The 56,111-nt window shown below is 53.8% G+C and carries 56 protein-coding genes, 3 tRNA genes and 3 pseudogenes (1 of these 62 running past the window's edge); 30 read left to right on the forward strand and 32 right to left on the reverse strand.

The genetic code is table 11. The features are described 5' to 3' along the window. The coding region (locus tag ETG88_RS22585) for a cation transporting ATPase C-terminal domain-containing protein (protein WP_164971803.1) at positions 1–141 on the forward strand (141 nt) is incomplete at its 5' end. 92 nt (positions 142–233) lie between these two features. Here ETG88_RS22585 and ETG88_RS14360 read toward each other — a convergent pair. Next, positions 234–309: transfer RNA gene (locus tag ETG88_RS14360), tRNA-Asn, on the reverse strand. Positions 310–629: 320 nt separating this feature from the next. On the opposite strand from ETG88_RS14360, the gene nac reads away from it, so the two are divergent. After that, positions 630–1,547: a nitrogen assimilation transcriptional regulator NAC gene (gene nac, locus ETG88_RS14365; RefSeq protein ID WP_095282537.1), complete on the forward strand. Its 918-nt coding sequence runs from the start codon at positions 630–632 to the stop codon at positions 1,545–1,547. A gap of 96 nt (positions 1,548–1,643) precedes the next feature. Further along, positions 1,644–2,594 carry an HTH-type transcriptional regulator Cbl gene (gene cbl / locus ETG88_RS14370; protein ID WP_100779667.1) on the forward strand — a complete coding sequence of 317 codons (951 nt, stop codon included), beginning with the start codon at positions 1,644–1,646 and terminating at the stop codon, positions 2,592–2,594. Positions 2,595–2,647: 53 nt separating this feature from the next. On the opposite strand, the gene ETG88_RS14375 is transcribed toward cbl, so the two are convergent. Beyond that, a tRNA-Asn gene (locus ETG88_RS14375) sits at positions 2,648–2,723 on the reverse strand. A gap of 100 nt (positions 2,724–2,823) precedes the next feature. After that, complete coding sequence (gene mtfA, locus ETG88_RS14380) at positions 2,824–3,621, reverse strand: DgsA anti-repressor MtfA (protein WP_107703307.1); 798 nt, start codon at positions 3,619–3,621, stop codon at positions 2,824–2,826. A gap of 93 nt (positions 3,622–3,714) precedes the next feature. Here mtfA and ETG88_RS14385 point away from each other — a divergent pair. After that, positions 3,715–3,804, forward strand: a tRNA-Ser gene (locus ETG88_RS14385). A gap of 178 nt (positions 3,805–3,982) precedes the next feature. On the opposite strand, the gene ETG88_RS14390 is transcribed toward ETG88_RS14385, so the two are convergent. Both ETG88_RS14390 and ETG88_RS14395 read right to left on the reverse strand, forming a co-directional pair. Beyond that, positions 3,983–4,678 carry a hypothetical protein gene (locus tag ETG88_RS14390; protein ID WP_129035632.1) on the reverse strand — a complete coding sequence of 232 codons (696 nt, stop codon included), beginning with the start codon at positions 4,676–4,678 and terminating at the stop codon, positions 3,983–3,985. A 20-nt stretch (positions 4,679–4,698) separates the two neighbouring features. Continuing rightward, positions 4,699–5,271 (reverse strand): hypothetical protein, encoded by a 573-nt coding sequence (locus ETG88_RS14395; RefSeq protein WP_129035633.1) that lies wholly within the window; start codon positions 5,269–5,271, stop codon positions 4,699–4,701. A 279-nt stretch (positions 5,272–5,550) separates the two neighbouring features. On the opposite strand from ETG88_RS14395, the gene ETG88_RS14400 reads away from it, so the two are divergent. Continuing rightward, positions 5,551–5,949 carry a DUF350 domain-containing protein gene (locus ETG88_RS14400; RefSeq protein WP_107703310.1) on the forward strand — a complete coding sequence of 133 codons (399 nt, stop codon included), beginning with the start codon at positions 5,551–5,553 and terminating at the stop codon, positions 5,947–5,949. Between the two features lie 65 nt (positions 5,950–6,014). Here the strand turns inward: ETG88_RS14400 and fumA are convergent, their stop codons facing one another. Further along, positions 6,015–7,664 (reverse strand): class I fumarate hydratase FumA, encoded by a 1,650-nt coding sequence (gene fumA, locus ETG88_RS14405; RefSeq protein ID WP_129035634.1) that lies wholly within the window; start codon positions 7,662–7,664, stop codon positions 6,015–6,017. Between the two features lie 55 nt (positions 7,665–7,719). Then, positions 7,720–9,228: an anion permease gene (locus tag ETG88_RS14410; protein ID WP_187469907.1), complete on the reverse strand. Its 1,509-nt coding sequence runs from the start codon at positions 9,226–9,228 to the stop codon at positions 7,720–7,722. 616 nt (positions 9,229–9,844) lie between these two features. Between ETG88_RS14410 and ETG88_RS14415 the strand changes: the two genes are divergently transcribed. Together ETG88_RS14415 and ETG88_RS14420 are read left to right on the forward strand one after the other, a co-directional pair. Then, complete coding sequence (locus tag ETG88_RS14415) at positions 9,845–12,622, forward strand: flavocytochrome c (RefSeq protein WP_129035635.1); 2,778 nt, start codon at positions 9,845–9,847, stop codon at positions 12,620–12,622. Between the two features lie 94 nt (positions 12,623–12,716). Beyond that, a complete protein-coding gene (locus tag ETG88_RS14420; RefSeq protein WP_129035636.1) occupies positions 12,717–13,682 on the forward strand; it encodes an FAD:protein FMN transferase in 966 nt (321 codons plus the stop codon). Here the strand turns inward: ETG88_RS14420 and dcuR are convergent. Together dcuR and ETG88_RS14430 are read right to left on the reverse strand one after the other, a co-directional pair. Beyond that, entirely contained in the window at positions 13,663–14,382 is a 720-nt protein-coding gene (gene dcuR / locus ETG88_RS14425) for a two-component system response regulator DcuR (protein ID WP_100779675.1), read from the reverse strand. The two genes, ETG88_RS14420 and dcuR, sit on opposite strands and share 20 nt — an antisense overlap. Continuing rightward, a complete protein-coding gene (locus ETG88_RS14430; RefSeq protein WP_102104040.1) occupies positions 14,379–15,995 on the reverse strand; it encodes a sensor histidine kinase in 1,617 nt (538 codons plus the stop codon). The genes dcuR and ETG88_RS14430 overlap by 4 nt, the downstream gene beginning before the upstream one ends. A gap of 164 nt (positions 15,996–16,159) precedes the next feature. On the opposite strand from ETG88_RS14430, the gene ETG88_RS14435 reads away from it, so the two are divergent. The 5 genes from ETG88_RS14435 (at position 16,160) to ETG88_RS14455 (ending at position 20,203) form a co-directional block, all read left to right on the forward strand. Next, positions 16,160–17,023 carry an N-acetylmuramic acid 6-phosphate etherase gene (locus tag ETG88_RS14435; protein ID WP_129035637.1) on the forward strand — a complete coding sequence of 288 codons (864 nt, stop codon included), beginning with the start codon at positions 16,160–16,162 and terminating at the stop codon, positions 17,021–17,023. 211 nt (positions 17,024–17,234) lie between these two features. Then, positions 17,235–17,504 (forward strand): cell division protein DrpB, encoded by a 270-nt coding sequence (gene drpB / locus ETG88_RS14440; protein ID WP_100779678.1) that lies wholly within the window; start codon positions 17,235–17,237, stop codon positions 17,502–17,504. A gap of 48 nt (positions 17,505–17,552) precedes the next feature. Beyond that, positions 17,553–18,248, forward strand: coding sequence for a phosphohydrolase (locus ETG88_RS14445; RefSeq protein ID WP_129035638.1), 696 nt, complete (start codon positions 17,553–17,555; stop codon positions 18,246–18,248). A 49-nt stretch (positions 18,249–18,297) separates the two neighbouring features. Continuing rightward, positions 18,298–19,731: a DNA cytosine methyltransferase gene (locus ETG88_RS14450; protein ID WP_233446152.1), complete on the forward strand. Its 1,434-nt coding sequence runs from the start codon at positions 18,298–18,300 to the stop codon at positions 19,729–19,731. Beyond that, positions 19,712–20,203, forward strand: a complete 492-nt coding sequence (locus tag ETG88_RS14455) for a very short patch repair endonuclease (RefSeq protein WP_129035639.1) — start codon at positions 19,712–19,714, stop codon at positions 20,201–20,203. Before ETG88_RS14450 ends, ETG88_RS14455 begins: the two co-directional genes overlap by 20 nt. On the opposite strand, the gene yedA is transcribed toward ETG88_RS14455, so the two are convergent. Beyond that, positions 20,175–21,089, reverse strand: a complete 915-nt coding sequence (yedA, locus tag ETG88_RS14460; protein ID WP_129035640.1) for a drug/metabolite exporter YedA — start codon at positions 21,087–21,089, stop codon at positions 20,175–20,177. The two genes, ETG88_RS14455 and yedA, sit on opposite strands and share 29 nt — an antisense overlap. A gap of 177 nt (positions 21,090–21,266) precedes the next feature. Here yedA and ETG88_RS14465 point away from each other — a divergent pair, with 177 nt between their 5' ends. The 3 genes from ETG88_RS14465 (at position 21,267) to dgcQ (ending at position 24,257) form a co-directional block, all read left to right on the forward strand. Then, complete coding sequence (locus ETG88_RS14465; protein WP_100779682.1) at positions 21,267–22,178, forward strand: DUF808 domain-containing protein; 912 nt, start codon at positions 21,267–21,269, stop codon at positions 22,176–22,178. A 78-nt stretch (positions 22,179–22,256) separates the two neighbouring features. Continuing rightward, entirely contained in the window at positions 22,257–22,439 is a 183-nt protein-coding gene (locus ETG88_RS14470; RefSeq protein ID WP_100779683.1) for a YodC family protein, read from the forward strand. 126 nt (positions 22,440–22,565) lie between these two features. Continuing rightward, a complete protein-coding gene (gene dgcQ / locus ETG88_RS14475; protein WP_129035641.1) occupies positions 22,566–24,257 on the forward strand; it encodes a cellulose biosynthesis regulator diguanylate cyclase DgcQ in 1,692 nt (563 codons plus the stop codon). Here dgcQ and ETG88_RS14480 read toward each other — a convergent pair. Both ETG88_RS14480 and yodD read right to left on the reverse strand, forming a co-directional pair. Beyond that, entirely contained in the window at positions 24,224–25,051 is an 828-nt protein-coding gene (locus ETG88_RS14480) for a mannosyl-3-phosphoglycerate phosphatase-related protein (RefSeq protein ID WP_129035642.1), read from the reverse strand. The genes dgcQ and ETG88_RS14480 overlap by 34 nt on opposite strands. 293 nt (positions 25,052–25,344) lie before the next feature. Next, on the reverse strand, positions 25,345–25,572 hold the full coding sequence (gene yodD, locus ETG88_RS14485; protein WP_100779685.1) for a YodD family peroxide/acid resistance protein: 228 nt from the start codon (positions 25,570–25,572) through the stop codon (positions 25,345–25,347). Between the two features lie 128 nt (positions 25,573–25,700). On the opposite strand from yodD, the gene dsrB reads away from it, so the two are divergent. Beyond that, entirely contained in the window at positions 25,701–25,895 is a 195-nt protein-coding gene (dsrB, locus tag ETG88_RS14490) for a protein DsrB (RefSeq protein ID WP_181826524.1), read from the forward strand. An 89-nt stretch (positions 25,896–25,984) separates the two neighbouring features. Here dsrB and rcsA read toward each other — a convergent pair whose 3' ends face one another. The 14 genes and pseudogenes from rcsA to fliF form a co-directional block, all read right to left on the reverse strand. Then, positions 25,985–26,608: a transcriptional regulator RcsA gene (gene rcsA / locus ETG88_RS14495; RefSeq protein WP_100779687.1), complete on the reverse strand. Its 624-nt coding sequence runs from the start codon at positions 26,606–26,608 to the stop codon at positions 25,985–25,987. Between the two features lie 286 nt (positions 26,609–26,894). Further along, a pseudogene (gene fliR / locus ETG88_RS14500) lies at positions 26,895–27,688 on the reverse strand (flagellar biosynthetic protein FliR). 8 nt (positions 27,689–27,696) lie between these two features. Then, a complete protein-coding gene (gene fliQ, locus ETG88_RS14505) occupies positions 27,697–27,966 on the reverse strand; it encodes a flagellar biosynthesis protein FliQ (protein ID WP_039032550.1) in 270 nt (89 codons plus the stop codon). A gap of 10 nt (positions 27,967–27,976) precedes the next feature. Beyond that, positions 27,977–28,714, reverse strand: coding sequence for a flagellar type III secretion system pore protein FliP (gene fliP, locus ETG88_RS14510; protein ID WP_100779689.1), 738 nt, complete (start codon positions 28,712–28,714; stop codon positions 27,977–27,979). Then, positions 28,714–29,088 (reverse strand): flagellar biosynthetic protein FliO, encoded by a 375-nt coding sequence (gene fliO / locus ETG88_RS14515; RefSeq protein WP_129035643.1) that lies wholly within the window; start codon positions 29,086–29,088, stop codon positions 28,714–28,716. Before fliO ends, fliP begins: the two co-directional genes overlap by 1 nt. A 2-nt stretch (positions 29,089–29,090) precedes the next feature. After that, positions 29,091–29,504, reverse strand: a complete 414-nt coding sequence (gene fliN, locus ETG88_RS14520; RefSeq protein ID WP_100779691.1) for a flagellar motor switch protein FliN — start codon at positions 29,502–29,504, stop codon at positions 29,091–29,093. Further along, on the reverse strand, positions 29,501–30,505 hold the full coding sequence (gene fliM / locus ETG88_RS14525; protein WP_107703323.1) for a flagellar motor switch protein FliM: 1,005 nt from the start codon (positions 30,503–30,505) through the stop codon (positions 29,501–29,503). The genes fliN and fliM overlap by 4 nt, the downstream gene beginning before the upstream one ends. 4 nt (positions 30,506–30,509) lie before the next feature. Then, on the reverse strand, positions 30,510–30,977 hold the full coding sequence (fliL, locus tag ETG88_RS14530) for a flagellar basal body-associated protein FliL (protein WP_100779693.1): 468 nt from the start codon (positions 30,975–30,977) through the stop codon (positions 30,510–30,512). 105 nt (positions 30,978–31,082) lie between these two features. Beyond that, positions 31,083–32,309: a flagellar hook length control protein FliK gene (gene fliK, locus ETG88_RS14535; protein ID WP_129035644.1), complete on the reverse strand. Its 1,227-nt coding sequence runs from the start codon at positions 32,307–32,309 to the stop codon at positions 31,083–31,085. Further along, a complete protein-coding gene (gene fliJ, locus ETG88_RS14540) occupies positions 32,306–32,749 on the reverse strand; it encodes a flagellar export protein FliJ (protein WP_100779695.1) in 444 nt (147 codons plus the stop codon). The genes fliK and fliJ overlap by 4 nt, the downstream gene beginning before the upstream one ends. A gap of 21 nt (positions 32,750–32,770) precedes the next feature. Beyond that, positions 32,771–34,141: a flagellar protein export ATPase FliI gene (gene fliI, locus ETG88_RS14545; protein WP_100779696.1), complete on the reverse strand. Its 1,371-nt coding sequence runs from the start codon at positions 34,139–34,141 to the stop codon at positions 32,771–32,773. After that, entirely contained in the window at positions 34,141–34,848 is a 708-nt protein-coding gene (fliH, locus tag ETG88_RS14550; protein WP_100779697.1) for a flagellar assembly protein FliH, read from the reverse strand. Before fliH ends, fliI begins: the two co-directional genes overlap by 1 nt. Next, positions 34,841–35,836 (reverse strand): flagellar motor switch protein FliG, encoded by a 996-nt coding sequence (fliG, locus tag ETG88_RS14555; RefSeq protein ID WP_100779698.1) that lies wholly within the window; start codon positions 35,834–35,836, stop codon positions 34,841–34,843. Before fliG ends, fliH begins: the two co-directional genes overlap by 8 nt. Then, a complete protein-coding gene (gene fliF / locus ETG88_RS14560; RefSeq protein WP_100779699.1) occupies positions 35,829–37,511 on the reverse strand; it encodes a flagellar basal-body MS-ring/collar protein FliF in 1,683 nt (560 codons plus the stop codon). Before fliF ends, fliG begins: the two co-directional genes overlap by 8 nt. Positions 37,512–37,739: 228 nt before the next feature. Here fliF and fliE point away from each other — a divergent pair, with 228 nt between their 5' ends. Further along, positions 37,740–38,054 (forward strand): flagellar hook-basal body complex protein FliE, encoded by a 315-nt coding sequence (gene fliE / locus ETG88_RS14565; RefSeq protein ID WP_100779700.1) that lies wholly within the window; start codon positions 37,740–37,742, stop codon positions 38,052–38,054. Positions 38,055–38,080: 26 nt separating this feature from the next. Here the strand turns inward: fliE and ETG88_RS14570 are convergent. Together ETG88_RS14570 and ETG88_RS14575 are read right to left on the reverse strand one after the other, a co-directional pair. Continuing rightward, a pseudogene (locus tag ETG88_RS14570) lies at positions 38,081–38,278 on the reverse strand (integrase); the annotation flags it as partial. A 352-nt stretch (positions 38,279–38,630) separates the two neighbouring features. Next, positions 38,631–40,169 (reverse strand): phosphoethanolamine transferase, encoded by a 1,539-nt coding sequence (locus ETG88_RS14575; RefSeq protein ID WP_129035645.1) that lies wholly within the window; start codon positions 40,167–40,169, stop codon positions 38,631–38,633. Between the two features lie 348 nt (positions 40,170–40,517). Between ETG88_RS14575 and ETG88_RS14580 the strand changes: the two are divergent. Next, positions 40,518–40,721 (forward strand): annotated as a pseudogene (locus ETG88_RS14580) (integrase core domain-containing protein); the annotation flags it as partial. Positions 40,722–40,897: 176 nt separating this feature from the next. After that, on the forward strand, positions 40,898–41,311 hold the full coding sequence (yedD, locus tag ETG88_RS14585) for a lipoprotein YedD (RefSeq protein WP_100779702.1): 414 nt from the start codon (positions 40,898–40,900) through the stop codon (positions 41,309–41,311). Between the two features lie 45 nt (positions 41,312–41,356). On the opposite strand, the gene amyA is transcribed toward yedD, so the two are convergent. The 4 genes from amyA to fliD form a co-directional block, all read right to left on the reverse strand. Continuing rightward, complete coding sequence (amyA, locus tag ETG88_RS14590) at positions 41,357–42,844, reverse strand: alpha-amylase (RefSeq protein ID WP_102104023.1); 1,488 nt, start codon at positions 42,842–42,844, stop codon at positions 41,357–41,359. A gap of 66 nt (positions 42,845–42,910) precedes the next feature. Further along, positions 42,911–43,273 carry a flagella biosynthesis regulatory protein FliT gene (gene fliT / locus ETG88_RS14595; protein WP_100779704.1) on the reverse strand — a complete coding sequence of 121 codons (363 nt, stop codon included), beginning with the start codon at positions 43,271–43,273 and terminating at the stop codon, positions 42,911–42,913. Then, positions 43,273–43,683, reverse strand: coding sequence for a flagellar export chaperone FliS (gene fliS / locus ETG88_RS14600; protein WP_100779705.1), 411 nt, complete (start codon positions 43,681–43,683; stop codon positions 43,273–43,275). Before fliS ends, fliT begins: the two co-directional genes overlap by 1 nt. Before the next feature lie 13 nt (positions 43,684–43,696). Beyond that, positions 43,697–45,121, reverse strand: a complete 1,425-nt coding sequence (gene fliD, locus ETG88_RS14605) for a flagellar filament capping protein FliD (protein ID WP_129035646.1) — start codon at positions 45,119–45,121, stop codon at positions 43,697–43,699. 381 nt (positions 45,122–45,502) lie between these two features. Here fliD and ETG88_RS14610 point away from each other — a divergent pair, with 381 nt between their 5' ends. The 11 genes from ETG88_RS14610 to ETG88_RS14660 all read left to right on the forward strand — a co-directional run. Beyond that, positions 45,503–46,339 (forward strand): flagellin N-terminal helical domain-containing protein, encoded by an 837-nt coding sequence (locus ETG88_RS14610; protein WP_100779707.1) that lies wholly within the window; start codon positions 45,503–45,505, stop codon positions 46,337–46,339. A 231-nt stretch (positions 46,340–46,570) separates the two neighbouring features. After that, positions 46,571–47,407 carry a flagellin N-terminal helical domain-containing protein gene (locus ETG88_RS14615; protein WP_100779708.1) on the forward strand — a complete coding sequence of 279 codons (837 nt, stop codon included), beginning with the start codon at positions 46,571–46,573 and terminating at the stop codon, positions 47,405–47,407. Between the two features lie 212 nt (positions 47,408–47,619). After that, positions 47,620–49,035, forward strand: coding sequence for a hypothetical protein (locus tag ETG88_RS14620; RefSeq protein ID WP_129035647.1), 1,416 nt, complete (start codon positions 47,620–47,622; stop codon positions 49,033–49,035). 44 nt (positions 49,036–49,079) lie between these two features. Beyond that, positions 49,080–50,315: a class I SAM-dependent methyltransferase gene (locus tag ETG88_RS14625; protein WP_129035648.1), complete on the forward strand. Its 1,236-nt coding sequence runs from the start codon at positions 49,080–49,082 to the stop codon at positions 50,313–50,315. Continuing rightward, positions 50,264–52,423 (forward strand): O-linked N-acetylglucosamine transferase, SPINDLY family protein, encoded by a 2,160-nt coding sequence (locus tag ETG88_RS14630; RefSeq protein ID WP_129035649.1) that lies wholly within the window; start codon positions 50,264–50,266, stop codon positions 52,421–52,423. The genes ETG88_RS14625 and ETG88_RS14630 overlap by 52 nt, the downstream gene beginning before the upstream one ends. 94 nt (positions 52,424–52,517) lie before the next feature. Continuing rightward, positions 52,518–53,678: a DegT/DnrJ/EryC1/StrS family aminotransferase gene (locus ETG88_RS14635; RefSeq protein ID WP_129035650.1), complete on the forward strand. Its 1,161-nt coding sequence runs from the start codon at positions 52,518–52,520 to the stop codon at positions 53,676–53,678. Continuing rightward, positions 53,675–54,313 (forward strand): acetyltransferase, encoded by a 639-nt coding sequence (locus tag ETG88_RS14640; protein WP_129035651.1) that lies wholly within the window; start codon positions 53,675–53,677, stop codon positions 54,311–54,313. The genes ETG88_RS14635 and ETG88_RS14640 overlap by 4 nt, the downstream gene beginning before the upstream one ends. 24 nt (positions 54,314–54,337) lie before the next feature. Further along, a complete protein-coding gene (locus ETG88_RS14645) occupies positions 54,338–54,577 on the forward strand; it encodes an acyl carrier protein (protein WP_129035652.1) in 240 nt (79 codons plus the stop codon). A 17-nt stretch (positions 54,578–54,594) separates the two neighbouring features. Then, positions 54,595–55,341: an SDR family NAD(P)-dependent oxidoreductase gene (locus ETG88_RS14650; protein WP_129035653.1), complete on the forward strand. Its 747-nt coding sequence runs from the start codon at positions 54,595–54,597 to the stop codon at positions 55,339–55,341. Between the two features lie 10 nt (positions 55,342–55,351). Then, positions 55,352–56,095, forward strand: a complete 744-nt coding sequence (locus ETG88_RS14655; RefSeq protein ID WP_129035654.1) for an SDR family NAD(P)-dependent oxidoreductase — start codon at positions 55,352–55,354, stop codon at positions 56,093–56,095. Further along, a protein-coding gene (locus tag ETG88_RS14660) for a transketolase (RefSeq protein WP_129035655.1) crosses the window boundary here: on the forward strand, positions 56,092–56,111 show its beginning. The gene runs 790 nt beyond the window's last position; only the first 20 of its 810 coding nucleotides appear in the window; the start codon lies at positions 56,092–56,094; its stop codon lies off the right edge, out of view. Before ETG88_RS14655 ends, ETG88_RS14660 begins: the two co-directional genes overlap by 4 nt.

The following is a 56,111-nucleotide window of genomic DNA, read 5'->3' on the forward strand; positions in this document are numbered from 1 at the left end:
TTTATGCAGATGCTGTTCGGCACCGAGTCACTTCCGTTCCGCTATTGGGTCATTACCTTTATTATCGGCTTCGCGATGTTCCTGATTGTCGAAATCGAAAAACCGTTGACTCGCAGGTGGCGGGTGGATGCGACAGGTTAGCCCTGAGGCCGGGTAAGGTGCAGCCGCCGCCCGGTAATTTCCCTGAACGCAGAAAAGCAAAAAGCCTGCTTTAAAAGCAGGCTTTTCAAATTTGGCTCCTCTGACTGGACTCGAACCAGTGACATACGGATTAACAGTCCGCCGTTCTACCGACTGAACTACAGAGGAATCGTGTGAACGGGGCGCATATTATCGACCCCAATAACGCTTGTCAAAGGGGAGATCGATCCCTTGTGATCGTTTGCTGACAAAATCAGCAAAGTGCTTTTTTTCCCGGCAAAATGCACACTTCTGGTGCAGGCTTACCCCTTATGGGGCAGATCGTAAACCGCTGTTTCAGTAATAAAACGGAGCAGGGTGATTAGATTTCCTTATTTTCAGCCGCTTAGCGTACTCATCCGTCCTCTTTTAAAAACTGGCATCCATATTGCAAAAACTCTTTCAACAATGAGCGCCAGTACCGGCACTGTATTTTAACAGGGGGCAAAATGAACTTAAGACGACTGAAATACTTCGTAAAAATCGTCGATATCGGTAGCCTGACCCAGGCCGCGGAAGTGTTGCATATCGCGCAGCCTGCGCTGAGCCAGCAGGTGGCCACTCTGGAAGGTGAACTGGACCAGCAGCTGTTGATCCGCACCAAGCGTGGCGTGACGCCAACGGAAGCCGGTAAGATTCTCTACACCCATGCGCGCACAATTCTGCGCCAGTGCGAACAAGCGCAGCTGGCCGTATGTAACGTCGGACACACCCTGAGCGGACAGGTGTCGATTGGTCTTGCGCCAGGCACCGCCGCGTCTTCCATCACCATGCCGCTGCTGCAGGCCGTTCGCGCCGAGCTGCCGGAGGTGCTAGTCTATCTGCATGAAAACAGCGGATCGGTTCTTAACGATAAACTGCTTAATGGTCAGCTCGACATGGCGGTACTGTACGATCGCTCACCGATTGCGGGGATCACCAGCCAGCCGTTGCTGAAAGAAGATCTCTATCTCGTAGGGACGCGCGATTGTCCGGGCCAGAGCATTGATTTAACTGCTGTGGCAGAGATGAATCTGTTCTTGCCGCGCGATTACAGCGCCGTGCGTCTGCGCGTCGACGAAGCTTTCTCTCTGCGTCGCCTGACGGCAAAAATCATCGGTGAGATCGACTCTATCTCGACGCTGACCGCCGCGATTGCCAGCGGAATGGGCGTCACGGTGCTGCCGGAATCCGCCGCGCGTTCTCTTTGCAGCGCCGCGAACGGCTGGATGGCGCGGATCACCACGCCATCCATGAGCCTGCCGCTGTCTCTGAATATGTCTGCCCGCGGCTCTCTGTCGCCACAGGCGCAGGCGGTGAAAGAGATCTTGATGTCGCTGGTCAGCCGTCCATCGCTGGAGAATCGTGAACTGCAGCTCGTGAGCTGATATTCCATAAAGGAATAAGATGCTGGTTTTTATTATTTGTTCTGCAGGTCTGCTGACTCTAACAATAGGGCTATGTCAGATGCGCCGGAGTGAATCGTGAATTTCCAGCAACTTAAAATTATCCGTGAGGCGGCCAGGCGGGACTATAACCTGACCGAAGTCGCCAATATGCTTTACACCTCTCAGTCAGGCGTCAGCCGCCACATCCGCGAGCTGGAAGAAGAGCTGGGCATTGAGATTTTCATCCGCCGCGGCAAACGCCTGCTGGGGATGACGGAGCCAGGTAAAGCGTTACTGACCATCGCTGAGCGCATACTCAACGAAGCCAGCAACGTTCGACGCCTGGCGGATCTCTTCACTAACGACGCGTCCGGGGTGCTGACAATCGCCACCACCCATACGCAGGCGCGCTACAGTTTACCGCCGGTGATCAAGGCATTTCGTGAGCTGTTTCCGGACGTCCGGCTGGAGCTGATTCAGGGCACACCGCAGGAGATCGAAGTGCTGCTGCAAAATGGCGGGGCGGATATCGGTATCGCCAGTGAACGCCTGAGTAACGATCCACTGCTGGTGGCGTTCCCCTGGTTCCGCTGGCACCACAGCCTGCTATTGCCCGTTGACCATCCACTTCATCAGGTTTCGCCCCTCACGCTCGAAGACATTGTCAAATGGCCGCTGATTACCTATCGGCAGGGCATTACCGGCCGTTCGCGTATCGACGAAGCCTTTAATCGCAAAGGGCTGACGCCGGATATCGTGCTGAGTGCACAGGATTCGGATGTGATCAAAACCTATGTAGAGCTGGGGCTTGGCATCGGCCTGGTGGCGGAACAGTCTGGCGGCGAGCGCGAGCTGGGAGATTTGGTGCGCCTGGATACCCGCCATCTGTTTGATGCCAACACCGTCTGGCTGGGGCTTAAACGCGGACAGCTGCAACGTAACTATGTCTGGCGCTTTATCGAGCTGTGCAATGCCGGGCTGTCGGTGGATGAAATTAAGCGCCAGGTAATGGAAACGGAAGAAGTGGCAATTGATTATCAGATTTGAGGGTGGAATGCGGAAAAGCAAAAAGCCTGCTGTAAAAGCAGGCTTTTCAAATTTGGCTCCTCTGACTGGACTCGAACCAGTGACATACGGATTAACAGTCCGCCGTTCTACCGACTGAACTACAGAGGAATCGTGTGAACGAGGCGCATGTTAATGGCCTCGCTATTTTGTGTCAACACTAAATTCAACTTGCTGATTCAAATGATTAATTAAGAGCCAACCTGCTGTTTTAGTGTACTTGGGAGGACGAATGTCCACCAGGTCCCGCATTTTCACGTAGACGCTGCAGGGGATCTTGCTGGTAAAAATGGCAAAAACGCTGCCACAGCGCCGGGAAGCGGGGTGCGAATAGTTCGGGTGCGCTGAAGAAATATTCCGACAACACCGCAAAACACTCTGCCGGATCGGTCGCTGCGTAGGCATCAATGCTGGCTGCGCTTTCACCCACCAGATCGATCTCATCCTGGATATTGTTCATTGCCGCATGGAGATCGTGCTCCCAGCTCGCAACTTCCCGCAGAGGGATAAATGGCACGCCGCTGGCGCGATCGCCGTTGCGGGTATCCAGCTTATGGGCGACTTCGTGAATAATCAGATTAAAACCGGAGGCGTCAAAGGAGTCCTGAATATCCAGCCAGTTGAGGATAATCGGGCCTTGCTGCCAGCTTTGTCCGGACTGCACGACGCGCTGATTATGCACCAGCCCAATGTCATCTTCCCATTCGTCGTCCACCACGAATGGCGCCGGGTAGATCAGCACTTCATGGAAGCCGTCGAGCCACTCAAAGCCCAACTCCAGCACAGGCAAACAGAAGAGCAGGGCGATACGCGCGCTTTTAAGGGCGTCCAGCTCAAAACCCTGAAGCGGGACGAGGCGCTTTTGCTGTAAAAAACGATCGGCTAACTGAACCAGTCGGGTTTGCTCATCGGGGTCGAGACTGGCGAGTACCGGAATAGCCAGCGCCTCTTCCCACGGAAAAGTCGTGTTCGGTGCGGTTTCGTTCGATTTCCAGGGCCACTTAATCATCGCTTCGCTCGCAAACTCATCACTTGAACAAAAATGCAGGATAAGGATCTGTTAAAATGCCAAATTACCTGGCATCATGGCAACCACTATAACGGAGAGATGCCGGAGCGGCTGAACGGACTAGTCTCGAAAACTAGAGTAGGGGCAACTCTACCGGGGGTTCAAATCCCCCTCTCTCCGCCACTTCACTGCTTTATCGTCATCATTTCTCATCGGACTCCTTCCAGCGCCCTCATTCTGAATGAGGTCAGCATCAAGATGCACCTGAAGTTCGCAGGAGTCTAGCCTTAGTGCTTTTTCAAGTCATTGATGTTTTATGCAACTTGAGAGAGATATCTCGCTCTTAGCGCTTTTCCCCCTTTCAAACTGCCCGTTTATCATACTGATGCCGACATAGCGTCCCGACATTGCGGTTGTTGCTTTTCGCGCCAGTATGCAGATAAAGCGGTTTTGCCTCATGTACCCAAAAGCTGTCACCTGCCTGCATTTGTTGATTAAAAATCGTTGCCTCTGGATACAGATCGCGTAACCGACCGCTGCTAAGACCAAACCACTGCCGCGATAGGGTTCTGAACTCCTGCGTGCTCAGGAGCTTGCCGCCCAACCGCGCGCAATGCTCGCGCGCGCGGGCAAAATTTTTATCCAGTTCGCCATCACCCGTAAGCCAGGTGTCGACGATAAAGTCGTGGCGCTGCGTATTGCCGGTCTTGAGGTTTTTCAGCGTCAGCGTCATGGCTCTCTCCTCTGCACGCGGTTGCCTGATCATCATAAGCTGGATCCGTCCCTCCACGGGCTGCGGCTTTATCACTATCCAGTCATGGTTAACGCTAAATTTCAGATCGTTGAGATTAAGAGACTCACTGTTGCTGCTCATCGTGACGTACGCACCCGTAAACCCTGTGCTTAACATCTCTGCCGTTCGAAATCCGGGCATGCTGGGGGAGTGAAAACTGATCTTACTGAGATAATCCGCTTTGTCGGGAGGTGCAGGATCAGCCGATACGGTCAGCGGCAGCAGCAGAGGGAGAGTCGCGACGGTCCGCAGTAAAATAGTCATTATCGGCATCCCCAACGGTATTAAGTGTGGGCCAGCAAACGGCCGGTTAAGATTTCCTGGTCAAGCTTTAGCGCTTCTTTATTCTGAATAGTACCTGCGGATTTCAGAGCAATAAAAATCAGCAGCGAGCAGGCGATAAAGGCTGCTAAATAATAGCCGCTCATCAGGAGATATCCGGCAAGGGAGATATAAATAAGGCCTGTTACGGCACTTGTCAGTGCAACTTTAAGTGCCACTTTTTCGCTCCGCCTGAATGAGACGCCCATGAGCGTGGCGAAAAAGATCATACTCAGAATGACACCGACGGCGGGAATACTGCAGACAGCCGCCGCGACGATAAAAAGAAAGTTCTGGTATTTGCGTAGCAGCGGCTTATGGGCAAAAAAGTCCGTTTCATACAGGGTTTGCGTCGAGACGTTGAACAGTCGCACCAGCCGCTGTTTACGTAATAACAGACGCACGACATGACCTGTTTTCAGATGCAGCAGCACATCAGCCGGGATGTCGAAGACTTCTCTCGTATCGCCGCATTTAAGGACAACAGAATTCCACTGAATCTTTTCAATCTCGCCGATCAGGAGTTTTTTTTCCATTTATCCTTTTCATCGTGTCTGAATAACTGCCTGAATTTCCTGCGCCAGATTGTAGGCATTAGAGCCTGTAGAAATGTAAATAACTCTGCGGGATTCATAAGGTATTGTGGATATTATTCAGCCCTACGTAATAGGCATAACATAAATAAGGTCTTTAATGCAGGTATAAGACCTGAACCCGACATGGCCTGTGAGGGGAGCGCAAGGTAAAAACAGGTAAATGAGTCGTTGCAGAAATTAATGATAAGTTAAAATTATTTTTTCTGCTCAGGGGGCAATATGCACATACTGGATGCTTTACTGGCCTTTTCGGCCTATTTTTTTATCGGCGTGGCCATGGTGATTGTTTTTCTTTTTGTTTACACCAAAGTGACGCCGCACGATGAATGGCAACTGATTAAAGATAACAATGCGGCGGCTGCGCTGGCCTTCAGCGGTACGCTATTAGGTTTTGTCATTCCGCTCTCCAGCGCGGCAGTGAATTCCGTGGGGGTCCTGGATTACTGCATCTGGGGTGGAGTGGCTTTTGTCGTCCAGCTTCTGATTTATGCCGGCGTGCGCCTCTACATGCCAACACTGGGTGACAAGATTTCCAGTAACAACATCGCTGCGGGGGTGTTCATGGGCATTTTTGCGTTGGCAGGGGGTATCCTCAACGCGGCCTGTATGACCTGGTAGTGACGACACATTGCGGAAATAAAAAAGCCAGGCCTTATGCCTGGCTTTTTACTTTACAGAATCATTCAACGCTGCGCGCAACCCGCGCACTGCTTGTTCTGGATCTGCTGGAAGAAGTCATTTCCTTTGTCATCCACCAGGATAAACGCCGGGAAGTTTTCTACTTCGATTTTCCAGATAGCTTCCATACCCAGTTCAGGCCAGGCGACACACTCCAGACTCTTAATGCTGTTTTGCGCCAGCACCGCTGCCGGGCCGCCGATGCTGCCCAGATAGAAACCGCCGTGCTTGTGGCAGGCATCCGTGACCTGCTGGCTGCGGTTACCTTTCGCCAGCATGACCATACTTGCACCGTGCGATTGCAGTAAATCCACATACGAGTCCATACGACCGGCCGTGGTTGGGCCTAACGAGCCAGAAGCATACCCCTCCGGTGTCTTGGCCGGGCCAGCGTAATAGATCGGGTGATCTTTGACGTATTGCGGCAGTTCTTCTCCCTTATCCAGCAGCTCTTTCAGCTTGGCATGAGCGATATCACGCGCCACGATAATGGTGCCGTTCAGGGACAGACGGGTCGAAACCGGATGGGCTGAGAGCTGTGCCAGGATCTCGTGCATCGGCTGGTTCAGGTTAATGCTGACCACCTCGCCTTCACCCTGTTGACGCAGTGATTCAGGAATGTACTGGCCCGGATTGTGTTCCAGTTTCTCAATCCAGATCCCGTCGCGGTTGATTTTCGCTTTGATGTTACGGTCAGCTGAGCACGATACGCCCATGCCGACAGGGCAGGAGGCGCCGTGGCGCGGCAAGCGGATTACGCGAATATCGTGGGCGAAATATTTCCCGCCGAACTGAGCGCCCAGGCCCAGATTTTGCGCTTCCAGCAGCAGTTCCTGCTCCAGCTGAACATCGCGGAACGCCTGGCCGTGTTCGTTACCTTCTGTCGGCAGGCCGTCGTAGTAGCGAGTTGACGCCAGTTTCACGGTTTTCAGGGTGCTTTCAGCAGAGGTTCCGCCAATCACAAAGGCGATATGGTAAGGCGGGCAGGCCGCCGTACCCAGGGAACGCATCTTCTCGACCAGGTAATTTTTCAGTTTAGCCGGGGTGATGAGCGCTTTGGTTTCCTGATACAGATAGGTTTTGTTGGCGGAACCGCCGCCTTTCGCCATGCACAGGAACTTGTACTCATCGCCGTCGACACTGTAGAGGTCGATCTGCGCGGGCAGGTTGGTGCCGGTATTCACCTCTTTATACATATCCAGCGCGGCGTTCTGGGAGTAGCGCAGGTTATCTTCGATGTAAGTGTTGTACACACCCTGGCTCAGCGCGGCTTCGTCGCCACCGCCGGTCCAGACACGCTGGCCTTTTTTGCCCATGATGATCGCCGTCCCCGTATCCTGGCAGGTCGGCAGCACGCCTTTGGCCGCGATTTCAGAGTTGCGCAGGAACTGCAGGGCGACATATTTATCGTTTTCGCTGGCTTCCGGGTCGTTGAGGATCGCCGCAACCTGTTTCTGGTGCGACGGGCGCAGCATAAAGGCCGCATCGTGGAACGCCTGCTGAGCGAGCAGAGTCAGGGCCTCTGGCTCGACCTGGAGAATCTCCTGGCCGTTAAATTCCGCCACGGAGACGTGCTCTTTGGTCAGCAGATAATATTCGGTGTCGTCATGTGCGAGAGGGAAGGGATTCTGATAGTAAAAGGTTTTGTTCGACATTGCGTATCACTCCATAAAATTAAACCGCCGGAGGGTACCCTCCGGCGGTTATGAATCAGAACATCATGGACATCCACGGATAACCAATCAGCAGCAGGGCCGCCAGGAAGATGGCGCCAAAGATGGTGCCGAGGCGCCAGTAGTCTTTGGTTGGCAGGTAGCCGCTCCCGTAGTAAATCGGGCTTGGGCCGGTGCCGTATGGGGTGATGATCCCCATGATACCCAGAGAGGTCACCATCAGCAGGACGAACACTTCCATGTTAATACCCGGAATGGTGGCGGCGATGGTCAGCATCGCAGGCAGCAGCGCAGTGGTGTGCGCGGTGGTGCTGGCAAACAGGTAGTGCAGCAGGTAGAACGCCAGCAGCAGGACCACCGTTGCGACACCCGGCGAGATACCACTCATCAGCAGGCCGCCTTCTTTACCCAGCCAGGCGATGAAGCCGGTGGAAGAGAGGCCGTCTGCAAGGGCCACCAAAGTGGCGAACCAGACAAAGGTGTTCCACGCGGCTTTGTTGCCGGTGATATCGTTCCACTCCAGCACGCCGGTCCACAGCATCAGGCCAACAATCAGCAGGGCGGCCAGCGCAGGTTCAATCCACGCGGCGGCGAAAATCCACATCATCAGCGCACAGCAGACAAAGACCAGCAGCAGAATTTCATTGCGCGACAGTTTGCCCAGTTTCTCCAGCTCACGACACGCCCACAGCGGCACTTCGTCGTTGATTTTCACTTCTGGCGGATAAAACCAGTAGGCCAGCAGCGGCATCACCAGAATCAGCAGCACACCCACCGGCAGGAAGGCAATGAACCAGGTGCCCCAGGAGATGTTGATCCCGACGATGCTTTTCACCAGCGCCAGAGCGAGCAGGTTTGGCGCCAGCGCAGAGAGGAACATGGAGCTGGTGATACAGGCGGCGGTAATGGCTACCCACATCAGGTAGGAGCCAATTTTACGCGCGCTTGGGTCGTTCGGTTTTGAACCATACAGCGGCGGCAGGTTAGCGATGATCGGGTAGATAGTCCCGCCGCTACGCGCTGTGTTAGACGGTGTGAACGGGGCCAGCAGCAGGTCCGCGAAGGTGATTGCATAACCCAGCGTCAGGCTGCGGCGGCCAAGATATTTCACCAGAATCAGCGCCAGACGGCGGCCAAAACGGGTTTTATCGTAGCCCGCGGCAAACATAAAGGCACCGAAAATCAGCCAGACGGTGGAGTTACCGAAGCCGCTCACCGCCCATTTAAAGGAGGCACCTGCCAGCTTGAATTTCGGGTCAGCCAGCTGTTCCGGGCTAAACAGCACCCACTGGCTGCACAGGGCGATGGCGACGACCCCGGTCAGGCCAATCACGGCACCCGGCAGCGGTTCGAAGATCAGACCAACGATCACGCCAACAAAGATAGCGAAGTAGTGCCAGGCATAAGGCGGTAACCCTTCAGGAACCGGCACAAACAGGAGGAGCACTGCGACAATAATGGGCAGTGCCATCATCAGCAGACGTTTGTTGCTTCCGTCTTTTGGCTTGCTCGCCACTGGGGGCGTTACAGCTGTTTTATCATTCATAGGTTTGCTTCTTAAGTTGTCAAAAATTCGGTTTAGCAGAAATAACACCGCGACTTTTTTAATTACTTTGCTTTCTTTAGTTATTTAAAGTGCTTTCAGGTTATTTCTTGAATAGCTATTTAGCGCGCTTTTGGAGGCGTTAAATTAAAAATTGATGATGTTTATATAGTGCGCCTTTAGAGGCCAGTGGAATTGATCGCGATCAATAAAATAGAATTGCAATGTTATTTTTATCCATATTTTAATAACCCTATTGAGTTATGTGGATATTATCCGTTTGATAGGTTTTATTTGGCGAGATTGATATTTCACGCAAACGATTTTCAATTAAAAAATGCATATTAATCATATGCTTGTTTGATTTTTCTTCTCGCGAGTAAAGTAATGAAAACGTTAACGGAATTGATATTATTGTGAACACGGTATCCTAATATCAATAACACCAATGTAGTAATAATGTTATTGCAGGGATTAAATAGTTTATTAACTAACGTAATAACTTTAGTAACTAAAAATAGCGTTATATTAATACCATGACATCGGCAAAAAAATTAACCAGAACATAATCCGATAAAGAATTCTCAAATTTCAATTTTAAAAGTTTGGAGTTTCTATTATGAGCACTAACGAACGAATTCTTAGTCCTTTCACCTTACCGAATGGTACGGAACTCAAAAACCGTCTGTTGATGGCGCCGATGACCACCTGCACCGGTTATTACGACGGCACGGTGACCAGCGAGCTGGTGGAATACTACCGCGCGCGCTCCGGCAGCATTGGCACCATCATTGTTGAGTGCTGTTTTGTTGATGATCTGGGGCTGGCTTTCCCCGGCGCCATCGGTATCGACAACGACGAGAAAATCGCCGGGCTGGCAAAAATTGCCGAGGCCATCAAATCCAAAGGCTCTAAAGCGCTGCTGCAGATCTACCACGGCGGCCGCATGGTGGACCCGAAACTGATCGGTGGCCGCACGCCTGTCGGCCCAAGCGCGGTCGCCGCGCCGCGTGAAGGTGCCGCGACCCCGGTGGCATTAACCGGCGAAGAAGTCGAAGGGATGATCGGGAAATTCGGTGAAGCGGTTCGTCGTGCGATTCAGGCGGGCTTCGACGGCGTCGAAATTCACGGTGCAAACACCTATCTGATCCAGCAGTTTTACTCCCCGAACTCCAACCAGCGCGACGACGAGTGGGGTGGCAGCCGTGACAACCGCGCCAGATTCCCGCTGGCGGTCCTGGACATCACCCATAAAATGGTCCGTCAGTACGCCGACGACGCTTTTATTATCGGCTATCGCTTCTCGCCGGAAGAGATGGAAGTTCCGGGCATCCGTTTTGACGACACCCTGTACCTGCTGGAAAAACTGGCCGCCCGTGGCCTGGATTACCTGCACTTCTCCGTGGGTGCAACGCTGCGCCCGTCGATCGTAGATACACAAGACCCAACCCCTTTGATCGAGAAATACCACGCCATGCGTTCCGAAACGCTCGCGCAAATTCCGGTGATGGGTGTGGGTGGCGTTGTGAACGCCGCAGACGTTAACGAGGCGCTGGACCACGGTTACGATCTGATTGCTGTGGGTCGCGCGACCATCGCCTATCCGGACTGGACCGACCGCATCCGTGACGGCGAGACCCTGGAGCTGTTTATGGACAGCACCCAGCGCGAAGCGCTGCACATCCCTGAGCCGCTGTGGCGCTTCTCGCTGGTGGAGGCGATGATTCGCGACATGAGCATGGGCGAATCTAAATTCAAAGCGGGTGTGTTTGTCGAAACGGTGCAGGATGACACCAACGAACTGGTGATTAACGTCAGCCTCGAAACCGACCGTATCGCCGACATCGAACTGGCGTCTGGCCCAACGCAGGACGTTGAGTTCATCTCCAGCTTCGAAGAGATCCGCAGCCGCATTCTCGACGCGAACACTCCGCACGTGGACGCCATCACCGGCGCGACCAGCCAGAGTGAAGCCGTGAAAAAAGCGGTATCTAAAGCGATGGTCAAATCGAGTAAAGTGCTGGCGGCAGAAGAGGGCGTCGACCCGAACGCTGCCAAAGCGTTTGACGTGGTGGTTGTCGGCAGCGGCGGTGCCGGTCTGGCGGCGGCGATTCAGGCTCACGACGAAGGGGCAAGCGTCCTGATTGTCGAGAAAATGCCGACCATCGGCGGGAACACCATTAAAGCTTCTGCCGGGATGAACGCCGCAGAAACCCGCTTCCAGCGCGTAAAAGGCATCCAGGACAGCAAAGAACTGTTCTACCAGGAATCCCTGAAAGGCGGCCATAACAAGAACAACCCGGAACTGCTGCGTCGCTTTGTCGAAAACGCACCAGAGGCGATCGAATGGCTGGCAACGCGCGGGATCATGCTGAACGACATCACCACCACGGGCGGGATGAGCATCGACCGTACCCACCGTCCAAAAGATGGTTCTGCAGTGGGTGGCTACCTGATTAGCGGCCTGGTGCGTAACGTCAACAAACGCCACATCGAGGTGATGCTCGATACCTCCGTGAGCGACATTATCGTGGAAAATGGCGAAGTGACCGGCGTACGTCTGACCACCGAAGAGAACGAAACCCTGACCGTAGCCACCCGCAGCATTGTGATGGCGACGGGCGGTTTCAGCGCCAACAGCAGCATGGTCGTTAAATATCGTCCGGATCTGGACGGTTTCGTCACCACCAACCATAAAGGGGCTACCGGTGGCGGTATCGCGCTGCTGGAACGTATTGGCGCAGGCACCGTCGATATGGGCGAAATTCAGATTCACCCGACCGTTGAGCAAAACACCTCGTACCTGATTTCCGAATCTATCCGTGGCGGCGGCGCTATCCTGGTGAGCCAGAAGGGCAGCCGTTTCTTCAACGAAATGGAGACTCGCGATAAAGTCTCGGCGCAGATTATCGCGCTGCCAGAGAAATACGCTTACATCGTCTTTGATGAGCACGTCCGCGCGAAAAACAAAGCGGCGGATGAGTACATCGCCAAAGGCCTGGTGACCAGCGCCAGCTCGCCAAAAGCGCTGGCTGAAACACTGGGGATGGATTACCACACCTTCCTCGACACCCTGGAGCGCTACAACGGCTTTGTGGAAAAACAGCACGACGATGATTTTGGTCGCACCACTGCGCTGCGTGCGCCGATCAACGAAGGCCCGTTCCATGCCATTCGTATCGCACCAGGCGTGCACCACACCATGGGCGGCGTGACCATCAACACTGAAACTTGCGTGCTGAACGGCGAACACCAGGTCATTCCGGGTGCCTTCGCGGCGGGTGAAGTGGTCGGCGGTATCCACGGCGGCAACCGTATCGGCGGTAACGCAGTGGCAGATATCATTATTTTTGGTACCCTTGCCGGACACCACGCCGCGATACGCGCAAAACAGTAATCTCAATGCCCGGTGGCGCTTGCGCTTGCCGGGCACGGTTTTGTCGGCCGGATACGTGCAGCGCCATCCGGCACTCTAACCGAGGAGCGATACCATGTCTGACGACCATCGAGTCTACAGCTATTCCGCCACACTCATGGGCTCCCCCATTCTTTTGAAGCTCTTTTCGAATAACGAAGCCCTCGCATCTCGCGTGTTTCGCCTCATCAAACAGTACGAAGACCTCCTGACCGTCAACCGCGCACCGTCGCAGGTGATGGACATCAACCAGGCCGCCGGGAAACACCCCGTCAGCGTCAGCCGTGCGGTGTATGAGCTGATCCGCATCGCGAAGGCCGCAAGCACACTGGAAAACAGCGCCTTCAATCTGGCCATCGGCCCGCTGGTGAAGCGCTGGAAGATTGGATTTCAGGGCGACAGCGTGCCGCCCGCAGAGGAGATCGCAGCGCTGATGGCGCTGACCGATCCGGCTGATGTTTTACTCGACGACACGGCCAGCAGCGTATTCCTGACCAAACCGGGCATGGAGATCGATCTCGGGGCCATTGCCAAAGGCTACATTGCCGACAGGGTGCGCGATTACCTGCGCAAAGAGGGGGAAACTGTCGGTCTGATTAACCTCGGCGGCAATATTCAGACGCTCGGCGCGCCGGAAGGGGGCTGGACCCTCGGTATCAAAACGCCTTTCGGCGGGGCCGATGAGCTGGTCGGTACACTGACGGTGGAGAATAAGTCGGTGGTGACATCGGGCACCTACGAACGCTTCTTCGAACGCGATGGCAAGCGCTACCACCATATTCTGAACCCGCGCACGGGCTATCCGTTAGATAACGAACTCGATAGCGTCACCATTATCTCGACGAACTCTATCGACGGGGATATCTGGACCACGCTGATTTACGGGATGGGCGTGGAGAAGGGCTGTGCCGCGCTGCGCGCGCGGCCTGATATTGAAGCGGTGTTTGTCACCAAAACGAAAGAGGTGGTGCTCTCCTCCATGAAGCATTTCCGCTTCACGCTTCTGGACAATCGCTATCGCCTTACTGGCAATATTGTTTGAGCAGACCCGCCTGCTCCGGCTGCAGCCGGTAGCGATACACCGGACGCCCCGTCGCACCATAGTGAATGCTGGTGAACAGAATATTAATCTGCGCCAGCCAGATCAGATACTTACGGCACGAGACGCGGGAAATTCCCACTGAGTTCGCCAGATCGTCGGTGGAAAACTCGGTGTCGGGATGGGCTTCAATCCACTGGCAAATGGTACGTAGCGTCTGCGGGGTTAAGCCCTTCGGCAGGCGCTTGCTGTCTGCCAGCTCCGGCGCGCCGCCGTGCAGCAAACGATCCACATCGGCCTGCTCATAATACTGATGCGAGCCCATCAGCTGCTTCTTCTCCTTCCAGCCGTTCAGCGCCTCTTCAAAACGCGGGAACTGGAAAGGTTTGATCAGATAATCCACCACGCCGTAGTGCATCGACGTCTGAATGGTCGTGGCATCAGACGCCGACGAAATCATGATCACATCAATCGGGCGGCCAGAAGCGCGAATCACCGGCAGCAGGTCGAGACCGTTGTCCTGCTGCATATAGACATCCAGCAGCACCAGATCGACAGGCTGTGCAGGATTATTAATCACCGCTTCGGCCTGATTCAGCGTAGAGGCTACGCCGCAGCAGCTAAACCCCTCAACCCGATTAACGTACAGACGGTTCAGGTCGGCCACCATGGCATCATCATCGACAATTAAGACATTTATCACGCGATTTTCCTCTCGCTATCCCAGGGGATCTGTACAAAAAATTGAGTAAATACACCAGGCTCGGATTCGACGGCAATCTCACCGCCCAGTTTTTCGAGCTGCTGGCGAACAAGGAAAAGCCCCACGCCGCGATTTTCACCCTTCGTGGAAAAGCCCTTCGTAAAAATATGTTCCAGCTGCGCAGGATCGATACCCGGACCGTCATCGCTGATTTCACAGCTGAGCCAGCCATGTTGATAATGCATCAGCAGACCCACTTCGCCCTCAGGCTGGCCGGTCATCGCATCCAGCGCGTTTTCGATCAAATTACCCAGCACGGTAATCAGCACCGTCACCTGTTCCGTATTCGGCGTGTCCGGCACCTGACACTCGTCAGCCAGTGTCAGGGTAAACCCCGCTTCCTTGGCGCGGTTGATTTTACCGAGCAGGAACCCGGCGATGACCGGTGATTTAATTTTATGCTGAATAGCGCCGATATCGGTCTGATAATTCTGCGCGGTCTGAATGACGTACTCTTCGAGCTTGTCGTAGCGCTTCATGTGCAGCAGGCCGAGGATCACGTGCAGCTTATTCATAAACTCATGGGAGTGCGTGCGCAGGGCGTCGACATAGCTCACCATGCCATCCATGCGCTGCATCAGCTCGCGAACTTCGGTCTTGTCGCGAAAGGTGCTGATCGCCCCAATCACTGAATTCTGGCTTCTGACCGGAAAGGTGTTGCACAGCAGCAGGCGACCGTTGCAGTCGATCTCCTGATCCTGCAGGGCTTTTCCGGTTTGCGACACCCGGCGCAGGGAGGCGAGCATCGGCATGTGGCGCGGCTCATCGGTACTGCTGGCGGGCAGGAGCAGGATCTGGCGGGCGGCATGGTTAATCATGGTCACGCGCCCCTGGCTGTCGACGGCGATCACCCCCTCTTTCAGAGACTGGAGCATCGCCTGGCGCTGTTCAAACAGGGCGGAGATTTCATAGGGTTCCAGCCCAAACAAAATCCGCTTGAGCAGATGCACTAAACCCCAGGTGCCGAGCGTGCCCATTAGCGCGCTGAAGAGCACCGTCCAGATCGCCCCCCAGCGGCTGCGGCTGATCTGTTCATCGACTTTGTTGAGGGAAATCCCGACGGCGACCACGCCAATCTGCTGGTGATTATCGTCGTACACCGGCGTGAATACGCGCAGCGCTTCGGCCAGCACACCGTGGTTGACCGAGACGTTCTCCTTCCCTTCCAGCGCGGGTTTGATGTCGTCGCCGATAAAGCGTTTGCCGAGCAGGGTGTTGTTCGGGTGAGAGTAACGCACGCCCTGCATGTTGGTGACAACCGCGAAAAGCAAATCGTTGCGGCGAGTGATCGCATCTGAGACGGACTGGATGGGGCTGTTTTCCGGCGAATGTTGCAGGCCGCGTTTCACATCCGGGCTGTCGGCAAGGGTACGGGCGATGGCCAGCGCGGTATCTTTGACGCCGTCGCGCGTGGCGCGGGTGACCTGCATAAAGTAGAGCGCGAACGTCACCAGCAATACCGACCCAATCACGCTGCACACCATCAGCGTGACCAGGGTATTGAGCTTCATTGGGCGCTTGCGCGTCATGGCTAAAGGCTGCAAATCGCTCATCGAAACCCCGTGGATAATTATAAAGGGGTAATTATCGCTGATGACGGCGCTTTCTTAAAGCGATGTAAAAGCTGACGAATGCTCGCCTTTTCGTGACCCCCCTCGCAGGTCATCCATATAAAACACTTTATAGTGTGGGGGAATTCATAAATAAGGAGCAGTTTATGAGCGTTAAACTGAACGGTTTGGTCACGGAAAGACGCCACGCGGATACGGCGGATATCGACAGGTTGTCGACCCTGGACATGCTGAATGTGATTCATCAGGATGATAAGTGCATTACCGATTCTATTACCCCTTTCTTACCCGTCATTGCCCGTGTGGTCGATAACGCGGCGGCTACACTGAGCCACGGCGGACGACTGTTTATTGTCGGCGCCGGGGCCTCCGGACGTGCGGCGCTGCATGCGGCGCTGGAGTTTGCGCCGGGCAAACATCCGGTGATGGGTCTTGATGCCGGAGACGGCGCGGGAAACTACGATCGCGGTGTGGCCGATCTGCAGGCGATGAATTTTGGCGATCACGACATGATGCTGGCGCTCTCTGTCAGCGGCAAAACGCCGTGGGTCTGGGGGGCGATGCGCCACGCCTGGTCACTGGGATCGCCGGTCGCCATCATTACGCATGACGCACAAAGCGAAGCGGCACAGCTGGCGAGTATGGTCATTGCGCCGCAAACCGGGCCAGACGCGGTAGCGGGCTTTACGAATGCCAAAGCGGGGATGGCGCAAAAACTGATCCTCAATATGATTGCGACGGGATTAGCCGTTCGCACGGGCCGGGTTTACAGCAATATGCGCGTGGATCTGGAAGCAAAAAGCACCAAATGGGCCGAACGACAAATTGCGATTGTAATGGAAGCGGGTGGCTGCACGCGTGCCGTCGCTAAAGCGGCGCTGGAGAGCTGCAATCACCACTGTAAGACCGCCGTGTTGATGGTATTGACCGGTCTGGACGCCTGGCAGGCCCGTGATTTGCTCGAACAGAACAATGGATTTATTCGCGTGGCGTTGCAGGAAGCGCCGTAAATCCTGAGGTAGTGAACAAAAAGGTCGCAGATGCGGCCTTTTATGTTTTTGAGATTCTGATGATTAATTGCGTGCGATCAACTTAAGGTAAATCCCTTCACCTTTACCGTCGCCTGACGACAAAAACAGTGCCAAAATGTGACTTTATTCACACTTTTGAACGTGCAATGTGAAAGCAGTAACGTCGTTACCGCTGCAGTAAAGGTTAAACATGGAACAGAACACGACTCGAGGCCTGGGAGGCAAGCTCGCCCTGTGGGCGTTTTACGCATTTTGCGGGTACTTTGCCTGGGCAATGCTCCGCTATTTATGGGTGGTCAGCAAAATTCCGTCTGCGCCGGATATGGTTGTCGAAGGCGATTTAGGCTCAACCAGCGGGAAGTGGATCGGTGCGTTTCTCGGTTTTCTGGTGCTCGGGGCGGTGGGCCTGATACTGGGCGGGATCGCCTGGTACACGCGCCCGCGCGGCAACAACGAGTGAATGGCTGACGGAAAATTGTTAAGGTGAGCGTTTTGTGAAGGAGAGAGCATGGAACTTGCCCACTGGCCCCAACGCTACGAAGCCTGGTTAACGGAACACCACGCCACGGATGATGCAGCCCATGACATTTCGCATTTCCGCCGCGTGTGGATGACGGCGCAGCGCATGATGGTGGGGCAACCCGTCGACGCGCTGGTCGTCCTGACGGCCTGTTATTTCCATGACATTGTCAGCCTGCCGAAAAATCATCCGGAACGCAGCCACTCCTCGCGGCTGGCGGCGCGCAAAACCCGGCAAATCCTTACTGATTTTTTCCCTGAGTTCCCGGCGGAGCGCTTTCCCGCCCTGGAACATGCCATCGAAGCCCACAGCTTCAGCGCCGGGATTGCGCCGCAAACCCTTGAAGCCAAAATTGTGCAGGACGCCGACCGGCTGGAAGCACTCGGTGCGATTGGTCTGGCGCGTGTCTTTGCCGTTTCCGGGGCGCTTGGCGTGGCGCTGTTTGATGCCGACGATCCCTTTGCGGATGAGCGCGAACTTAACGACAAACAGTTTGCCCTCGACCATTTCCAGACCAAACTGCTGCGTCTGCCAGAAACCATGCAAACCGAAATGGGGCGCGAGCTTGCGAATCATAACGCGCACTTTTTGGTGCAGTTTATGGCGAAACTCAGCGCGGAGCTGCAGGGCGATTGTCTCGGCAGCGATGCGCAGGTGCTGAGCCGATTCCAGCGCAGTCTGTAGCGTCGAACTATGGTAATCTGTCCCCAGTCTCTTTTGCCCGGTTAAAGGTATGCAGGAAAAACGATCAGTGATACCGCCCGCACTTCTGCTGGCAGAGAAATCCACGGCCACGGTGCAGGCGTTATTAAGCAAACTGCTGACCATCTATGATGCGAAAACGCTGGTCAATGACCTGAATGCGCAAGGTGAAAGCCACTGGAGTCCTGCGATCCTGAAGCGACTGGTCACCAGCGAGCGGGCAGGGCACCGTCTTAGCGAGCGGGAATTCAGCTACCTGCAAAATCTGCTGCCGCGCCCGCCTGCCATTCATCCCAATTATGCTTTCCGCTTTGTCGACTTGTTCGCTGGTATAGGCGGGATCCGCAACGGATTCGAGGCCATCGGCGGTCAGTGTGTCTTTACCAGCGAATGGAACAAACACGCGGTACGCACCTATAAAGCCAACTGGTACTGCGATCCGCATGCCCACCATTTTAACGAAGACATTCGCGATGTGACCTTAAGCCACAAAGCGGGCGTCAGCGATGAAGAGGCGGCGGAGCATATCCGACAAAATATTCCTCAGCATGATGTGTTGCTGGCCGGCTTCCCTTGTCAGCCGTTCTCGCTGGCTGGCGTGTCGAAAAAGAATGCCCTTGGGCGGGCACACGGTTTTGCCTGCGACACCCAGGGCACGCTGTTTTTTGATGTTGTGCGGATTATCGACGCCCGTCGCCCGCCGATTTTTGTGCTGGAAAACGTCAAGAACCTGAAAAGCCACGACGGTGGAAAAACCTTCCGCATTATTATGCAAACGCTGGACGAGCTGGGCTACGACGTGGCGGATGCACAGGATATGGGGGCCGACGATCCCAAGATTATCGACGGCAAACACTTCCTGCCGCAGCACCGCGAGCGCATTGTGCTGGTGGGCTTTCGCCGCGACCTGAACCTGAAAGGCAACTTTACGCTGCGCGATATTCCGTCGCGCTATCCGGCGCATCGTCCTTCCGTGGCCGAACTGCTGGAGCCGGTGGTGGACGCCAAATTTATCCTCACGCCGGTGCTGTGGAAATACCTCTACCGCTATGCCAAAAAGCATCAGGCGAAAGGCAACGGCTTTGGTTTCGGCATGGTCGACCCGACCAATCCGCACAGCGTCACCCGCACGCTGTCGGCCCGTTATTACAAGGACGGAGCCGAGATCCTGATCGATCGCGGCTGGGATAAAGCGCTCGGAGAAGTGAATTTTGACGACCCGGAGAACCAGCGCCATCGTCCGCGTCGCTTAACGCCGCGCGAGTGCGCGCGCCTGATGGGCTTCGAGTCGCCGCAGGGTTACCGCTTCCGCATTCCGGTTTCTGATACCCAGGCCTATCGCCAGTTCGGTAACTCCGTGGTGGTGCCTGCGTTTGCGGCGGTGGCAAAACTGCTTGAGTCGCGTATCCAACTGGCCGTCAAATTACGCCTGAGCGAGGCCGTCAATGACGGATGTGCACAATAAGGCGACGCGCAGCAAAAACATGCGTGCCATTGGCTCGCGTGACACCGCGATTGAAAAACGGCTGGCAGGGCTTTTAACCCACAGCGGCTTTGCGTATCGCGTGCAGGATGCGGCCCTGGCAGGCCGCCCTGATTTCGTCCTCGACGATTATCAGTGCATCATCTTTACCCACGGCTGTTTCTGGCACCATCACGACTGTTATCTGTTTAAAGTCCCTGCGACGCGCACCGAGTTCTGGCTGACCAAAATCGGCAACAACGTGGCGCGTGACCAGCGTGATATCACTACGCTGATGGCGCAGGGCTGGCGGGTGTTGATTGTCTGGGAATGTGCCCTGCGGGGCAGATTGAAACTCGATGATGCCGCGCTGACCGAGCGGCTGGAGGAGTGGATCTGCGGCGGCGGTCAAACCGCGCAGATCGACACAAAAGGCATTCACGCGTTTACTGCTTTTCCACCTCACAGGGGGTAACGGTCGGTTTCGCCGGGAACAGGTATTTTCCGAGCGTCACCAGTACCACCGCCATAATAATCACCCCCAGCGCTATCCATTCGACGGATGAGAGCACTTCTCCCGCAAAAGTCGTCCCCAGCAATACGGCTACCACCGGGTTGACGTAGGCGTAGCTGGTCGCAACGGCAGGGCTGACGTTGCGGATCAGGAACATGTATGAGTTGATCGCGATAATCGAGCCAAAAATTGCCAGATAACCGACCGCCAGGAAACCGGACAACGTCGGCATCGTAGTCAGTTTTTCACCGCTCACGGCGGAGACGAAAAGCAGCGCAATGCCCGCCGCCAGCATCTCGATGGCACCGGCCATCATGCCGGAAGGCAGTTCCACTCGTGAACCCAGAACGGAGCCAAAAGCCCAGCTCAGGGAGCCAATCAGAATCAGCACCGCGCCCCACGGATTACCGCTCAGGTTTCCGCCGCTGTTGAGCAGAACAATCCCCGCCAGGCCAATGGCGATCCCCATCCACTCCAGCTTGCGGGTGCGGATGCCGAACAGTCGGCTAAAGCAGAGGGTAAACAGCGGCACTGTGGCGACCACCACCGCCGCAATACCGGAGGGGACGTTCTGGTGCTCGGCCACCGTCACACCGCCGTTACCGACGGCCAGCAGCAGCAGGCCGATCAGTGCGGCGTTTAACATCGGGCGCAGCGGTGGGAGTTTATGCCCGCGCAGCAGGAGAAATGTCAAAAGCAGCACACCGGCAGAGAGAAAACGCACGCCAGCCATCATCAGCGGTGGCCAACTCTCCACGCCGATACGAATCACAAAATAGGTCGAACCCCAGATGATGTAGAGCGAAAACAGCGCTCCTATAAGAGGTAATAATTGCCGAAAACGCATAATCCTTCACCGCGATATAAAAAGGTCGCATACAGTAAACGTGAAAACTATCGGGCTGGCGAGTCCTTTAATTGTATCTCTGATGTGAATTATTTGTTGACTTGAGCTGCCTGTTTCAGGGTTTCGCTTTTTGCTCCATACTATTCACTTAATTATCAAAATAAGAAGGATCAGATTTTGGCAGGAAGTAGCTTATTAACATTGCTTGATGATATTGCCACCTTGCTGGATGACATTTCAGTGATGGGAAAACTGGCCGCGAAGAAAACGGCCGGGGTGCTGGGGGATGATTTATCCCTTAACGCGCAGCAGGTGACGGGTGTGCGCGCCAACCGTGAGCTGCCGGTGGTGTGGAGCGTGGCGAAAGGGTCCTTTATCAATAAAGTGATTCTGGTGCCGCTGGCCCTGCTGATCAGCGCCTTTATCCCCTGGGCCATTACGCCGCTGCTGATGATTGGCGGGGCGTTTCTCTGTTACGAAGGCGTCGAGAAAGTGCTGCACTCCTTCGGTTCCCATAAAGACGCAGAGACCCCGCAGGCGCGTCAGCAGCGCCTGGAGGCGCTCGCGGCGAAGGACCCGCAGGCTTTCGAGCGCGATAAGGTGAAAGGGGCCATTCGTACAGACTTTATCCTCTCGGCTGAGATCGTGGCAATCACCCTTGGGATCGTGTCGGAATCGCCGCTGCTTAACCAGGTGCTGGTGCTCTCCGGTATCGCGATTCTGGTCACCGTAGGCGTGTATGGCCTGGTGGGTGTGATCGTGAAACTGGACGACATGGGCTACTGGCTGGAGCAAAAATCCAACGCGCTGGCAAAAGCGGTGGGTAAAGGTCTGCTGGTACTGGCGCCGTGGCTGATGAAATCACTCACCATTATCGGCACCCTGGCGATGTTCCTCGTCGGCGGTGGGATTGTGGTACACGGTATTCCACCGCTGCACCACGCCATTGAACATTTCTCCGCTGAATACGGAGCGGTGGTGGCAGCGATAGCACCGATGATCGCTAACCTGGTGATTGGCTTCATTATTGGCGCCATTGTGATTGCCGCCGTGAAGGGTATCGAAAAGCTGCGCGGGGTTTCGCACTAATTGTTCCCTGCGTCACTATGCAAAAATGCCATTCCTCGTCTAGATTGAAACAGTTTCACCCTGATACAGGAGGCGGGTATGGTCTTTGTGGTCAGTGATGAAGTTAAGTCAAAAAAGGGTGGTCCACCAATGATTGTCACCGGCTATTCCAGCGGTATGGTGGAGTGCCGGTGGTACGACGGGTACGGCATCAAGCGGGAAGCGTTTCGTGAAGACGAGCTTCTGCCAGGTGACGAACGACAGCGTCGCGACACGGCTTAATCACGCAACGCCCGGCATGTCCGGGCGTTTTTGTTGACTATCGTCCTGCGCAGTGCTTGTCTTAAGATATCGAACCGCGGCGTTGGGTTATAAGCGGATGATGCAAGATTTCAGCAGGGAGTGTCTGTGCAGCGCGATGTCTATAAAGCAAAAAAGCAATTTCTGGAACGGTTACGCCATCATCCGGGAAAAATTGTTAATCTCTGTTTTTTGGTTGTCCTCATTTTTTCTACGATCCTGACCTGGCGCGAAGTGGTGGTGCTTGAAGAGGCGTACATCTCAAGCCAGCAAAACCATCTTGAAAATGTCGCCAACTCCCTCGACCGTCAGCTTCAGTTCAGCATTGATAAACTGCTCTTTTTTCGTCACAGCATGGGCGATGCGCTGCAAACGCCGCTCGGCTTTCGCGTGTTGCACGATGCGGTAACCAGCTTCAACCGCCTGCGCACCGACCCCTTCTGGCAGCTGGATGTCGATCAGCAGCGCACCTTGCCCATTAGCGGCGTCTCAGACGCGACGGTGGCGCGCACCACCTTATTGGCGCGGGATAATCAGCGCATCGGCAACGAACTCTCCGCCGCGCTGGAGGTGGGTTATTTACTGCGTCTCGCCACCTCGACCACCGGTAAAGAGCGGCGCGTCTCGTACGTCTCGCGGGCGGGTTTTTTCCTCTCAACAGATCCCTCACCGCTCAATCACACCCTGATCTCGCGTTATTACGAGCTGGTGACGCGCCCGTGGTTTACCGAGCAGACCGAGCGGCAAAACCGCGCGCGCGGCGTGCGCTGGTTTATGGCGCCGGTAGCCGGGGCGCAGGAAGAGCGGGTGATCACCGCCAGCCTGCCGGTCTATCTGGACCACTACTGGTACGGCGTGCTGGCGATGGATTTCACCCTCCCGACCATGAAGCAACTGCTGACGGAAGCCGTCGATAAGCGCACGGACGGGGAGTATCAGCTTTACGACAGCCGCCTCAACCTGATCACCACCTCCGAGCCGCCGGACGGCCTGGTGAATCAGTTTGACGAGCGCGAGCGGGCGCAAATTGCCCACGCCATCGAAGGCGACACGGAAGGGGGGATTCGACTGAATTCGCGCTATGTCAGCTGGGAGCGCCTCGATCATTTTGATGGTGTGGTGCTGCGGGTTCACACTCTGCAAGAGGGCGTGAACGGTGAGTTCGGTAGCATCAGCATTGCGCTGGCCCTGCTGTGGGCGCTCTTTACGGCGATGCTGCTGATTTCCTGGCTGGTGATCCGCCGGATGGTCAGCAACATGTACCGGATGCAACATTCCCTGCAGTGGCAGGCGTGGCATGACCCGCTGACGCGCCTGAACAATCGCGGTGCTTTGTTCGAACGGGCAAAGGTGCTGGCCGAAGAGTGCCGTCAGCAGAAATTGCCGTTCTCCGTGATTCAGATCGATCTGGACCATTTCAAAAGCATTAACGACAGATTCGGCCACCAGGCGGGCGATAAAGTGTTGTGCCACGCAGCCGGGCTGATCGCCAGCGCGTTACGCACCAGCGACGTGGCCGGGCGTGTCGGTGGCGAAGAGTTTTGCGTGGTGCTGCCAGGGGCCACGACGCAGGAGGCGGCAAATGTCGCCGAGCGTATTCGCGCCTGTATCAATCGCAAAGAGATTCTGGTGATGAAGAGTACCACCACGCGGATCAGCGCCTCGCTCGGGGTGAGCAGTACGGAGGAGAACGGTAATTACGACTTCCCGCAGCTGCAATCCATTGCTGATATGCGCCTCTACCTGGCGAAGCAGCAGGGGAGAAATCAGGTGATGTGGCGCGATGCCGATAAGAAATGATCGAGTCCTTCACTCCAGCCTTCCGGTCCCGGTTGGGTGGTGTGATAGACCCGCTCAGGAATGTCATCCTGCAGCTGAATGCCGAAACGGTTAATGCCTTTTACCACCACGGCGTAATCGACGTTATCGAGCAGGGGGGCGTCATTAGGGCCATCGCCCAGCCCGATGGTGGTGGGAACAAATCCCTCGCGTTTGCGGTACTCGTCTATAAGCCAGTTCACCGCCTGATCTTTACCGCCGCGCGCGTCCAGAATGTGCCAGAACCGTGCTCCCTGCACGAACTTCAGGCCGAGCTGGACCAGTTCGGCTTCAAATTGCGTCATACGCTCATCGCTGTCGCGCCAGATAAGGGTAATCGAGGCTTCATGCAGCCGCGCCAGCGCTGAGCGCTCACGGTTAAGGCCGGTCCATTCCCCGATGACCCGTTCATCGACATCATCGAAGGTAGTGAATTTATACCCGGTGCGTTCCCGTATCGGATCAATCAGACGGCGAATCTCAGTGTGCGGTGTCCCGTTAATCAGGCGCGGCGCGTCGGGGTGATCGTCCCAGCGTACGTCGAGCTGAATAACCGCGCCATTTTCGGCGATAAAGGGCAACCCTTCCAGCCCCAAATCCTGCTGAATTTCGAGCGTTTCGGCAGCCGTTTTGCTGCTGCATAAAATGACCGGGATCTGATGGTCCTGCAATTTATTCAGCCAGGACGTGGCGGGGTGCCAGTCATAGGTATGAATATCCAGCAGCGTACCGTCGAGGTCGGTAAAAACTAGCAGCGTCTCCTTAAGTAGGGACATAGCATCTCCTGAAAGGTGTTGTGCCTGAGATTAATCCTAAAACAAATTTCGCATAAGCAGTCCCGATTCCGGAACCGATCCCGCCGACCCGCATGGGGCAAGGGCCGCGATTCATAATCAAAACTGACAGTTACCGCAAATAGCATTTATGAAAGGAATATATCCTTGTCATGCAATTTTATTGGGGATAAGGTAAATCCCACATCAGATTTCCTGGTGTAACGAATTTACAAGTGCTTCTTGCATAAGCAAGTTTGATCCCGGTCATCCCCATGACCGGGATTTTTTTCGCCTCACCGATTCACTTCGCTGACACTGAAATCATGAATGTCTAATTCGAACGCCTCGGCCAGCTCACGGTAGGTGTGATAATCCCGTCCGTCGATGCTTACGCGCGTAGGATCATCTTCCGCACGCTTCACTTCGCTCTCACTGATTTCGTTAATCGCGGCCAGCAGGGCATCGACATCGACGTTCACCTCACGTTTCGCCGTGTCGCTGTACTCTTTCGCGGTCTTCATTCTTCATACCTCATTTCGCCGTTCCCAGCGTTAAGTATAGACTGCCCACAAAAGCGCCATTCACTCTTGCAACCGCTGCCAGTTGCTGCGTTTTGTTCTACACTGGCTCAAAACCACAGGAGGATTTTATGAAGGTCAACGATCGGGTCACCGTCAAGACGGACGGCGGACCGCGCCGCCCAGGCGTAGTACTGGCAGTGGAACAGTTCAACGAAGGCATCATGTATCTGGTGTCGCTGGAAGATTACCCGCTCGGCATCTGGTTCTTTAACGAGATTGGCCACTCTGACGGGATCTTTGTGGAAAAAGCAGAATCTGAGTAAGACGGTGTCGGGTGAGGAGAACTCGCCCGGCCCAAAAACGAAAAATCTCTGGCCAGGCCAGAGATTGATATGTGTGAAGAGTGAAATTATCAGCGCATATTGACAAAAATACCGTTAGTCACATTATCTGTCAGACGAACAACATGATAGATGACCTGTTTATTATGCGTTTTTATTTTCCTTTTAATATTACCCTTATGTGACGATACCGTTTTTGCTTTGATATTCATCTGGTCAGAGATTTGAATTGTGCCTTGTCCCGCCATCCACATTCTCAGCATACTCGATTCAGTACGGCTTAATGATAACGTGGGTAAGTTAAACTCAGCTACACTCTTTGTCTCTTTATTCAAATAATCACCCAAAATGTCATCCAGCGACTCGGGCTTAATTGATTTAGAACTGATTAATAGGTTTTTACGCACTAGCAAATATTCATCGAAATGGATATTTGCAATGGCCATAAAAACAATAAACAGGGTTTTAGGATGTTGATTAATGATCTGCTTAATGTGCTGACTGTTGGCTGGATCGTGAATGAAACAGTCCTCATTAATAAACACCACGCCAGGCTTGTAAGTATCACAAGCGGCTGCAAGTTCGCCAACATCATGAACATCGTTGATGTCTCGCTTTTTAACCCCTCTGCTGGTCAGATACCCGGTTAGCCCTAGCCGGGTGTAACTGCATAAATCCATAATGATCGTTGACATGGCATACCCTCACTCAATGCGTAACGATAATTCACCATCTGCCTGAGAGCTCATAAACAGCCATACGGGATGGAATAAAAGGTATAAACCTGTGAGCAATACAAAGACTTTCAGGCGAACTCACTATCCCGTAAAGTTACGTATAATTTGCCAGGAATCATCTTAAAGTAAAGTAAATGTTGAGTAATGTGAAGGGCATAAAAACAAATAAACCGCACCAGATATATCCTGGTAGATGTTTTTCATGTTTTATTTTAAGAATATCCTTAGAGAGACAATATAAACATCAAGGATTAATATTCTTGGGTAGCTCGTGAACAATATCGGCCAGAAGATTAAACAGTTCGCCAAATAAATGTTCACAGAAGGGGGCGATAAGTGGCATTAACAAGCCCATCAATATCAGGCCGACGGTTAAGGTGATCGGGAAGCCAATGACAAATACCGACAGCTGCGGCGCCATACGGTTCAGTAACCCGAGCGCGAGTTAACGGTCAGGAGAAGCGTAATGACCGGCAGCGCCAGCATCAGGCCGTTGAGGAAAATCAGCCCGGCCGCCCGGACCAGCGCCATAAACGCATTGCTGTTCACTGGGTTTCCGCCGATCGGCAGCGTGTGGAAGGTATCCACCAGCATCGAAATCAGCCACAGGTGGCCATTGAAGGTTAAGAACAGCAGCAGCGCCAGCATATCGATGATACGCGCCAGCACCGGCATGTTGAGGTGGCTACCCGGGTCAATGAACGTGGCGAAGGACAGGCCCATCTGCAGGCCGATCAGCTCACCGGCGGTACGGATGGCCGCAAACGCCAGCTGCATGGTAAAGCCAATCGCCACGCCAATCAGCACCTGCTGTAGCGCAAGCCAGACGGCCTGCGGGGAGAAAATCGCGACGTTGACAGGCGGCAGATTAGGGGCAATTACAAAGGTAATCAGCATCCCCAGCCCAATTTTGACGCGCTTGGGGATCGATTTTTCGCTCAGTACAGGGGCGGTCATGATCAGCGCCATCACGCGCAGCAGCGGCCAGAAATAGAGTCCGAGCCACTGTATAAACTGGTCGCTGGTGAAATGTAGCATTCAGCCGATCAGCCGATGATGTATGGCAGATTAGTAAACAGGTTGCGCATGTAGTCGAGCAACAGGTTTAACATCCACGGCCCGGCGATGATAATCGCCACGAAAACCGCGATGATTTTCGGAATGAAGGAGAGCGTCATTTCGTTAATCTGCGTCGCGGCCTGCAAAATACTGATGACCAGACCGGTGACCAGCGCCACCAGCAGCAGAGGGGCGGCCACGGAAATGGCGACTTTCATCGCTTCCGTGCCCATCATCATGACCGATTCGGGTGTCATTCGGCGTGCCTCAACTGTAGAAACTCTGCGCCAGCGATCCGACCAGCAGTTGCCAGCCGTCGACCAGCACAAAGAGCATGATCTTAAAGGGCAGGGCAATGGTGGCGGGGGGCACCATCATCATCCCGAGCGCCATCAGCACGCTGGCGATCACCAGGTCGATAATCAGAAACGGGATAAAAATGGTGAAGCCAATCTGGAACGCGGTTTTCAGCTCGCTGGTCACGTAAGCCGGCAGCAGAATGCGCATCGGTACTGCCTCAGGTCCCTGAATCGGGCCGGTGTTCGCCAGGCGAGCAAACAACGCTAAATCCGCTTCACGGGTCTGGCGCAGCATAAATTCTCGCAGCGGCTGAGCGCCTTTTTCGAGCGCCACCTGCATGGAAATTTTGTCTTCACTGAACGGCTGATAGGCGTCGGCGTATATCTTGTCGATCACCGGCGACATAATAAAAAAGGTCAGAAACAGGGCTAATCCGAGCAGCACCTGGTTCGGCGGCGCGGAGGGCGTACCCAGCGCATTTCGCAGCAAACCAAAGACGATGATGATACGGGTGAAGCTGGTCATCATCAGTAGAACGGCCGGGATAAAGGTCAGGGCGGTGATAAACACCAGCGTCTGAACCGGCAGGGACCAGCTTTGACCACCACCAGCAATGGGGGTCGAAATCAGACCGGGTAATTGGGCATAGACCGCGGGAGTAAACAGGGCGATGCCTGCCAGCGTAAGGGACAACAAACGGCGCATCAGGATCTCCCGGAACGCTTAAGCAAACTCTTCATAACGGACTGAAAATCCGCTGGACTCTCTGCGTGCTCTGGCACCGTTTCCGGGGCAGGAGGCAGTTTATGCAGCACAGTAATTTGTGATGCCGTCACGCCCAATACCAGGCGCGCATCTTCTACTTCAACGATCACCACGCGCTCGCGCGGGCCGAGCGACGTACTGGCGCTCACTTTAAGACCGCGCGCGTGGGCGGTTTTACCCGCCAGGCCAAAACGTTTAGCCAGCCACGCGACGATCAAAATAAAGGCAATAATACCGAACAGCGCGCCGCTCACCTGGAGCAGCGGCGAGCCGGGAACCGCAGAGGGCTGTGATACCGTTGCCTGAGTTTTCATGCTTAACGGCTCAGACGACGCATACGTTCGGATGGGGTGATGATGTCGGTGATACGCACGCCGTATTTATCGGCTACCACCACCACTTCGCCCTGTGCAATCAGATAGCCGTTGATCAGAATATCCAGCGGCTCACCGGCAAGCCCTTCCAGCGCCACCACGGAACCCTGCGTCAGGCGCAGCAGCTCTTTGATGGTCATACGGCTACGGCCCAGCTCCACGGTCAGCTTGACCGGGATATCCATAATCAGATCGATATCCTGCAGCGTACCGCTGACGTCGCCGCCGCCTATCTGCTGAAAGACCGCGTCCGCCGCGCTTTTGCTCGGGGTTGCCTGTTGCTCGTTTAACGCATCAGCCCACAGATCGTCCAGTGCTCCGCTGTTTTCATCGGACGGATTGTTTATGTCACTCATTTGGGCTGTTCCTCATTCAGCGAATTCAATATCGGATTGATCAAGTGCTCAACGCGTAGCGCGTATTGACCGTTAACGGTGCCGTACTGACTGGTCAATACCGGTACGCCATCCACATGGGCAATTATGCGGTCGGGTTTTTCTATCGGCAGAACATCACCGGGTTGTAATTTCAGGATCTGGGACAGGCGCAGCGGGATATCCGCAAAGCTCGCCACCAGTTCAAGCTGTGAGTGCTGAACCTGGCGCACCAGATTCTCGCGCCAGTTCTGATCTTCATTGCGCGAGTTTTCCAGCGGTGGGTTTACCAGCACTTCACGCAGAGGTTCAATCATGCTGAAGGGCAGACAAATATTAAATTCGCCGGTCAGGTTGCCGATTTCGACGTGGAACGGCGTATTGACGACGATATCGTTCGGCGACGTGGTGATGTTGGTGAATTTGACCTGCATCTCCGAACGCACGTACTCCACTTCCAGCGGGTTAATCGCTTTCCATGCGTCGCTGTAGGATTCCAGCGCCAGCTTCAGCATGCGGTTAATGACACGCTGCTCGGTATGGGTAAATTCGCGCCCTTCGACCTTCGTCGGGAAACGACCGTCACCACCAAACAGGTTATCCACCGCGATAAAGACCAGGCTCGGTGAAAACACGAACAGCCCGGTGCCACGCAGTGGTTTCAGGTGGATAAGGTTAAGGTTGGTTGGCACCGGCAGGTTGCGGGCAAACTCATGATACGGCTGAATGCGAATCGCCCCGACGGTGATGTCCGGGCTACGACGCAACAGGTTAAACAGCCCCATACGGAACTGACGCGCAAAACGTTCGTTGATGATCTCCAGCGCCTGCAGGCGCTCGCGCACCACGCGACGCTGGGTATTCGGGTCATAGGGGCGAATATCAGGTTCGCCGCCCAGTCCCGGTATTGGTTCATCGCTCTTATCGCTGTCGCCATTGAGCAGCGCATCGATTTCCGCTTGAGAAAGAATACTATCGCCCATGTCTTTACCGCAGGATAAATGCTGTGTACAGAACGTCAGTGACTTCCTGCTTAGGTTGACCTGCTACCAGTGGCGCTGCCAGCGTTTGTTTGATGGCCTCGACCAGCTTTTGCTTCCCGTCATCGGTGGCAAGCCCGGAGGCGTCCTGACGAGAGAAAAGCAGTAACAGGCGGCTGCGCACTTCTGGCAGGTATTCGCTCAGACGGGTGCGAGTTGCGTCATCTTTCAGGCGCAGGGTAATGCCGACGTACAGCACGCGATCCGCATCACCGAGGTTAACGGTGAACGTATCCAGTGCGAAAAAGACCGGGGCCGGAGGCGGCGGGGGTTCGGCAACGGCAGCGGCTGACGGCGCCTGCTGTGAACGCCAGTAACTATAGCCAGCGGTCGCACAAGCGGCGAGCGTAATTAACACCAGCAGCGGGACCCAGATGGAGCGCTTGCTTTTTTTGGTGATAGCGGAGTCAGTCATCTGATTCGAGCATCCTGTTTCGGTACAGCTAATACAGTGATTATCCCGTGTCCTGCTTTGGTCAAAGCGTGGAAAAGACGGGGATAATCACGTTACCTCTGGCGTTTAGGCAAAGATGTCTACGGCGCCATTTCCACGTGCTGCGGACTGCAGTGCAGCAGGCGTGACCAGCAATTCATCGTTGTCGTCGTTAAATCCACCCTGCTGACCAGAGCGCGAAGCCTGCTGTTGCTGCTGGGAAGAGGACTGCTGCTGACCGGCAAAGCTCTCACTACTGATGTTGCTTTGCGACAGCTGAATGCCGTTCTCCGCCAGCTGCGTGCGCAGCATAGGCAGCGCTGCTTCCAGCGCCGCACGCACGTTGCTGTGGGCTGAAACCATCTGCAACTGTGCCTGGTTATCTTCAAGTTTAAGCGAAATTTGCACTTGTCCCAGATCTTCTGGATGCAGGCGCAGTTCAGCGCTTTGCTGACCCTGTTTCGTGAACAGCGTGACGTGCTGACTGACGGCCTGCTGCCATTCGTGTGTCCCCAGCGGCTGGCTGATAACCGGCGCGGGAGCGGCGGCTGCGGCAGGCGGGGCGGTAATATTGCTGGCGAGAATTGGCGCAAGCGTGGAGGTTGGCGCCGTCGCCGAACCGGCACTTGCGACTTCTTGCTTCGCGGCAGAGGCTGCGGCTGCCGGTGTTAAAGGCTGCGCGCTGGCTGGTAGAGGGTTGCTGTCCGCATCGGCGCTGTTTGCCTGAGTTTTACCGCGAAGCGAAAAATCAGCGACATCCATCAGTGAACTGCGTCCTGAAGCAGGCTGTGCCGCCGTCGGCTGCGTTGCCACCGTATGGGTCTCAACGGCCTGGGCAACGGCCGCCGTCGCCGTTTGCTGATGCGGTAACATCGCCATCAGCGCACTCAGCCCGGCCAGCTCTTCGTCGTTCAGATCCGTTTTCAGGTCATCTTTTTGCGCGTTCGCGTTCGCCGTCAGCGCTTTCAGCGCATCGCCGTGGGTGGCAGGAATTAACCCGGAGACCAGCGTTTGAAGAGGGGCCTCCTGCGCCGTGTCATCGGCCACGAGCTGATCCTGACGTGCCAGCAGGGTGGCGAGTTTCGTCTGGAGAGCGCTATCGCCGTCCTTCAGGATCGCCTCTTTCGACAGCTTGCTGGTGGCGGCTTTCAGGGACGCCAGCGTAATGGGCGCGTCTTTACCCTGGCCTGCGGTGTCGCTTAACGCACCCGCCAGCAGGGAGAGAAAATCTTGCGCGCCTTCTGCGCCTTTTCCAGTCTGCGTACCGCCGGACAGGTCAGTGTCGGTCATCAGCAGTTGTTGCAGTGTGATCATTCCGGTTTCCTCGTTGATGCGCGCTGGGCAAACTCATCCATTTTTTTCTGATCAAGGCGGTTCTCGGCAAGCAGGGTGGCGGCGGTTTGTCGGTCCTGTAACGTAGTCCAGGCCTGCAGCCGCTGCTTTTTCTCTCGCCAGAAATTCAGTGCCTTATCGACTTTCTGGTCCCACTGGGACAACTGCTGGCGATGCTGCTCGATCGCCTTTTCCAGCGTCTGAATAAACTGCTGATAGTTAATCCAGCGCTGGCTGCCAATGCCCTGTGTCATATCGGTATTGAGGTTGGTGCGATATTCGTGCTGATAGTCGATCAACATCGTCAACTGTTCTTCAGCCTGCTGATATCCGCGTCGCATTGCGCCAAGCTGCAGTGCGGCATCATCAACTTCTTTTTCAGCCAGATCTTTTAGCGTAGCTAATGCGCTGTTTTGCGCCATGATCTTCGCCCTCCACCTGTGTTACACCTGCGGGAATATCAGTTCCAGAGCCTGGATTGAGTCTTCCCAGTCGGCGCGTTCAAAAATACCTTGTTGCAAGAACGCTTCCAGTTGCGGCCAAAGCGTAATCGCCTTGTCCAGCATCGGGTCGCTGCCTTTGGCATATGCCCCCACGCTTACCAGATCGCGGTTGCGCTGGAAGCTTGAGAGCAGTTGTTTAAAGTTACGCACGCGGGCGTAATGTTTTTCGCTGATCAGCGCGGTCATCGCACGGCTGATCGATGCTTCAATATCAATCGCCGGATAGTGGCCCGCTTCGGCCAGACGACGCGAGAGCACGATGTGACCGTCGAGGATCGCACGCGCCGAGTCGGCAATCGGGTCCTGCTGGTCGTCGCCTTCGGTCAGAACCGTGTAAAACGCCGTCACCGAGCCGCCGCCGCTAATGCCGTTACCCGCGCGTTCAACCAGCGCAGGCAGTTTGGCAAACACCGAAGGCGGATAGCCTTTGGTCGCCGGTGGTTCGCCGATTGCCAGCGCGATCTCACGCTGCGCCATCGCGTAGCGGGTGAGGGAGTCCATAATCAGCAGCACGTGCTGGCCGCGATCGCGGAAATCCTCGGCAATACGGGTGGCGTACGCCGCGCCCTGCATACGCAGCAGCGGAGAGACATCTGCCGGTGCGGCGATGACCACGGAACGTGCGCGGCCTTCAGCCCCGAGAATGTTCTCGATAAAATCTTTTACTTCGCGGCCACGCTCGCCAATCAGCCCGACGACAATCACGTCGGCCTGGGTGTAACGCGCCATCATGCCGAGCAGCACCGATTTACCGACGCCGGAACCGGCGAACAGGCCCATACGCTGGCCGCGCCCGACCGTAAGCAGGGCGTTGATCGGGCGCACGCCCGTATCCAGCACGTGTTCAATGGCGGTACGTTGCAGCGGGTTAAACGGCTGGGTGATCAGCGCACCGGTTTCGGTGGTATCCGGAGCCGGCAGGCCGTCGAGCGGTTTACCTGCGCCGTCGAGGACACGGCCTAACAGCGCCGGACCGAGCGGCAATTGCTTCCCGCTGTGCAGCCCGTCGCCGGCATTATTTTTCGCATACACGCGCGCGCCGGGCAGAATACCTTCCACCTCTTCCAGCGGCATCAAAAACAGTCGCTGGCCGTTAAAACCGACGACTTCGCTTTCCACTTCGCGCGTTTCATTGGCGTCCTGACGTTCAATCACGCAGGTCGCGCCGAGAGGCAACTGCAAGCCGGTGGCTTCCAGAACCAGCCCGGTTGCGCGGGTCAGACGCCCGTAACGACGAACCGATGGCAGTTGCGCCATCTTCGTTTCAAAATTGTCGAGCGTGTTGAGCCAGCGCGTGAGACGGGCGGTCATCAGACAACTCCCGGTGCAGCCAGGCGGCACAGTTCCTGCCAGCGCGTGGCGACGCTGGCATCCAGATCGCCTTCGTCGGCAGAGACTTTGCAGCCGCCGTGATGTAACGACGGATCGCCGCGCAGACGCCAGCCGTGCAGGCTCAGCGTCGCGCCCAGCATCTCTTCGACCCGCTGGAGATCGTCAGGGTGTACGCGCAGCTGAGGTTTACCGCTGAACAGCGGCTCCTGCTGGAGCAGACCCTGGATCTGTTTTATCAGCGCCGAGTTATCCACCACCGGCGTATGCCCAATCACCTGACGTGCCGCTTCCAGCGCCATCTGCATCAGGCGTGAGGCGATCACGCTATCCAGCGCGTCGAGGGTGTTCTGAAATTCGCTCACCAGCTGCTGCATCCGGGCATGGATCGGCGCCTGCTGCTGGCGAGACTGCTCAAGACCTTGCTCCAGGCCCTGCGCTTTGCCTTCTTCATAGCCTTGCTGGTGGCCCTGATGGCGACCTTCGCTCAGACCGGCGTTATAGCCTTGCTCATGCGCCTGCATTTGCAGCTGCGCCAGCATCTGCGCACGCTGCTCTTCTTCGCTCAGCTCTGGCGCCTCTTCGTCTGGTTCTTCCGTGAGGGAAGGGGCCAGCGCGGGCATAAACTCCGTCATCGGAGGGGCCAGATCGTCAGGAGTCCAGCGCTTCCACGGCAGCTCCTTAGACATACGCATCGTCTCCGCTGCCAATCACCATCTCGCCGGTTTCGGCCAGACGACGAACGATAAGCAGGATCGCTTTCTGCTCGTTTTCCACCTGAGACAGACGAACCGGGCCACGGTTGGCAAGGTCGTCGCGCAGGATATCCGCCGCACGCTGGGACATGTTGCGCAGGAATTTCTCGCGCAGCGGCTGCTCGGCACCTTTGAGGGCGATAAGCAGGGATTCGGAATCCACTTCCTGGAGCAGGCGCTGAACGCTGCGATCGTCGACCTCGACCAGGTTTTCGAACAGGAACATTTCGTCGATAATTTTCTGGGCCAGCTCGCCGTCGAATTCGCGAACGGCGGTAATAACGGCTTCTTCCTGCTGGGTTTTCATCAGGTTGATGATTTCCGCTGCAGTTCTCACGCCGCCCATTTTGCTGCGCTTGAGGTTCTGGCCATCGAGCAGGCTGTTCAGCACTTCGGTCAGTTCCGCCAGCGCGGCCGGCTGGACACCCCCGAAGGTGGCGATACGCAGCATCACGTCGTGACGCAGGCGCTCGTCGAACAGGGCCAGAATATCTGCCGCCTGACCACGTTTGAGGTGGACCAGAATGGTGGCGATAATCTGCGGGTGCTCGTCGCGAATCAGGTCGGCGGCGCTCTGCGGCTCCATAAAGTTGAGCGTTTCGATGCCGCTGGCGGTATCGCGCGTCTCGAGAATGTCTTCCAGCAGGCTGGCAGCACGCTCCTCGCCCAGGGCTTTGACCAGGACGGAACGCAGGTAGTCGTTGGCGTTGACGTTGAGGGCAGCAAACTGTTCTGCTTCCTGCTCAAACTCCGCCAGCACTTCGGTCAGCTGTTTGTTAGAGATCTGACGCACGTTCGCCATCGCCGCACTGAGCAACTGCACTTCACGCTGGGAGAGGTGTTTGAACACCTCTGCCGCACGGTCTTCACCGATGGTCATCAGCAGGATGACGCTTTTATCTTTACCGCTTAGATTACTCATCTTCGTTACCCATCCACTGGCGAATCACCAGCGCGACGACGCGTGGATCGTTATCGGACATTTCGCGAATACGCTGGCTCATGACCTCAGCGCCCATGCGCTGGTTGGCACGGCGTTGCTGCATCTGCTCGTCTTTGCTCAGGCGAACTTCAACGGCATCTTCCGTTTCCTGACGCGAATTCATGCTTTCTTGTGCGGCTTTCAGCTGCTCTGCGCGACGGTTGAGCTGTGGACGAATACCTTTACGCCACAGCAGCCACGCCACAATCAGTACCAGTAACCAGCGGCCTGCAGACATCAGCTGATCGATAAACGACTGCTGTTGCCAGAACGGCAGCTCGCCACCCGTTTCGTCGGTCGCCGTGAACGGAGAGTTCACTACGTTCAGGGTGTCACCGCGTTTCTCGGAGTAGCCCATGGCTTCGCGGGTCAGGTCTTCGATCTGCTTCATCTGATCGGTGGTCAGCGGCAGCGGTTTTCCGTCCGGCAGGGTTTTGTAGTTCACCACCACGGCAACGGAGAGACGCTGTACATCGCCGACGTTCATTTTGGTGTGGCGAATGGTACGGTCGACTTCGTAGTTGGTGGTCTCGTTACGGCTGGAGTTACGTGGACCCGTGCTGGCCGCCGTCGAGGTGGTCTGCTGTGCATTATTCTGCTGACCGTTCTGCTGGTTCGCCGGAGGCGTCGAAATCGGCGCCGCGTTAGCCGGGGCAGGGGTATTCGAGAGCGCACCCGGTACGCCGCCCGGATTCTGGCCGCCGATCTGCTCGGTGGTGTTCAGCTGACGGGAACGCATCACCGCCTGAGCCGCATCGCCGTTCGGGCTGTACTGCTCTTCCGTCTGCTCTTTATTGGCAAAATCGATCTGTGCAGTAACCTGCGCGTGGACGTTGCCGGTGCCAACGATAGGGCCGAGGATCGCTTCGATACGGCGCTGGACGCGGCCTTCCACGTCGGTTGCATACTTCAGCTGGGCATCGTTCAGGTCACGGCTGCTGGTATTGGACTGGGTCAGCAGATGGCCACCCTGATCGACCACGGTCACGTTACCCGGCGGCAGACCAGCTACGGCGCTGGAGACCAGATGGGTAATGGCGCTGATCTGCCCTTCGTCCAGCGCACGGCCGGGTTCGAGAGTGGCAGTTACGGAAGCGGTCGGCGATTTTTGCTCACGCACGAAGAGGGACGGTTTTGGCATCGCCAGGTGTACACGGGCCGTTTTGACCGGGCCGAGCGTTTCGATGGTTCGGGCCAGTTCACCTTCCAGCGCACGCTGGTAGTTGATCTGCTCGCTGAACTGGCTGATACCGAACTTTTCCTGATCCAGCAGTTCGAAACCGACGGCGCCACCTTTCGGCAGACCTTGCTGGGCCAGACGTAAACGCAGTTCGTGGACTTTGTCCGCAGGAACTTCCAGCGCACCGCCGTTATCGGCGAAGCGATAAGGGATGTTCATCTGGGTCAGTTGGGTGACGATAGCCCCGCCGTCCTGATCGGACAGGTTACTATAAAGGGTGCGATAGTCCGGGCTTTTCGCCCACAGGACCATCGCCACGAGAATCGCAATAGCGGCAGCGCCTGCCACGATCAACGGGATTTTAGGGTTCGCGCGCAGGCGGTTCATCCACTCGAGCGATTTATTTTGCGGTGCTGCCGATGCTGTCGCAGTCATAGCGCACCTCGTGGCTCGTTGTGGATAACGTTATTCGTGTAGTGAAACAAAACTGACTCCCGGGTCGGCAAACACGACAAAAGGTCCATATTGATGGCCCTGCCATTATTTGATGATTCGGGATTTTCTATTCGTCAAATAACCTGGTTTTTTAACGCTATTTACCGCCATTATCTCATTGACAAGGTGCTAGTCTTGACCCCGTAAAAAACCATCCAGGGGAGAGTCATGGCAATACAAGGCATTGAAGGGGTGATCAGCCAGTTGCAGGCAACGGCGATGACAGCCCGTAATCAGGACGTTACGGACACACAATCGACGGTCAGCTTTGCAGGACAGCTGCACGCCGCTCTCGATCGCATCAGCGACACGCAAAACGCGGCACGCGCGCAGGCAGAGAAGTTCTCCCTCGGCGAACCCGGTGTGGCGCTAAACGACGTGATGACCGATTTGCAAAAATCATCGGTCTCTTTGCAGATGGGTATTCAGGTGCGTAATAAGCTGGTTTCAGCTTATCAGGAAATGATGTCCATGCAGGTTTAGGTTAGCTAACCTAATGAAATATAAAATTAATAACCATCAGATCCCACTGCGTGGGGCATGGATGGGGCAAACTCACTCAATTTTTGGTTAAGGATGAGTACCTGGTTCTGGTTATTTTCGGACATCCAGGATCCGTACACCCTATAAACCCTTTGCGCGTCGGTGTGGCCCATTTGCTTCGCAATGAAGTTTGGGTTGGCACCGGCAGCTCATGACCAGCAAGCCTATTCACAATCGCCGTCCTCTGGTATTAAGCCCTGAGTCAACTCATGAATGCGTCAGTACGTCGGTGGTAAAGAGACTGGCGAGATAATCATTGATGGCGCGGTGCCGTCAGATAGGTTGGTATGGCACCCGGTGTCGCCATCTGAGGGGGATATACGCAATCAAGGCTACCCAGTCAATACATAGGGAGCTTCTTCGACATGACATGTTCTGAAATTCAGTAATAGCTCCGCCAGTAATTACCGTCCATTGAGCGCGGGGCTAGCGTTTCAGAAGTTTATTCTTGCGATAGAGCCTGAAAAGACGCCTCAAACCAGAGGGGATTGGCTGAGGCGTGAAAGAGGCGGGCAGTTAAAGTAATGCTTCTTCCCTAGGTAGCGACGAATAGGGAATAAGCGTACCGTCTTTCTTTAACACCATCCGTTCATCATTACAGATCTCATCAGAGATAAGATTGCAATTTACGTAAGTGGAAGGTTCGTTGATACCCACCAGTTGTGTGATCAGAGGTATAAGCTCAAAGCCTGAACGTGGAGCGCTGATTGTCTTCTTCTCTGCCATATCAGAAGTCGTTAAAAACATGGGTACATCATAGTTATTTTGATACTGATCCGCATGCTGGAAACGTTCCTCGACGGTTCCCTTGTCGACTACTTTAAGGCCATGATCGGCAAAGTACACCATAGCCCATGTGTCGGACCCTTTACGCAGCATTTCATAAACATTGCTTATCAATGCGTCTGTATTTTTTATGCTCTGGACATAGCAAGATACTTCTTTGGATCGATAAAACGTATCGTAATGGTCGTTAGTTCGCACGCATGCGACAGGGTGTGACCCCATAAGATGAACAAAAATCGCCTTCTTCCCTTTACGAGCCAAAGCCTCTGATAGCAGAGGGAGCATTTTATCATCCGGGCTATACAGGAATTTGTTTGAAGACCCGTTCTTTACAAAGTGATAATCGTCAGCTTGCTTACCTGCGAGCGATACAGGGCTGTCTGCGCTACCAAATACCCCTTGGTTTGAAATCCAGCTGGTGTAATAGCCATTTCTGCTGAGTAAGCGCACGATGCTGTTGTTGTACTCAATGAGGCCATTTTTGACGCGATATAATGAATGAGTTAAAGACAAAACAGTCGCAGGCCCGCTTGAAATATAGTTAGTAAAAGTGATACCAGGTGCTGATTGCATGAATGGGGTATTATTTACCGGGAAACCATAAGCAGACATAAAATCTCGGCGAACACTTTCCCCAATGAAAATTATCAATGTGTCATAGGTGTGATCGTTGGTATTGGATATCCACTCGTCAGACATCTTTACGTTTTGTTCATAAAATTCTTTATCTGCATTCACTTGTTTGTAAGCGCTGAAAGCATCACTAACGAAGCGAATTGGCGGATAATGTGAATCTAAGGGAGAGAAAGTACTGTCATTATACGCCGCCTTTATGGGCATACTGAAAAATGTAATAAAACTGACTATTGAAAGGATACGCGGCACCACAAAGGACGTTTTCGACTTGAGAAGGGAGCAGGAGATGCCCATAAGTATAATTGACAGTGATATCAACCACTTCCATATTGAAATCGATAATAAAAATTCTATCGTTTCTGTTTTGTCCGTGTAAGTCATGGAAGTCATGGCATTAAGATCAGGAGGCCCGAACGTTAGGCCAATTGGGCAATAGAGGGCAGCAATAATCGCGCCAGACATACACACTACAGAATATGTAATTTGACTTTTGAAGGTGAACAACAAAATGGAAGTGAACAAGCTGTATACAACCGCCAGGCCATAACCAAACGCAGAGTTAAAAAGAAAGGAAAATGCAATGTTCGCAAAAACAAACATGCCAGTAGGAGTAATAGCGTTACGGAAGAACATTAGAATTTTTTCCCAGACGGAAGCGTATATAGCAAACAGGTGTTGGGCACGGATATTAACTTTAATTTTATAATGATTTGTATGATGTTATCAAGGTTTGCGCATAGGGTGTTTGTAATGTGGATTACATTTACTTAACAGGGATGTACGTAACGCATACGCGGTTTAACGCGTTAAGGTGTGACAAGAATGTTGCATGCACAATCTGAAATTGACTAAATTCATCAAATATTATTATAAAGATCGCGCAGCATTTCTTTGCGAAATTCTGACCTTTGGTGAAGAAATCAGCGCTCGATCAAATTTTCATTTTTTTTAAAACAGAGAGCTAGCGTCCGGCTGATGACGCGCAGCTATCCTGCGACGATAAGAACCGATTAGGGCCCGGAGTATAAATACTGCGCTCTCGAGCAATGGACCTTTGAGCATGGTGTTGAATTGCGATTAATCCAGCCGGGTAAGCCAACTCAGAAGGGATTTAGTGAGAGCTATAACGGTCGCTTTCGCAATGAGCACGAGTTCAGCGATATTTTCATGCCTGAAAAATTACTAATGGCTGGGGCAGGTCACGCTCATCCATTTTTTAAGCGCTCCTGAACGATCTTTGTCGATTTCAAAAATTACATGCTCTTATGCATGTCGATGCAGGTGTCGTTCCCGCATCTTACGCTGGCAGCTTTAACGCTTTAATGCCACAATCTTTTTTTTCTTCGCAGGCAGGAAAGATGATGAAAAAAATGATCATGGCTGGCGCGTTGCTGGCATTAACGGGATGTGTGCAGGTCGATAATTATCAGGACGTGATTAAGCATCCTGTTCCCTCAAATCTGGCGGGCTACTGGCAGACCAAAGGGCCGCAGAGCAAAATGGTGAGCCCGGAAGCGATCGCCACGCTGGTGGTGACAGAGCAGGGCGATACCCTCGATTGCCGACAGTGGCAGCGCGTGATTGCGGTGCCGGGTAAAATCATGCTGCGTTCAGATGATTATTACAACGTCACCAGCAAGCTGGATATCTATCCGCTCGAACGCGATGGCAACACGCTGGAATACGATGGAATGGAGTTGCAGCGCGTCGACCGTCCAACGGTGGAGTGCGCAGATTACCTGACCAAAAATCCGCTTGAGAGCCAGGTGAAGTGAGTGTTTGCCGGGTAAGCGAGAGCGCCACCCGGCAAGCCATCCCCGTTACAACACATCCTCCATCACCCAGATACTTACGCTGCCGCCATTGCAGGTGAATGTCCCTTCGCCCTCGGCGCTGGTGGTGATCGTCTCTTCGCGATTGCCGAGGAAATCTTTCCAGTTCTTGTTGCCGTAATTATCCCCAAGATTAATCACTTTTTCGCCGTCGTCTCCGTTGGAGAGCACCACGACGCAGCCCGGATCCTCATCCGTCCCGCTGCGGCTGAACGCAATGCAGTTAGGATGATCGAACCACAATGTCTGCACGCCGTGGGCGAAACGCTGGCGGGCCAGGATCAGCTCGTGAAGCTGTTCGATTACCGGCATGTCAATGTGGTAGGTTTCGCCGTCGCCGCCGGTGTCGTCGTAGCTCGCCCCGAACAGATCCGGATAGAACACGCTCGGTACGCCGTTTTCGCGCAGTAAAATCAGCGCGTAGGCCAGCGGTTTAAACCAGGCTTCGACCGGCGCTTCCAGGGCCTGCAACGGCTGAGTGTCATGGTTGGCCACAAGCGTGACGGCATGGAACGGGTCGGCTTCAACCAGCGTGCCGGTGAAGATCTGGCTCATGTCATAGTCGCGGCCCTGGCGGGACGCTTCATGGAATTTCATCTGCAGCGGGGCGTCGAACAGCATGGTTTTGCCCTCCACCTGATCGATATAGTGCTGCAGTTTGTCGACTTCGTGGGACCAGTATTCGGCCACGATAAACAGCGGTTTGGGGGCCACTTCCTGGACGTGTTCGATCCACTCTTTATAGAACCAGGCCGGAATGTGCTTCACTGCGTCGAGACGAAAACCGTCGCATTGGGTTTGCTCCATCACCCAGCGCGCCCAGTATTTTATTTCTTCCGTCACGGCGTGATTGCGGAAATCGATGTTTTCGCCCATCAGATAATCGAAATTCCCCATCTCATCATCGACCTGATCGTTCCAGCCTTCGCCGGTGTAATCATTGACGATCTTAAAGATGCTGTCCTCGTTGGGGTTTTCGATATGGTCGATACCGCTGAAGCATTTGTAGTCCCAGATAAACTCGGAATACTGCCCGGCTCGAACGGGGAAGGTGTAGCGGGTCCAGGCTTCGCATTCGATGATTTCATCGTCAATCTGGGTGCGATCCTGCTCGTTCACACGCTGCACGCGGATTGGCTCTTTCTCATCCGCGCCCATTTTGTGGTTCACCACCACGTCCAGCAGCACCGCGATCTCATTGCTTTTTAAGGCATTGATGGCTTCGAGCAGTTGGGCTTTATCACCGTATTTGGTGGCGACGGACCCTTTCTGGTCAAACTCACCGAGATCGAAAAGATCGTAAGAGTCGTATCCGACGGAATACCCGCCCGATGCGCCTTTGTAAGCCGGAGGCAGCCAAATCATGTTGATGCCGATCTCGTTGAGATTGGGCGCCAGTGCAGTGACTTCCTGCCACAGCTCACCGCCTGTGGGGTAATACCAGTGAAAACATTGTAATAGAGTGGGGTTTTTCATCTTCCGTGCTCCAGAAGCCACTATTGGCGAATCTCTGGAGTATGGATGATAAACCGCAAATGTGGATTACTGATTTATCTCGCCGGGAAACAAAACGTTACCGGAGAGTTTTCCGTAAGTAATATTCACATTTTTCTGCTTTCCAGTCTGGGCAAGAAGGCCGCTCAGTTCTTCCATACGTTCCTGAAGCAATACTTTGAGCGTCACTTCATTCTGCAGAACATTCTTCAGAATCGCCATCGCCTGATCCTGTATATGCTTACTGTCAGGCGGGAAGGGGGTTACGCTTATCTGTTCTACCAGCGTAACATAGGCAACCTCCTGTTCAATAAGCTCATCCCATTTCCCGGATTGAGCAAGGCTCAGCATGGTATTGCTGAGCGCAAAAAGTGCATGCCACTTTTTTAGGGATAAGCTGGAGTCGTTCATCAAAATTGATCCTGCGTGGGAGGAAAACCTGGGCTGATTTGTTTCCAGGCGTCGGAAATATTTTGCAGCAGTGCTTCAACTTCAACGATAGCTTCGACGTCGTTTCGCAAGTTAGCGTGCAACAAACGGCGAATCATATAGTCGTAAAGTGCTGAAAGGTTATGGGGAAGGGTGCCCCCAACCTCCATGTTCAGTCCAGCTTTAAGGCCATTGTCAATGATGTTAATGGCTTTCGATAGCGCTTCCCCTTTAGCAGGGATATCACCCTGCTCAAGGAAAAGGCGCGCCCGAACCAGCGCGCTATGGACACCGTCGAATAGCATGACAACCAACTGGTATGGGCTGGCACTCAAGACGGCAGATTCAACACCTACCTTCTGATAGGCCTGTACACCAGAATTGCTATACATAGTGGTATCTTCCTTATGACGACTTGGTACTGAACTGCTGATTCAGATAAGTGGCAGTACCGTTGAATTTAGTGACCAGTGCATCTAAATCGCTAAATTGTTTTTTATAACGCGCCATCGTGGCATCAATCGAGAGTTCCATTGCTTCGTAACGCTTACCGATGGATTTCAGCGTGGCGTTAATCCCGTCTTTCGCATTTTGAATAACCCCTTCTTTGCCCACAGAAGTACTGAGCATATTGGTGAGTTTGTCATTCATTTGAGTTGCGAAACCGGTGGTTTTACCGTCACCGACAAAGTAAGCCTGCACACCAGCCGGATCATCCGACAGCACTTGACTCAGCTTTTTATCATCAATTTTAAGATTACCGACGGCGCCATCAGCACCTTTCAGCGGATCCTGGGTAATCCCCAGCTGAGCCATAATGGCATAGGAGCCCGCCTGGACATTGGTCAATAAAGAGCGCAGATCGGACTGTACTCCCCTGATAGTGCTGTCACCCATCAGTACGCCATTGCTGGAAGACTGGGCTGTGGCACCTGTCGCAGGTGGTTCGTATTTGGTCAGAGCCGCAATGGTGGACTGCAACGAGTTATAAGCGGTTACCCAGTCGGTAATCGCCTTTTTGTTATCGTCTGTAGCACGCGTGACCGACAGCGTTTCATCTGCAGTGCTTGGTGCTTTCAGGGTTAAGGTGACCCCAGGCATGGCATCTGTAATAACATTGCTCTGACGAACGATGTCGATACCGTTAACGTTGACAACGGCATTCTGTGATTTGACTTGCTCATTGAGCGCACCACTGCCAATCACATTGTTCAGCGTATCATCACCGGTCACCGTTACGGTCATATCCGAATCAGTGCCGGTTGTTTTCGACGACAGCATCAGACGGTAATCACCGTTATCGGCTTTGACCACGCTTGCGGTAACGCCACCGTTGGCTGCGTTAATGGCTTTAGCGATGCCATTCAGGGAGGTATCACCGTCAGCCAGTTTCACCGTCATCGGTTTGCTGTCTGCGCCAGCCTGAGTGATGGTGATGGTACGGGTATTATCCGCGGTGGTGCCGCCGAGCTGTTTAGTATTGCTATCAATGGTGTTTGGCGCGGTCGTCAGAACCTGGCCTTTAGCAATCTTACTGACATTGATCGTAAACTCGCCGACGTTGGCATTGGTCGACGTGGTCGCAGCAAACGCAGTATTGGTGCTGGTAACGGAAGTAGAGTTCCAGGTATCCGGATTGCCAAGCTTAGCGGCAGCAGTTTGCAGGCTGGTCAGGGCACTTTGTAATTTGCCGTAGCCGGTAATCTGCGCGTCGTATTTGGTTTTCTGCGTGGCGATGGCCGTAAGTTTTGTCTCTTCTGCAGCCTGTAACTTATCGTACAGGTCTGACAGCCCAGGCATTCCCACCCCGAGGTTACTGATAGTCGCCATACATTATTCCTTGTTAATGGTTGTTTCAGACTTATATCGGCCAGCGCAGGAAAAAGTTTACGGTAAGCCAAAAAAAATAAATCGTGGAATTACGCCATTAAATTAAGGCTTATAAGAGATTAGCCCCGCGTGTAGAAATTAAAGCTCGAGGATGACCTCAATGCGATAACGCAAAACAGTTATGGAAAAGGGCGGTTTTACGCGAATGAAAGAGAGGTTTAGGTAAAAATATGGAAAATAAATCATTAAAAAACAGCATGTTAATAAATTGCTTCGATATTTTCTAAAGTCTCTTTCCAGAGCGTCGATAACCTTCATGACGGTGAGAGACGCCGTGAGTGTTAGGCACCGACCTAAAAACATAATTTAAGGAATTTAATCATGGCCGTAATCAATACAAACCTGTTGTCCCTGACTACTCAGAACAACCTGAACAAATCTCAGTCTTCCCTGGGCACCGCTATCGAGCGTCTGTCTTCCGGTCTGCGTATCAACAGCTCTAAAGATGATGCTGCGGGTCAGGCGATTGCAAACCGTATGACCTCTCAGGTTAAGGGTATGACTCAGGCTGCGCGTAACGCCAACGACGGTATCTCCCTGGTGCAGACTGCTGAAGGCAACCTGAACGAGATCAACACCAACTTACAGCGTATCCGTGAACTGGCAGTTCAGGCAGCGAACGACACCAACGGTTCAACTGACCTGACCTCAATCAACACTGAAATCACACAGCGTCTGTCTGAAATCGACCGTATCGCTGGTGGCGCTAACTTCAACGGTAAGAGCCTGCTGAACGGTTCAGTGTCTACCTCCCTGAGCATTCAGGTGGGCGCGGGTACTTCTGCGAACGACACCATCAAAATTGACAGCACTGCGCTGATCAACGCAACTTCTGGTACTCTGAGCTCCACTCTGAGCACCTCCATTACGGACAACTCTTCTGCACAGACCGTAATCTCTGCAGCAGACGACGCTATCGCGAAGATCGATGGTGCACGTTCTAACATGGGTGCGATTCAGAACCGTTTCGAATCTACCATCAACAACCTGAACAACTCTATCACCAACCTGTCTGCTGCTCAGTCCCGTATCCAGGACGCTGACTACGCGACCGAAGTTTCTAACATGTCCCGCGCGCAGATCCTGCAGCAGGCTGGTACTTCTGTCCTGTCTCAGGCAAACCAGGTTCCTCAGGCGATGCTGTCCCTGCTGCGTTAATTTCGCAAAAATTTCAAAAAAGGTTGCTGGAAACAGCAACCTTTTTTTTTTGCTTACGGGTTATCACTGAACTCAGGAATACATCATTCTGACAGTGAAAACGCCTCAGAAATACGATCTTTTTTATCAAAAAATCTAAAGTCTTCTTATTACCCGTCGATAACATTAATAACGGTGAGAGAGCCGTGAGTGCCAGGCACCGCCCATAAACTATTTTGAAGGAATTTAACCATGGCTGTTATCAATACAAACCTGTTGTCCCTGACTACTCAGAACAACCTGAACAAATCTCAGTCTTCCCTGGGCACCGCTATCGAGCGTCTGTCTTCCGGTCTGCGTATCAACAGCTCTAAAGATGATGCTGCGGGTCAGGCGATTGCAAACCGTATGACCTCTCAGGTTAAAGGTATGACTCAGGCTGCGCGTAACGCCAATGACGGTATCTCCCTGGTGCAGACTGCTGAAGGCAACCTGAACGAGATCAACACCAACTTACAGCGTATCCGTGAACTGGCAGTTCAGGCAGCGAACGACACCAACGGTTCAACTGACCTGACTTCAATCAACACTGAAATCACACAGCGTCTGTCTGAAATCGACCGTATCGCTGGTGGTGCTAACTTCAACGGTAAGAGCCTGCTGAACGGTTCAGTATCTACCTCCCTGAGCATTCAGGTGGGCGCGGGTACTTCTGCGAACGACACCATCAAAATTGACAGCACTGCGCTGATCAACGCAACCTCTGGTAGCCTGAGCACCACTCTGAATACTACCATCGCGGACAACGCCACTGCACAGACCGTAATCTCTGCAGCTGACGACGCTATCGCTAAGATCGATGGCGCACGTTCTAACATGGGTGCGATTCAGAACCGTTTCGAATCTACCATCAACAACCTGAACAACTCTATCACCAACCTGTCTGCTGCTCAGTCCCGTATCCAGGACGCTGACTACGCGACCGAAGTTTCTAACATGTCCCGCGCGCAGATCCTGCAGCAGGCTGGTACTTCTGTCCTGTCCCAGGCAAACCAGGTTCCTCAGGCGATGCTGTCCCTGCTGCGTTAATTTCGCAGAACATTCAGAAAGGGTTGCTGGAAACAGCAGCCCTTTTTTTTGTCTTTATTTCCCTAATTACGTCAATAGTGCCCATTTCTAATATCGAAAATAAGCCGATGATTTAGGTTTTGTTCCCGCCATTATGGTTGCCGCCTCAGTGTTAAGCTCTCATTCTCTGCAGCATTGGCTCAAAAAAACACTAAAACAGGTAAAGCATAAAAATGACTCAATACGCTCGTACCCGAGCCTTGCACCAGTTTTATCGGGATGTCTTTTCCCGTACGATTTATTTGCCTGAAGCCGATGCTCTGCCTGCGCATCTCGTGGTCGAAATTCTCAACTACGCCAGTTCCGATCTCAATGTACTCGAAGCGAAATTGTGGGATGCAGAAACCGATTTAGAACCGGAGCAGGATCGCGCTTTAAAGCTGATGATGAGCGCCATTGCGCTTGCCAATGAGGCATTTGATGGCCGTTCTGACGGACCGCTGGCACCAGAAAAAGTCGCGCTGATCACCGGTCAGGTGGTGGAAGCAATGCAGCTTTCAGATAACGTCAATTATCTGGTGGCGGCGATTCAGATCCTGTTCCGGGTCAATGAGATCGACTCGGTGCTGTTCCTGATCTCTAATAACCTTTCAACGCTCAGTGAAACGCCATGTGTGCTTAAAATCCTGCTGCTCATCAGCCTGATGGAAGAGGATTACAACCAGGCGCACATCGTCATCCAGCAGTTAACGTCCAATGCCGATCTGATTGGCGAAGACCGTATCACGCTGGTGATGGTGGTGTGCTGTATCTACAAGCTCGGCGGTTATCCCGATTCGTTTATTGATTTCAGATCCCTGGCTGAACCTGCGCCAACGCTGGATGCATCCCGTTATGAATGGTTGATTGCACCGGAAGAGAATGGCAAAACGACCGTGCTGGTGGCCTGCGACAAAGGTTACTACTACGAACACGCCGTCGCACTGCTGCTCTCAATTTACGAAACCAACGGCACCGCGCTGAACGTCCATTTCCATATCTATAACTGCGACGCCGAAATGATCTCGCATTTGCAGTCCCTCGGAAAAAAACTGCCAGGGTTGTCGATTTCATTAAGCAGCGAATATTTTGCCGCCGTCAAAGCGGTCAACGTGCATTACGCCTGCCGCCGCTTTGTTTTCCTGAGCCATGCCATCGAGAAAATTAACGGCCCGATCATGGTACTGGATGCCGACTGCCTGGTGAGAAAACCCTGGGCCGAGGTAAAAACACGCTTCCAGGATAACGAACTGATCTTCTCGCATCATGAGGGACTGCCGCTCTGGGAACAGATCCCGGCCGGCTTCGTCTATACCCGCGGCGGTGAGGTGTCGAAAAAGTATTTCGCAGCGGTTAGTCACTTTATCGACGTTAATCTCTCCACTGACAAAGCGGAATGGTTCCTGGATCAGATTGCCCTCTCTTTTGCTGTCGATACGTTACAGCCGGTTGAGCAGATGCGTATTGGCCGTGAACCGACGGAGCAACTTATTGATATCCGTCATTCCGACATTGCATTTAGCTGGGTTGTCACCACCAAGAAAAATGTTGCCGGTCCTTATCAGGACTACAAGCAGCAGTTGTATAGCAAATATCTGCCTCAGGCCTGAAGCCCGGCAAAGAGCGTTTCATTCATTATTTTGGATAAGTTATCGTGACAAGCGTTTACTCTGCCTCTCGCTACACCCCCGCTGCACTCAACGCGGCGGCCTCGCTTTATCGCGCTGAGGCGGTTGCGCCCGCACAGGCGCGGATTCTGGAGTTGGGATGCGGGCAGGGTGAATCACTCATTGCCAATGCGCTGGCCTGGCCAGAAAGCGTGGCGATAGGCGTGGATATTGATGAAGACGACATCGCGCGCGGTCAACAGCAGATTGCGAATTTCGCATTGGCGAATATTGAGCTTCATCATGCCGGGCTTAGCGATCTGCTGGTCTCTGATTTAGGCGAGTTCGATTACATCATCCTGCGTGGTCTTTTCACCCTGATGGGTGGCGAGGAACGCACTGCTCTGTTGGCCTGGTGCCAGGCGCACCTTTCCACTCAGGGCATGGTGGCGATCCACTGGCAGGTATTGCCTGGCGCAGGTGATACCAAAACGTTGCAGCATGCGCTCAGTTTTCACGCCAGTGGCGCAGAGAATATTGATGCCCAGCTGGATTCCGCACGTGGAATGCTCAGCTATCTGGCGATGACCCTTCCTGATGGTGAATTAAAAAATCAGGTGACTCGCGCAGAGCAGAGCAGCGATCTGACGCTCGCGTTTCGTTATCTTGGGAATATCAATCAGGCCGATTATTTTGCGGATTTCCATCAGCAAATTACGGATGCGGGTTTTAGCTATCTCGGGGATGCCGTTCCGCAGTGCGAGGTGGCAAGCACCTACGGCACTCAGACAGACCAAATGCACAGTCTGATTAGCGGCTGCGGTCTGCGTGAGAACAGTCAGCAATATCTGGATTTTGCCGTTAATCGCCGTGAGCGTTTTAGCCTGCTCACGCATGCAGCGATGCATAATGGCGTTGAAGCACCCGATCTGAAATCGGTAGAACATTTGCACTGGGCTGGCTGTTTCAAGCGTCAGATGAACCGTAACGGGGTAATGGCTAACGGTCATATCGGGCTGGATGGCACGCCGCTGAAAACGGACAATACCACCACCCTGCAAGTGCTTGATGTACTAACGGAAGTCTGGCCGTTAAGCCTGACTTTTGAGCAACTGCTTTTCCACTGCCGCTTCCCTGAAAGTAACATCAGCGATCACCGCGCGGAACTGGTTGCGTCACTTCAGGATCTGCTGGCGAATTCGATCAATGGTTTACTAGTGAGCGCCGTACCATGGCTTATAACGTGGCGACAGACGCTGCGTTACGCCCGATTGTTTGCCTGACTGAAGACGCGTTTGCAGAGCAGGAAAGTATTAGCCTGAGTAACTACTGGGGACAGAGCGTCACCCTTAACCCTGAAGAGTGGGCATTTGCCACGGGCGGAATGACATTCAACGATGCGTCAAGCTGGACGCTGTTCAGCACGCTTCGTGATAAAGGCCTGTTGACCGGCTCGATCGATGCCTGGCGTATCGCCCTGCAAAGCTTTATGAAATCCAATGATGTGGCGGTGATCAAGCAAGTTTATATCGCCCTGCTGATGTTTAGCTGTGAACAAAAATATGGCGGTTTTTTACCCAAGGTTAATTTAACGCTCACCGTTAACGATGATGAGTACGATAGTTTGTACGATGAAGTTAACGCGTTAATAAAACAGGGGCGCCATAAAGAAGGGCGCGACCGTGTGGCGGGCCTGCTCAAAGATGATCCGGAAAATGTTCATCTGCTGCGCTGCCAGGCGCGATCCAACCTGCTGATGGGCGCATGGCTTCCGTCGCTGCTCATGACCAGTCGCCTGCTGGGGCAATTTTCCATGCACTGGGATAGCTATTTCGATCTGGCGACGGCGCTGTTCAAAACCAACGAACTGCTTGAGGCGCGCAAGCTACTGCGGGCGTTGCTGCGTATTGACGATCAAAACGCTAACTGCTGGAACCTGCTGGCGTGTCTCTATCACGAACGCCGCGAGATTTCACTTGCAGAAAAGTGTGCTCGCCGCTCAATTCGTCTTCATGCGGAAGTGCCTTATTTTCTGAGTATTCTGGGCATTATCCTCAGCGATAACCAAAAAATGGCTGATGCGCGTTACTTCCTCGAAAAAGCATTGTCGCTGAAAAGCCCTGATTTCGACTCCTTCACCAGTCTGCTGTTTGTGATGAGCCATGATGCCAGCGTGTCGCCAGCGGACCTGTTTGCGGCCCATCAGAAATATGGTCAGCAGGTTAATGAGTGGTGCGCATCACACCAGGTGACAATCGCTCATACCGGTAATAAAGATCCGCATCGCAAATTGCGCGTCGGATTTGTTTCCGGCGATCTTCGCATTCATCCGGTCAGCAATTTCTTCCTGCCGTTCTGGAACAATCTGAACCGTGAACATTTTGATTTAATTGTCTACCACACCATCGACAAGCCAGATGACGTCAGGGAGCACTATCAACAAACTGCGACCCTGTGGCGCATGGCGACAGAATACAGCGAAGCAGAGTTGGCGAAGCAAATCGCCGAAGATCAGATTGATATTTTGATCGATCTGTCTGGTCACACAACGGGAAGTCGTCTTCCGGCGTTTGGCTTTAAACCTGCACCGATTCAGATGACCTGGATAGGGTATCCAGGCACCTCAGGGCTGGAACAGATGGATTATCGTATCACCACACCAGGGCTGGGTAAGCCGGGCGAAATGGACGATCAATACACTGAAAAACTGCTCTATATGCCTCTGCGGAGCTTCTTTGCGCCGAGTGAGCTGAGCCCGGACGTTAATCCGTTGCCGGCACTCAGCAATGGCTACTTCACCTACGGCAGCTTTAACCGGCCTAAAAAACTCAACAATGAAGTCTTCGCCATTTGGGCGCAGATCATGTCACGTAATCCAACCGCGAAGCTGCTGATTGGTTTTATGGATGATGACGAGATGATCGCCCGGTATCGCAAGAAGCTCTGTGCGCTTGGCGTGCAGGACTCGCAGCTGATTTTCCGCAAAACAACCAATCTCGAAAACTATCTGCGGATGCATCACGAGGTTGATCTCTTGCTCGACTCCTTCCCGTATACCGGTGGAACAACCACCAGTCACGGGGTCTGGATGGGCGTACCGACGCTCAGTATTGCAGGGGCAACCACGTCTTCGCGACAAGGTGTTGAAATCATGCATATTTACGGCTTGCAAACATTTATTGCAACCAGCCAGCAGGATTACATCGAAAAAGCTATCGCGTGGCAGACCCGTCTTCAGGAGCTGGACGGCTGGCGGCAAAGTATGCGTAAAAACATGCCGGTCAAGCAGGATGGTTTTGACGTTGCTGCGCCGCTCGAAAAGGCACTACGTAAGGCCTGGGAGATCTACTGCTCCGGGCAATCTGCGCAAAGTTTTACGGTTGAAGAGTAAGAGCCGGTTCCTCAGGAATGATTGGCTAAAAGGCGGGTTCGTGGCGGCATGATGTCGTCTTCGAGGGCAAATACAGTTTTTTGAAGGGTCACTAATGAAAAATAATGTCTACGTCACGAGTCCGCTGCTTCCGCCGCTGGAGGAGTTTATTCCCTACCTGGAACAAATTTGGAAAAACAAATTTTTAACGAATGGCGGTCAGTTTCACCAGCAGCTTGAGAAAGCGCTGGCGGAATATTTGGGCGTTGAGCACCTGTGTCTGTTCTCTAACGGAACCCTCGCGCTCTTGACGGCACTGCAGGCGCTGCGCATTACGGGCGAAGTCATTACGACGCCATACTCCTTTGTGGCGACCTCTCATTCACTACTGTGGAATGGCCTGACACCGGTTTTTGCCGACATCGACCCTGTGACCTGCAATATCGACCCGGCGAAGATTGAACAGCTGATTACACCCGCCACATCCGCGATCTTGCCCGTGCATTGTTACGGTATTCCTTGTGATGTAGACGGTATTCAGAAGATCGCCGATGCTTGGGGTTTAAAGGTTATCTACGATGCGGCTCACGCGTTTGGCGTAAAAAAGGATGGGCAAAGCGTGCTGAATTGCGGCGATTTGTCGATTCTCAGCTTCCACGCCACCAAGGTCTTTAACACCTTTGAAGGCGGTGCAATTATCTGCCCGGACGCCCGGATGAAGCAGCGTATCGACTATTTGAAAAACTTTGGCTTTGCCGGTGAGACAACCGTCGTGGCGCCGGGCATCAACGCCAAAATGAACGAAGTTCAGGCGGCATTTGGCCTGGTCCAGTTGCAGCACATTGATGGCGCACTGGCGGCCCGTCGGGCCATTTATGAGCGCTACTGCGAACTGTTGAGCGACATTGACGGTATTGCGTCTTTCAGCGCGCCGGGCAATGTGGAGTGGAATCACGCCTATTATCCGATCATCGTGAACGAGACGTACCCGATCAGCCGCGACCAGCTTTATGACGTGCTCAAGGAGGAGAATATCTATTCTCGTCGCTACTTCTACCCGTTAATCAGCTCATTCTCCATGTATCGCCATTTACCATCGGCCAGCCCGCATAACTTGCCTGTTGCAGAAGGTATTTCGCAGAAGATCCTCTGCCTGCCAATCTATCCGGATTTGACTGAGCACGACCAGGATCGCGTTGTGGCAATGATTCGTCAGTACAGCGCCTTACCCGCCAATCAACCTCTGGTGGTCCATGTGGACGGGGAGGTGGCATGAAGCTGGGAATTTACGGTGCCGGTGGGCTTGGCCGCGAAGTGTTAATGCTGGCTCAGCAGCTGAATCAATCATCCCGTTGGGAAGAGATCTTTTTCATCGATGATGTGACGAATGAAAATGTGGTGTCCGGTGTTCCGGTTCATCGCTTCGCCCTGTTGGATCATTACTGCACCGAAGTGGTGATCGCTATTGGCGAACCGGCAGCGAGACAACAGCTGGCAGCGAAAGTGCGTGCCAAAACGAACCTTGCGACGCTCATCCATCCATCAGTTTTTATTCCGCCGGGTAACCATATCGGCCCAGGTGCGATTATTTGCGACCACGCGTTTATCTCCTGTGATGTCGTCATTGGCGAAAATACGCTGATTCAGCCGCACGCCAGCGTCGGCCACGACACGCATGTCGGCCCACACAGTGTGATCTCCAGTAACGTAACGCTGGCCGGGCACTGTGTGGTGGGACAGCGCGTGTTTATCGGCATGAATTCTGCCGTCAAAGAAAAAACAACCCTGGGCGATGACGTCATCGTTGGTATGGGCAGTGCGGTGTTTAGCGATATTGCCGATGAAACCGTCGCACTGGGTAACCCTGCTCGCGCCATGCGCAAAAACGAGCAAAAGAAAGTTTTTAAATGAGTGTTTTGTCTGGAGCTATACGTAATGACTAATTTAACAAAGTACAACGCGATTTTTGTTGAAACCTTTGAAATCACGGAAGATATCCTGCCGGGTTACCAGTATCAGGATACGCCATCATGGGACTCAGTCGGCCACATGAGCATGATTGCTGCGCTGGAAGAGACGTTCGACATCATGATGGACACCGAAGACATTATTGATTTCTCCTCCTGGGAAAAAGGGAAAGAGATCCTCAAAAAATACGATGTTGAAGTCGTCTGACGCGAGGAGAGGTAAGCATGTTACTGGCCGGGAAAACTGCCGTTGTTACAGGATGCCTGCAGGGAATTGGTAAGGCGACCCTTGTCTCCTTTGCCCGCCAGGGTGCGAACCTGTTTGCCTGCGTTCAGCATGAGGATGAGGCCTTTTTAACCTTTATTCGTGAGTTGAGCGCAGAGCATGGCGTAACCATTACGCCGGTCAGCTTCGACTTACTGGATGAGGCCTCAATTAAATACGCGGCGACGACGATTCAAAAAGCCAAACAGCCGATTGATATTCTGGTGAATGTCGCAGGCGTCACGCTCGATGCGCTGTTCCCGATGGTCACAATGGATCAGTTGCAAAAAACCTTCACCATCAATTTCTTTTCTCAGATGCTGTTTACCCAGTATATGACCCGTCTGATGCTGCGTAATAAGCGCGGCAGCGTGATCAACATTGCCAGTATTTCTGGTATCGACGGCAACGTGGGGCAATTGTCCTATTCAGCCTCGAAGGCCGCGATGATCGCCGCCACTAAAACCCTTTCGGCAGAACTGGCCCCTCAGGGGATCCGTGTCAATGCGGTTGCGCCGGGTGTTATCCAGACGGCGATGACAGAAAATCTGCCGCAAGCGGTGGTTGATGAAAAAATGGCGGCGGCAGCCATTCCTCGCCTGGGACTGGCAGAAGAGGTGGCAAACACCCTCTGTTGGTTAGCGTCCGATGCGGCAGCCTATGTCACCGGCCAGGTTATCCGCGTAGATGGTGGTATTGGTCACTAAGGGGCTGTTTATGATCTTAAAAGATAAAAATGTGATTATCACCGGCTGTAAACGCGGTATTGGCCGGGCGATGGTCGAGGCATTTGCGGCCAATGGAGCCAATATTTATGCGCATGCCCGTAGCGCGGACGATGATTTTTTAACGGATATGGCGCAAACCGCTGAGCGTCATGGCGTTCAAATCTGGCCGCTGTGTTTTGATCTGACCGATTCGGCGGCGATGAAGCTGGCGGTAAAACAGTTAATGAGCGACAAGCGCCCGTTGCACGGACTGGTAAATAACGCCGGTATCACCCTGAATGCGCTGTTTCAGATGACCACAGAACAGGCACTGCGCCAACAATTTGAGGTTAACTTTTTCTCGTTATTCAACTTCACTCAATCCGTGTCAAAACTGATGGCTCGCCAAAAACAGGGGAGTATCGTCAATATTGCGTCTACTGCCGCCCAGGATGGTAACGCCGGAAAATCGGCGTATGGTGCCTCAAAGGCTGCAGTCATCGCCCTGACGGAGTCCATAGCCACTGAGCTGGGTGAAAACGGTATCCGCGCAAACTGTATTGCGCCAGGCATCACGGATACCGATATGCTGGAAACCCTGCCTCCAGCCATTATCGACGCGACTCGCAATCAGACGGATCTGCGACGCCTTGGGACGCCAGCCAATATCGCCGATACGGCTGTGTTTTTAGTCTCTGATCTTGCGAGCTATATCACCGGGCAGACGATTCGCGTGGACGGCGGTTTACGATGAGTAGCCCCGAGGAGCT

Source organism: Lelliottia nimipressuralis, from assembly GCF_004115925.1.
GTDB classification, from domain to species: Bacteria; Pseudomonadota; Gammaproteobacteria; order Enterobacterales; family Enterobacteriaceae; genus Enterobacter; species Enterobacter nimipressuralis.

Excerpts from the sequence above, each read along its gene's own strand:
- nac (WP_095282537.1), top strand. The coding sequence starts at position 630 with ATGAACTTAAGACGACTGAAATACTTCGTAAAAATCGTCGATATCGGT.
- mtfA (WP_107703307.1), bottom strand. The coding sequence starts at position 3,621 with ATGATTAAGTGGCCCTGGAAATCGAACGAAACCGCACCGAACACGACT.
- ETG88_RS14390 (WP_129035632.1), bottom strand. The coding sequence starts at position 4,678 with ATGACTATTTTACTGCGGACCGTCGCGACTCTCCCTCTGCTGCTGCCG.
- ETG88_RS14395 (WP_129035633.1), bottom strand. The coding sequence starts at position 5,271 with ATGGAAAAAAAACTCCTGATCGGCGAGATTGAAAAGATTCAGTGGAAT.
- ETG88_RS14400 (WP_107703310.1), top strand. The coding sequence starts at position 5,551 with ATGCACATACTGGATGCTTTACTGGCCTTTTCGGCCTATTTTTTTATC.
- fumA (WP_129035634.1), bottom strand. The coding sequence starts at position 7,664 with ATGTCGAACAAAACCTTTTACTATCAGAATCCCTTCCCTCTCGCACAT.
- ETG88_RS14410 (WP_187469907.1), bottom strand. The coding sequence starts at position 9,228 with ATGAATGATAAAACAGCTGTAACGCCCCCAGTGGCGAGCAAGCCAAAA.
- ETG88_RS14415 (WP_129035635.1), top strand. The coding sequence starts at position 9,845 with ATGAGCACTAACGAACGAATTCTTAGTCCTTTCACCTTACCGAATGGT.
- ETG88_RS14420 (WP_129035636.1), top strand. The coding sequence starts at position 12,717 with ATGTCTGACGACCATCGAGTCTACAGCTATTCCGCCACACTCATGGGC.
- ETG88_RS14430 (WP_102104040.1), bottom strand. The coding sequence starts at position 15,995 with ATGAGCGATTTGCAGCCTTTAGCCATGACGCGCAAGCGCCCAATGAAG.
- ETG88_RS14435 (WP_129035637.1), top strand. The coding sequence starts at position 16,160 with ATGAGCGTTAAACTGAACGGTTTGGTCACGGAAAGACGCCACGCGGAT.
- drpB (WP_100779678.1), top strand. The coding sequence starts at position 17,235 with ATGGAACAGAACACGACTCGAGGCCTGGGAGGCAAGCTCGCCCTGTGG.
- ETG88_RS14445 (WP_129035638.1), top strand. The coding sequence starts at position 17,553 with ATGGAACTTGCCCACTGGCCCCAACGCTACGAAGCCTGGTTAACGGAA.
- ETG88_RS14450 (WP_233446152.1), top strand. The coding sequence starts at position 18,298 with ATGCAGGAAAAACGATCAGTGATACCGCCCGCACTTCTGCTGGCAGAG.
- ETG88_RS14455 (WP_129035639.1), top strand. The coding sequence starts at position 19,712 with ATGACGGATGTGCACAATAAGGCGACGCGCAGCAAAAACATGCGTGCC.
- yedA (WP_129035640.1), bottom strand. The coding sequence starts at position 21,089 with ATGCGTTTTCGGCAATTATTACCTCTTATAGGAGCGCTGTTTTCGCTC.
- ETG88_RS14470 (WP_100779683.1), top strand. The coding sequence starts at position 22,257 with ATGGTCTTTGTGGTCAGTGATGAAGTTAAGTCAAAAAAGGGTGGTCCA.
- ETG88_RS14480 (WP_129035642.1), bottom strand. The coding sequence starts at position 25,051 with ATGTCCCTACTTAAGGAGACGCTGCTAGTTTTTACCGACCTCGACGGT.
- yodD (WP_100779685.1), bottom strand. The coding sequence starts at position 25,572 with ATGAAGACCGCGAAAGAGTACAGCGACACGGCGAAACGTGAGGTGAAC.
- dsrB (WP_181826524.1), top strand. The coding sequence starts at position 25,701 with ATGAAGGTCAACGATCGGGTCACCGTCAAGACGGACGGCGGACCGCGC.
- rcsA (WP_100779687.1), bottom strand. The coding sequence starts at position 26,608 with ATGTCAACGATCATTATGGATTTATGCAGTTACACCCGGCTAGGGCTA.
- fliQ (WP_039032550.1), bottom strand. The coding sequence starts at position 27,966 with ATGACACCCGAATCGGTCATGATGATGGGCACGGAAGCGATGAAAGTC.
- fliP (WP_100779689.1), bottom strand. The coding sequence starts at position 28,714 with ATGCGCCGTTTGTTGTCCCTTACGCTGGCAGGCATCGCCCTGTTTACT.
- fliO (WP_129035643.1), bottom strand. The coding sequence starts at position 29,088 with ATGAAAACTCAGGCAACGGTATCACAGCCCTCTGCGGTTCCCGGCTCG.
- fliN (WP_100779691.1), bottom strand. The coding sequence starts at position 29,504 with ATGAGTGACATAAACAATCCGTCCGATGAAAACAGCGGAGCACTGGAC.
- fliM (WP_107703323.1), bottom strand. The coding sequence starts at position 30,505 with ATGGGCGATAGTATTCTTTCTCAAGCGGAAATCGATGCGCTGCTCAAT.
- fliL (WP_100779693.1), bottom strand. The coding sequence starts at position 30,977 with ATGACTGACTCCGCTATCACCAAAAAAAGCAAGCGCTCCATCTGGGTC.
- fliK (WP_129035644.1), bottom strand. The coding sequence starts at position 32,309 with ATGATCACACTGCAACAACTGCTGATGACCGACACTGACCTGTCCGGC.
- fliJ (WP_100779695.1), bottom strand. The coding sequence starts at position 32,749 with ATGGCGCAAAACAGCGCATTAGCTACGCTAAAAGATCTGGCTGAAAAA.
- fliI (WP_100779696.1), bottom strand. The coding sequence starts at position 34,141 with ATGACCGCCCGTCTCACGCGCTGGCTCAACACGCTCGACAATTTTGAA.
- fliH (WP_100779697.1), bottom strand. The coding sequence starts at position 34,848 with ATGTCTAAGGAGCTGCCGTGGAAGCGCTGGACTCCTGACGATCTGGCC.
- fliG (WP_100779698.1), bottom strand. The coding sequence starts at position 35,836 with ATGAGTAATCTAAGCGGTAAAGATAAAAGCGTCATCCTGCTGATGACC.
- fliF (WP_100779699.1), bottom strand. The coding sequence starts at position 37,511 with ATGACTGCGACAGCATCGGCAGCACCGCAAAATAAATCGCTCGAGTGG.
- fliE (WP_100779700.1), top strand. The coding sequence starts at position 37,740 with ATGGCAATACAAGGCATTGAAGGGGTGATCAGCCAGTTGCAGGCAACG.
- ETG88_RS14575 (WP_129035645.1), bottom strand. The coding sequence starts at position 40,169 with ATGTTCTTCCGTAACGCTATTACTCCTACTGGCATGTTTGTTTTTGCG.
- yedD (WP_100779702.1), top strand. The coding sequence starts at position 40,898 with ATGAAAAAAATGATCATGGCTGGCGCGTTGCTGGCATTAACGGGATGT.
- amyA (WP_102104023.1), bottom strand. The coding sequence starts at position 42,844 with ATGAAAAACCCCACTCTATTACAATGTTTTCACTGGTATTACCCCACA.
- fliT (WP_100779704.1), bottom strand. The coding sequence starts at position 43,273 with ATGAACGACTCCAGCTTATCCCTAAAAAAGTGGCATGCACTTTTTGCG.
- fliS (WP_100779705.1), bottom strand. The coding sequence starts at position 43,683 with ATGTATAGCAATTCTGGTGTACAGGCCTATCAGAAGGTAGGTGTTGAA.
- fliD (WP_129035646.1), bottom strand. The coding sequence starts at position 45,121 with ATGGCGACTATCAGTAACCTCGGGGTGGGAATGCCTGGGCTGTCAGAC.
- ETG88_RS14610 (WP_100779707.1), top strand. The coding sequence starts at position 45,503 with ATGGCCGTAATCAATACAAACCTGTTGTCCCTGACTACTCAGAACAAC.
- ETG88_RS14615 (WP_100779708.1), top strand. The coding sequence starts at position 46,571 with ATGGCTGTTATCAATACAAACCTGTTGTCCCTGACTACTCAGAACAAC.
- ETG88_RS14620 (WP_129035647.1), top strand. The coding sequence starts at position 47,620 with ATGACTCAATACGCTCGTACCCGAGCCTTGCACCAGTTTTATCGGGAT.
- ETG88_RS14630 (WP_129035649.1), top strand. The coding sequence starts at position 50,264 with ATGGCTTATAACGTGGCGACAGACGCTGCGTTACGCCCGATTGTTTGC.
- ETG88_RS14635 (WP_129035650.1), top strand. The coding sequence starts at position 52,518 with ATGAAAAATAATGTCTACGTCACGAGTCCGCTGCTTCCGCCGCTGGAG.
- ETG88_RS14640 (WP_129035651.1), top strand. The coding sequence starts at position 53,675 with ATGAAGCTGGGAATTTACGGTGCCGGTGGGCTTGGCCGCGAAGTGTTA.
- ETG88_RS14645 (WP_129035652.1), top strand. The coding sequence starts at position 54,338 with ATGACTAATTTAACAAAGTACAACGCGATTTTTGTTGAAACCTTTGAA.
- ETG88_RS14650 (WP_129035653.1), top strand. The coding sequence starts at position 54,595 with ATGTTACTGGCCGGGAAAACTGCCGTTGTTACAGGATGCCTGCAGGGA.
- ETG88_RS14655 (WP_129035654.1), top strand. The coding sequence starts at position 55,352 with ATGATCTTAAAAGATAAAAATGTGATTATCACCGGCTGTAAACGCGGT.